Origin of the sequence: Streptomyces sp. NPDC058371, from assembly GCF_042723265.1 — a bacterium.
In the GTDB taxonomy this organism is placed as follows: Bacteria; Actinomycetota; Actinomycetes; order Streptomycetales; family Streptomycetaceae; genus Streptomyces.
Genome location: NZ_JBHXJC010000027.1, coordinates 1 through 53,609 on the forward strand (window position 1 = coordinate 1; position 53,609 = coordinate 53,609).

Consider the following 53,609-nt stretch of genomic DNA (forward strand, 5'->3'; position numbering starts at 1 on the left):
GGGGGGGGGGGGGGGGAGGGGGGGGCGGGGGGGAAGCCGGGGGGGGTGGAAGAGAAGGAGCGTGGGGCCGCCGCGCCGGCGCGGGAAGGGGCGACCGCCACGCGACCGGCGCCCGCAGCCTCGGCGCCCGCGCAACCGGCGCCCGCGCGCTCCGCGTCCACGCCCCCTGCTCCGGCGCGTGCCGCGTCTCCGCGCCCCCCGCGCGCTCGCCACGCCGCCGGCGGCGCCGGGCGCGGACCGGCCACCACGGCGGCGGCTGTTCCCCAGTCGGCCGCCCCCACGCCGGCCAATTCGGCACCGGCCAGGCCGGCATCGGACGCGTCAATACCGGATGCGCCGGTTCCGGACGCGCCGGTTCCGGACGCGCCGGTTCCGGACCCCTCCGGGGCCGCACTCGACGTACCCACGCCCGCACCGGACGCCCCCGCACCCGAGGCCTCCGCGCCCGAGACCTCCGTCCCCCCCGCTGCTTCCGCGCAGGCGGGGCAGCTCGCGAAGCCCACCAAGCCGGTGAAGTCGGCGCGGCCCTCCGGGCACTTCACCGTGCCGACCGCGGTGGCCGTCGTACCGGCTACGCCCCGGCGGCGGCCGATGGTCGAGGGCGGGTTCGACTTCTTCGGGACGCAGAAGGGGACCTCCCCGGCCGCGTTGGAGGCCATGCAGAACGAGGACCTCGCGGACGTGGTCGGCCAGGAGGCGCTCGCGCTGCACAAGGCCGAGGCCGAGGCCGACTTCAAGCCGGTGGACGAGGGGTCGCGCGGAGTCGGCCAGGTCATCGACCTGACCGCGCACGACGAAACGGAACACATCGACGTGGCGGAACTGCGCAGCGCGGTTTCCTGAGTCGACGCCCGTGAAGGAGGGCAGTGGCGTTCACCGCCGCTGCCCTCCTTCGTGCTGTACGCAGCTTTATGCCCTACGGAGCTTTATGCCCTGCAGCTTTATGCCGTACGGAGTCCGTGCCGTACGGAGTCCGTGCCGCACGGAGTTCTGTGCCGCACGGAGTTCTGTGCCGTACGGAGTCCGCGCCGCACGGAGCTCTGTGTCGTACGGAGTCCGCGCCGTACAGAGTTCCGTGCCGCGCGGAATTTCGCATCGTACGGAGCCTCGCGGGGGGACCGACCCCTCCCGCGGCCGCCGGCACCTTCACGCCATCCACCGGTCCGGCCGCGCCTCCCGGCGGCCCGTGCGGGAACGATCCGCCTGGGACTGGAGAAGTTCCGCCGCGTCCGCGGCATCCCGCAGCCGTGCCGTGACGGTCTTGTTGGCGCCGGTGTCGACATGGACGTCCGCGAGGCCCTTGAAGCGGGCCCAGGGCCCCTGTTCCACCCGTACGCTCTGCACCTTCGCGTGCGGGACCAGCGAGAGGCTGCGGCGCAGCAGCCCGTGGCGCGCCGCGAAGACCGTGTCGGTGACGGCGATGCCGTAGCCCCGCCACCAGAAGGGCACGCACCAGCCGGCCCGCCGCGGTGGCCGGGACAGCGCGCGCGGCACCGTCACGCCCGGCAGCACGCCCGCGATCACCGCTTCGGCGACCTCGCGCGGAGCGACGGGTACGAGCACGGAGTTGGACGAGCCCGCCACGTCCAGCTCCACGCGCACCCACCCGCGCCGCCGCCAGAGCAGCGGTTCGACGATCCGTACGGTCTGCACCCGCCCGGGCGGCACGGTCTCGTGCGCCCGGTCGAGCAGGCCGTGGTCGATCCGCAGGCCGTCCGGGGACTCGCCCACCGTCCAGTCGTACTCGCCGACGAAGCGCCCCACGCTGCTCGCACCCGCGGCGCCGAGCAGCGGCACGGCCGTCGCGAGCACCGTCCACACGCTGTGGGTGGCCAGCCAGAGGAGCGGCGGTACGACGAGTGCGGCGGCCAGCGATCCCCAGGTGGCGCCGGTGAGAACCAGGGAGACGGCCAGGACGCCGGCCGGCACGTGCAGCAGCCGGTGCACCGGCGCCTCGCCGACCTCGCGTGCCGTCTCGGGAGCGAAACCGGCGGCGCGGGCGAGGAGTTCGGCGCGCAGGGAGCGGGCTTCCTCCTCACCGAGATAGGCGAGTTCGTCCTTCTTGTCGGCGCCGATGACGTCGAGTTTCAGCTTGGCGACGCCCGCGACCCGGGCCACCAGCGGCTGGGTGACGTCGACGGCCTGCAGCCGGTCGAGCCGGATGTGCGCGGTGCGGCGGAACAACAGGCCGGTACGGATGCGCAGTTCGGTGTCGGTCACCGCGAAGTGGGTGAACCACCAGGTCAGGAAGCCGTAGAGGGCGCCGCCCATGACGAATACGGCCAGCCCGAGGAGCAGGGTGGTCGTGGTGAGCCTGCCCAGCTGCTCCTGCGCCTGGTTGGGGTCGTGCACCGCCCATCCGGTGATCACGGCCACGGGCGCCCAGGCACGCCGCAGGGGCGTCACCGGATGCAGCCGCGACTCGACCAGCGGCTCGAGCTCCGGCACCTCCTGACCGGCGCCCCCCACCAGTACCTTCTCGCCCTCCAGCGACGAGGAGGTACTCGCCGACGGCGAGGAGGTACTCCCCGGCGACGAGGAAGTACTCCCCGGCGACGACGGCGTACCTTCCGGTGACGACGCCGTACCCTCCGACCGCCGCGGCGTCGTCACAGCCCGGCCGATCGGGCCTCGCCGAGCTCGGTGAGCCGGTCGCGCAGCCGTTCCGCCTCGGCCGGAACGAGGCCGGGAATGCACGCGTCCGTCGCGGCCGCCGCCGTGTGCAGCTGCACGCTCGCCAGCCCGAAGTGCCGCTCCACGGGGCCGGAGGTCACCTCGACCAGCTGCATGCGCCCGTACGGCACGACGGTCTCCTCACGCCACAGGACACCCCGGCTGATCAGCAGGTCGTCCGCCCGCTCGGCGTACCGCCAGGAGCGCCAGTTGCGGCCCAGCATCCGCCAGCCCCACAGCATCAGGACGAGCGGCAGCAGCGCGAAGAGGGCCCAGACCGGCTCGGCGAGCAGGCCGAGCAGCAGCCCCACGCCGAGGGCCAGCAGCCCCAGCCACACCACCAGCAACAGCCGTCGCATCCGCAGCAGGCCCGGCGGCAGCCCGGTCCAGACCGGCTCGTCCCGCGTCTCGTGTGAGGTCCCCGTCTCCATGCCGCAAGCGTACGTACGAGAGACTGTCCCCATGACTCCTACGACGGAGACCATGGTCGGCATCGGCGGCGCCGCGGAGAGCACCGACATGGTGCTCAACATCGGCCCCCAGCACCCGTCCACCCATGGCGTGCTGCGGCTGCGGCTCGTGCTCGACGGCGAGCGGATCCAGCACGCGGAGCCGGTGATCGGCTATATGCACCGCGGTGCGGAGAAGCTCTTCGAGGCGCGCGACTACCGCCAGATCGTCATGCTCGCCAACCGCCACGACTGGCTCTCCGCGTTCTCGAACGAGCTGGGCGTGGTCCTCGCCGTGGAGCGGATGCTCGGCATGGAGGTCCCGGAGCGCGCGGTGTGGATGCGCACCCTGCTCGCCGAGCTGAACCGGGTCCTCAACCACCTGATGTTCCTGGGGTCGTACCCCCTCGAACTGGGCGGTATCACCCCGGTCTTCTATGCCTTCCGGGAGCGCGAGGAGCTCCAGAACGTCATGGAGGAGATCTCCGGCGGCCGGATGCACTACATGTTCAACCGCGTCGGCGGCCTCAAGGAGGACCTCCCGGCCGGCTGGGCGGTACGCGCGCGTGCGGCCGTCGCCTCGGTGCGCTCGCGGATGAGCGTGTACGACGACCTGGTGCTCGGCAACGAGATCTTCCGGGGCCGTACGCGCCAGGTGGGCGTGCTCTCGCCCGAGGCGGTGCACGCCTACGGAGTGAGCGGTCCGATCGCGCGCGCCTCCGGGGTGGACTTCGACCTGCGCCGGGACGAGCCGTATCTCGCGTACCCGGAGCTGCAGGACACGCTGAAGGTGGTCACGCGCCAGGAGGGCGACTGCCTCGCCCGTTTCGAGTGCCTCCTGGAGCAGACGCATGTCGCCCTGGCGCTCGCCGACGCCTGCCTCGACCGGCTCGCGGAGCTGGCCCCGGGGCCCATCAACCAGCGCCTCCCCAAGGTCCTCAAGGCGCCCGAGGGGCACACGTACGCCTGGACCGAGAACCCCCTGGGGATCAACGGCTACTACCTCGTCAGCAAGGGCGAGAAGACCCCGTACCGGCTGAAGCTGCGCTCGGCCTCGTACAACAACATCCAGGCGCTCGCCGTGCTGCTGCCCGGCACGCTGGTCTCGGACATGGTGGCGATCCTGGGGTCACTGTTCTTCGTGGTCGGGGACATCGACAAGTAGCCCCCCGAGGGGTGCGTTCGGAATTCCGACGGGCTGGAGCAGCCAGCCGAAGTCGCCCAGCCCGCCGGGCGCGGTGAGCTCGGCCGCCGCGCCGGCGCCCGCGAGGGCGCGCACATACGCGGCGGGGTCGCTCGTGGCCAGCGACAGGGGCGGGCGCGCGCCGTGCACGCCCAGCGCGCGCAGCGCTTCCCGCTGGGTCAGCGCGCGCCCCCCGGGCAGCGCGCACGCGTCGAGCGCCACATGCGCCGTGATGTCGCACGACCCGTCGGGCACCGGCACGGTCTCCCTGCCCTCCCGGAAGCCGGTGAGCGTCCCGAAGGGCGGGCGGCCGCCGGCGACGTGCGCGTAGTCAGCGGCGACGGCGAGACCGCGGTCGAGGCACGCGACGGCACCGGCCCAGGCGGCATCCCTGGGGAGGCCGATTTCGGCCCGGGAGCCCTCGGCGGCCGGCGGCCACCACCGCGTGAGCCACTCCGCGTCCGCCCCCTCGACGGGCGGTCCGAGCCGTTCGGCCCCGTCACGCCGTACGAGGACCAGCCGGGCCACGCCCGCCGCGTCCGTCTCGGCCACCTCCACGGGGACGTTGTCGAGCCACTCGTTGGCGAACAGCAGCCCGGTGATCCCCTTCGGAGGCGCGGGCAGCCACTCGATCCGGTGATCAAGATCCGCGGGGCGGCCGGCCCGTTCGACGGCGTACCCACGGGTGCGGGAGGCGATTTCGTCGGGCAGGGCCGCGAGGACGCCCCCGACAAGCTCGCCCCGGCCTGCCGCCATGTCGACGAAGTCCAGCTCCGCCGGGTGCCCCAGTGTCTCGTCGACGCGGCCCAGGAGCCGGGCCACGGCCTGCGCGAAGAGCGGGGAGGCATGCACCGACGTGCGGAAATGCCCCGCCGGACCCTCCGGACGCCGGTAGAACCCGGCGGGTCCGTACAGCGCCTCCTCGGTCGCCTCCCGCCACCCGCGCCAACCGTCCGCCGCCTCATCTGTCACCGCGCCAGGCTAGGCCTCCGCGGCCCCCGCTCCGAGTCGGGCGGCAGGGGCCGATGAGCGCCGAGGAGTGGGCGGCCTCCACCTTGCGGAGTACGAGCGTGGGTTTCGGATCGAACCTCCGGTTGACCCCTGCACACACCACGCTTCCCTACGCTGGGTTACGTGCAGCGCCTCTATGACTTTCTCCGCAGGTACCCGACGTGGGTCGACAGCTTCTGGGCCGTCGTCCTGCTCGGGATCACCAGCGTGAGTCTCAGCAGTTTCAACGGGGCGCCGGACCACCGGGGGCCGCTCGCCCTCGCGTTCCCGCTCGCCCTTCTCCTGTGCCTGGTCGTCGCACTACGCCGCCGTATGCCCGAGAAGATGCTGGTGCTCGCGGCCGTCGTGGGCGTTCTGCAGCTGGCCCTCGACGTCGGGGTGTCGCCCGCGAACTTCTCGATGCTGGTGATCATCTACACCGTCGCGGCGGACGGCGCCCGCTGGGCGTCGCGCTTCGCCCTGATCGGCGGCCTGTGCGCGGCGATGCTCTCCCAGGTGCGCTGGCCCCAGCACGAGACCAGCACCGCGGGTGTCGTCCTGATAACGGTCTTCCAGACGGTGCCGTTCGCCCTGGCCTGGGTGCTCGGGGACTCGATCCGCACCCGCCGCGCCTATCTGGCCCAGCTGGAGGAGCGCGCGGCCCGCCTGGAGAAGGAGCGCGAGGCCCAGTCCAAGGTCGCGGTCGCCGCCGAGCGCGCCCGGATCGCCCGTGAACTGCACGACGTCGTCGCGCACAACGTGTCGGTGATGGTCGTTCAGGCCGACGGCGCCGCCTATGTCCTCGACACCGCCCCCGAACAGGCCAAGAAGGCTCTGGAGACCATCTCGGGCACCGGCCGCCAGGCCCTCGCCGAGATGCGCCGCCTGCTCGGCGTGCTGCGCACCGGCGAGCACCAGGAAGGCGGCGAGTACGTGCCGCAGCCCGACGTCGAGCAGCTCGACGACCTCATCGAGCAGGTGCGCACCGCGGGCCTCCCCGTCGACTTCAAGGTCGAGGGCACCCCGCGCCCGCTGCCCAGCGGCGTCGAGCTCACCGCGTACCGCATCGTGCAGGAGGCCCTCACCAACACCCGTAAGCACGGGGGTGCGAACGCCGGGGCGAGCGTGCGCCTGGTGTACTTCGACGACGGCCTCGGGCTGCTGGTCGAGGACGACGGCAAGGGCGCCCCGCACGAGTTGTACGAGGAGGGCGGCGCCGACGGCCGGGGGCACGGCCTGATCGGCATGCGAGAGCGCGTCGGTATGGTCGGCGGCACCCTGGACGCGGGACCGCGCCCGGGCGGCGGCTTCCGCATCAGCGCCCTGCTCCCGCTGAAACCCGCACACTGACACCTGTACGCACACCTGTACGTATGTAGGTGGACGTCCGTGACCCGGGTACGCCCGTGACCCGTGCACGTGTACGTCCGTGACCCGCTGATATCCGCTGTACGTCTGTGAAAGGGACCCCGATGGCGATCCGCGTGATGCTCGTCGACGACCAGGTGCTGTTGCGCACCGGCTTCCGGATGGTGCTCGACGCCCAGCCGGACATGGAGGTCGTGGCGGAGGCGGGCGACGGCGTCGAGGCCCTCCAGGTGCTGCGCGCGACGGCCGTCGACGTGGTGCTGATGGACGTCCGCATGCCGAAGCTGGACGGCGTCGAGACGACCCGCCGCATCTGCTCGGAGCCCGACCCGCCGAAGGTGCTGATCCTGACCACCTTCGACCTGGACGAGTACGCGTTCTCCGGGCTGAAGGCGGGCGCTTCCGGCTTCATGCTCAAGGACGTGCCGCCCGGCGAACTGCTGACCGCCATCCGCTCCGTGCACAGCGGTGACGCCGTGGTCGCGCCCTCCACCACCCGGCGCCTGCTCGACCGGTTCGCGCCGATGCTGCCCAACGCCGGCAAGGAGCCCCAGCACAAGGAGCTGGAGCGGCTCACCGGCCGCGAGCGCGAGGTCATGGTGCTGGTCGCGCAGGGGCTGTCGAACGGTGAGATCGCGGCCCGGCTGGTCCTGTCGGAGGCGACCGTCAAGACCCATGTGGGGCGCATCCTCACCAAGCTGGGGCTGCGCGACCGGGTCCAGGTCGTCGTCCTCGCGTACGAGACGGGGCTGGTGCGGGCGGGCGGCCACGGCTGACCCGGGGGCGTGACCGGCGGCTGACCGCCGCCCACTAGGGTCTGCGCATGCTCCTGTGGATCAACGGCCCCTTCGGGGGCGGCAAGACACAGACCGCACACGAGATCCGGCGACGGCTGGCCGGCTCCGTAGTCTGCGACCCGGAACACGCCGGCTTCGGTCTGCGCCGGATGCTGCCGCCCGAACTGCGCGGCGACTTCCAGGACTTGGCGTCCTGGAGAGCGGGGGTGGTCGAGGTGCTCGACCTCGCCCTCACCCGGCACGACGGCGTGGTCATCGTTCCCATGACGGTCACGGATCCCGGTTACTTCGCGGAGACCGTCGGGCAGCTGCGTGAACTCGGCCACGACGTACGCCACTTCACGCTGCTGGCCGAGCGTGAAACCGTACTGCGGCGGCTGCGCGAGCGGGGACTCGGGCACGTGCTGCGGTTCGCGGCGGGGAAGGACGCCCCGTTGCGCAGGGAGAGTTGGGCCGTCCAGCAGCTCGACCACTGTCTGGAACGGCTGCGCGAACCGGAGTTCGCCGAGCATCTGTGGACCGACCACACGACGGTCGCCAGGACGGCCGACCGCATCGCCGTACTGGCCGGACTGACGCTCGCTCCGAACCGTGACGGGGCGGTGCGGGGACGGCTGCGGCGGGCGTGGACGGGTGCACGGCACATTCGGTTCGACTGAGGCGGACGGGTGCGGGGGCCGGCCTCGCCGAGCTCAGGGTCCCGGTGCTCCGACGGCTGCGGAGCCTCGGCGACTTCATGCCCCCGCCGACTCCAGGACGCACCGGTGCCTCCCTCGGCGGGCACCCACCGGTCTGAGCGCAGTCTTGGTGACCTCGACGGGCGCCGGCCCGCCTCAGCGCAGCCTTGGTGACCTCGACGGGCCCCGGCCCGCCTCAGCGCAGGATGCCCTCCAGGAAGTCGCTGCCCAGCCGGGCCACCACCGTGACGTCCAGCTGATGGAGCACGTACCGCCCGCGGCGGCGGGTGGTGATCAGGCCCGCCTTCTTCAGGACGCCCAGGTGCCGGGATATCTCCGGGGCCGTCATCCCGTGCACCTGCGCCAGCTCACCCGTCGTGTACGCGCTGCGGGCCAGATGACGGCAGATCCGCATCCGGACGGGGTGGGAGAGCGCCGTCATGCGCAGGGTCAGCTGCTCGACGGAGGGCGGGGCGGCGAGCTCGGGGGAGCCCACGGGGTAGTGCAGCACCGGCTGCCAGCGGAATCTGTGCAGGACCATCAGATGGGGCCAGCCGAGGCTGGTGGGCACGAGCAGGAGGCCGCCGTCCGCCGTGGCTGTACGTCCGTCGGCCAGTTTGTCGACGGTGATCCGGCCGGCCGACTCGTCCAGGGACAGCGCGGGGGACACCGAAGCCAGCGCCTCGGCCAGGCCCTTGCGCCGCAGCAGATCCGTCTTGTGCCGGACGTCCGTCGCGAGCTGGTGGCGCAGCCGGGACCAGACCTCCGCGAAGAAAGCCTCGTCGCAGTCCTCAAGGAACTGTCTCAGCCAGGCCCGCACGCACGGCGGGTCGTCCAGCAGCCGGCGGGTGAACCGCACCTGCTGCGGGCCGCGCGAGGCGGCCAGATCCAGGGCACGCGCGCGTACCTGCGGATGGGAGAGCGCACCGGGGCCCTCCGCGTCGTAGGTGAGCGCGCCGGTGAACTCCAGCGCCGCGTCCACGAACTGCTCGTCCGTCAGCTTGTCCAGCAGGTCCAGCTCTTCGGCGAGGGTCGCCGCCGGGAGGGTGGACCCGCCCGGGATGCCCGCCGAGGGCAGGAAGAGGTCCGAGAACGTCGTACGCCACAGGAAGTCGGCCTCGCACATCCGGTCGGCGAGATGCGGGTCGAGGCCGGCCGTCACCGTGGTCGCCCAGCCCTGGAGCCCCGGGTGGTGCCCCGGCTCGGACAGCGCGTGCAACGCCATCCCGAGCTCGGCCAGCGGTGACGGCACCACGGCGACCCGCTCCCGCCGCAGCCCGGTGATGTCGATGTGCACGCTCATGACCTCATGGTGCACCCCACCACTGACAACGCCTCCGTCGATTGACGAGGGCCGTCAATCGAGGCGACATGTGCCGTGACCAGGCGCAGTCTGAGATGACCGGGGCACCGCGGGCCCACTGGATCCCACCGTTCACCCGTCCCGAAGAGGCGATCCGTCATGAGCGTCACCCAGCAGTACCTGTTCGACACCTACCGGGCCCAGCACCACGGCGAGCCGGCCCCGCCCGCGCCCGGCACCCACGACTGGCAGGTCGTGCGCGAGCTGCGCGAGTACCGGAGGTTCCGCGCCGTCGTGGCGGGCCGCCCCGCTCGCGGGCGGCTGCGGGCGGCCCTGGGCCGGTGGCTGAACGGACGGCCGCACGCGAGCTGCTGACCCGTCGGCGGGGCAGCTCTTCACTGCCTGCCGGGCAGCCGCTCCACGAAGCCCCGGACGGCCGCCCTGACGTGGTCGGCCGTCCACGCCAGCCCCGCGGATCCCACGGAGACCTCGGTGAACGACAGCCCGGGCCCGCCGCGGTCCCAGGCGTTGGTGAACAGGTACGTCCCGGTCTCCTCGGCCTGCCGGGTCGCCGCGTCCTCCAGCACCTCGGCGTCGTACGGCAGCCAGACCTGGAACTCGTGGGTGTGCGGCTGCTCGGGGTGGACGCGCGCCCAGGGCAGCCCGGCCGCCGTGAGGCCCTCGCGCAGCACCTCGGCGACCACGCGCGCGTGGGCCACGTACTCGGGCAGCCGGGGCAGTTCCCGGTCCAGGCCGATGAGGGCCGACAGCACCGTCGGGAACTGGTGGGCGACCTGGCCGCCGTAGCGGTGGCGCCAGGTCCTCGCCTCGTCGATCAGGGTCCGCGGGCCGGCGAGCACCGCGCCGCTGTAGCCGTCGAGGGACTTGTAGAACGACACGTAGACGCTGTCCGCGAGGTCCGCGATCTCGTCCAGGGGGCGGCCGAAGTGCGGGGTGCACTCCCACAGCCGGGCCCCGTCGAAGTGGACCACCGCGTCTCGTTCCCGGGCGGCCTCGACGGTCGCGGCGAGTTCCTCCCAGGTGGGCAGGACGTATCCGGCGTCCCGGAGGGGCAGTTCGAGCATCAGCGTCCCGAACGGCTCCTCGAAGTCCCGTACCTCGTCGGCGGTCGGCAGTCGGGGCTCGCTCGTCACGCGGACCGGGCGCAGGCCGCTGACCGTGCTGAACGCCTGCCGTTCGTGCACTTCGGGGTGGCTCATCGCGTGCAGGGCGACGGTCGCGTTGCCGGTGCGGCCCGCCCAGCAGCGCAGGGCCACCTGCTGGGCCATCGTGCCGGTGGGGAAGAAGGCGGCGGCCTCCTTGCCCAGCAGTCCGGCGACCCGCTCCTCCAGGGCGCCGACGATCCGGTTCCCGTAGACGTCCACGGTCTCGTCGAGGTCGTAGACCTGCGCCGCCTCGTCCAGGAGGGCCAGCCGTTCCCGGAGCGTGGCCCGGTGCCCGGAACGCGCCAGGACGTGCTGAGCGCTCCGGTACGCGGCCATCCGGCGCTCACGCCGCCGCTCCTCCGGCGAGGCGTCCTCGTCCGGCTCCTCGTCCGGCTCTGCGGACGCCTCGTCCGGTTCGGCCGTGATGCCCGCTATGCCTGCGATGCCCGCGTCCTGCTCCGCCGAAGAGTCCTCGGCCGTTCCCGACCCCGGCGCGGCTGCCGGCTCGGTGGACCGCGTTCCACCCGGCTCCGCGGACCGCCCGTCGCCCTGCTCAGCCGTCCGCTCGCCGCCGTGTTCCGCCGTATCGCTCATCCACGGATCATGCCGTGCGTCCATCCGCAGCGGCACCTCATTTCCGGGGCCCCGGAGGCCCGCGGAAACCCACAGCCTGTGGACAACCGAACGGCCCTCGAACCAATCGCGTTAACATGACGAGAAATCGTCCGGTACCCCGAGCGGACTGGAACGGGAAGGCCGCCGTCGCGTGAGTACATTCCAACAGCCAGACCCCAAGGACCGCCCCGCGCGGCTCACCGTCGGCGTCGTCGGTGCCGGCCGGGTCGGGCCGGCGCTTGCCGCGTCCCTCCAGCTGGCCGGACACCGCCCGGTGGCCGTGTCCGGGGTCTCCGACGCCTCCAGGAGGCGGGCCGCCTCGCTGCTGCCCGACGTCCCGCTGGTCCCCCCGGCCCAGGTCCTGGAGCGCTCCGACCTGGTCCTGCTGACCGTGCCGGACGACGCGCTGCCCGGGCTGGTGGAGGGCCTCGCCGAGACCGGGGCCGTCCGGCCGGGCCAGCTGCTCGTGCACACCTCAGGGCGGTACGGGGCGCGGGTGCTCGACCCGGCGCTCCGGGCGGGAGCGCTGCCGCTCGCGCTGCACCCCGCGATGACCTTCACCGGCACCCCCGTCGACGTTCAGCGGCTGGCCGGCTGTTCCTTCGGGATCACCGCCCCCGACGAGCTGCGGCTGGCGGCCGAGGCGCTGGTGATCGAGATGGGCGGTGAGCCCGAGTGGATCGCCGAGGAGAACCGCCCGCTCTACCACGCGGCGCTCGCCCTCGGTGCGAACCACCTGGTGACCCTGGTCGCCCAGTCCATGGAGCTGCTGCGCACGGCGGGCGTGGACGCCCCCGACCGGATGCTCGGCCCGCTGCTCGGCGCCGCCCTCGACAACGCCCTCAGGTCGGGCGACGCGGCCCTCACGGGTCCCGTCGCGCGCGGGGACGCCGGCACGGTCGCCGTGCACGTCTCCGAGCTGCGCAGGCGCGCCCCGGGCACCGTCGCCGGATATCTGGCGATGGCCCGCGCGACCGCCGACCGCGCCCTCGCCCACGGACTGCTGAAGCCGGAGCTCGCCGAGGACCTGCTCGGGGTGCTCGCCGACGGCGCGGCCCTGCCCGACGACGGGAGCGACCGATGACCACGTGCCTTCCGCTGACCACGCGCCTTCCGCGCACTGACGGGAGCGTCCGATGACCACCGCTGTGCTGCGCACCGCAGGCGAACTGCACGCGCGCGCTCGTTCCGGCCGCCGCGTCGCCGTGATGACCATGGGCGCCCTGCACGAGGGCCACGCCACGCTGGTCCGCACCGCCCGCGCGATCGCCGGGACCGAGGGCGAAGTCGTCGTCACGGTCTTCGTGAACCCGCTCCAGTTCGGCCAGGGCGAGGACCTCGACCGCTACCCGCGCACGCTGGACGCGGACGTCAAGCTCGCCGAACAGGCGGGCGCGGACGTCGTGTTCGCCCCCTCCGTGGACGAGGTCTACCCCGGCGGCGAGCCCCAGGTCCGGATCGGCGCGGGCCCCATGGGCGAGCGGTGGGAGGGCGCCTCGCGCCCCGGGCACTTCGACGGGATGCTCACCGTCGTCGCCAAGCTGCTCCACCTCACCCGGCCCGACGTGGCGCTGTACGGGCAGAAGGACGCCCAGCAGCTCGCGCTGATCCGCCGCATGGTGCGCGACCTGAACTTCGGCGTGGAGATCGTCGCGGTCCCGACGGTGCGCGAGGAGGACGGGCTCGCCCTGTCCAGCCGTAACCGCTACCTGTCGTCCGACGAGCGCCGTACCGCGCTGGCCCTCTCCCAGGCCCTGTTCGCCGGCCGTGACCGGCACGCGGCCCAGGAGGCGCTGCGCGCGCGGGCCCGCGAAGTGCCCGCCACGCGTGCGCGTGCCGAGGCCCTCAGCGCCATAGGCGAGTCCCGCGCCGCGGCCGACGCGCACGCGGTCGCCAAGGTGGCCCCGGCCACCACCAGCGGCCCCGCGGCCGTCCGGGCCGCCGCCCGGCTCGTCCTGGACGACGCGGCCCGCCTCCAGCCACCGCTGGTCCTGGACTATCTGGCCCTGGTCGACCCGTCGGACTTCACCGAGATCGCGGGCGACTTCACCGGCGAGGCGGTCCTCGCCGTCGCCGCCCGGGTCGGCAGGACCCGGCTGATCGACAACATCCCCCTCACCTTCGGAGCCGCCTCGTGACCGGCACAGGTACAGGCAGTACTGGCATACGACTGCACGCGCCCGCCCCCGGCTGGTCCATCGAGGCCGATGTCGTGGTGGTCGGTTCCGGCGTCGCGGGGCTCACCACGGCCCTGCGCTGCGAGGCCGCGGGCCTGCGCACCGTCGTCGTCACCAAGGCCCGGCTGGACGACGGCTCCACGCGCTGGGCGCAGGGCGGCATCGCCGCGGCCCTGGGCGAGGGCGACACCCCCGAACAGCACCTGGACGACACGCTGGTGGCCGGCGCGGGCCTGTGCGACGAGGACGCCGTACGCATCCTCGTCACCGAGGGCCCCGACGCCGTACGCCGGCTGATCGCGACCGGCGCGCACTTCGACGAGTCCTCCGAGGGCGCCCTGGAGCTCACCCGCGAGGGCGGTCACCACCGCCGCCGCATCGCGCACGCGGGCGGTGACGCGACCGGCGCCGAGATCTCCCGGGCGCTCGTCGAGGCGGTCCGCGCAATCGGGACGGGCGAACGCGAAGCGTTCCCGGCCAAGGACGGTGGCGGCCGCCGGGCAGGACTGCGCACGGTCGAGAACGCCCTGGTCCTGGACCTCCTGACGGACGCCGACGGCCGTACCGCGGGCGTCACGCTGCACGTCATGGGTGAGGGCCAGCACGACGGCGTGGGCGCCGTGCACGCCCCCGCCGTGGTCCTCGCGACCGGCGGCATGGGCCAGGTCTTCTCGGCCACCACCAACCCGTCCGTGTCCACCGGCGACGGTGTCGCACTCGCCCTGCGCGCGGGCGCCGAGGTCAGCGACCTCGAATTCGTGCAGTTCCACCCGACGGTGCTCTTCCTGGGCGCGGACGCCGAGGGCCAGCAGCCGCTGGTCTCCGAGGCGGTCCGCGGCGAGGGCGCCCACCTGGTCGACGCGGACGGCGTGCGCTTCATGGTCGGGCAGCACGAGCTGGCCGAGCTCGCCCCCCGGGACATCGTCGCCAAGGCCATCATGCGCCGCATGCAGGAGCGGGACGCCGAGCACATGTTCCTCGACGCCCGGCACTTCGGCGCCGACATGTGGGAGCACCGTTTCCCGACCATCCTGGCGTCCTGCCGCGCCCACGGCATCGACCCGGTCACCGAACCCATCCCCGTCGCCCCGGCCGCCCACTACGCCTCCGGCGGCGTGCGCACCGACCCCCACGGCCGTACGACCGTCCCCGGGCTGTACGCGTGCGGCGAGGTCGCCTGCACCGGCGTCCACGGCGCCAACCGCCTCGCCTCCAACTCGCTTCTGGAGGGGCTGGTCTACGCCGAGCGCATCGCGGCCGACATCACCGCGAACCACGAGGAGAACCACCTCCACGCGCGCGTGCCCGTCCCCGTCCCGCACCCCGAGAAGCCCGCGCACCCGCTGCTCGCCCCGGAGGCGCGGTTCGCGATCCAGCGGATCATGACCGACGGCGCGGGCGTGCTGCGCTCGGCCGAGTCCCTGGCCGGCGCGGCCGACCGCCTCCAGCGGCTGCACGCCGACGCCCGGGAAGCCCTGGACGAGAACGGCAAGACGTCCGAGCCCGGCGTCGACACCTGGGAGGCCACCAACCTCCTGTGCGTGGCCCGCGTCCTGGTCGCCGCCGCCCGGCTGCGCGAGGAGACCCGCGGCTGCCACTGGCGCGAGGACCACGCCGACCGCGACGACACGGACTGGCGCCGGCACATCGTCGTACGGCTGAATCCCGACCGGACCCTCGCCGTACGTACCACCGACACAGCAGACTTCCCCCCGACCCTCCCCCCGGCACTCGGCCTCACCCGAACAGGGGGGACTCCCACCCCCCGGCCGGCGCCCCGTCCCCAGGAGCAGTGACAGCAGTGAGCACCCCCGACCTTCCCCTCGCCCCGAGCGGCGGCTGCGGCGACGGCTGCGGCTGCGCCGCCGGCGCGGACGAGGAGTACCTGGAGTGCGGGCTCGACCCCGCACTCGCGCAGCTCCTCGCCGACGCCGGGCTCGACCCCGTCGAGATCGAGGACATCGCCCACCTGGCCATCGAGGAGGACCTCGATCACGGCGTGGACGTGACGACCGTCGCGACCATCCCCGAGGACGCCGTCGCCACCGCCGACTTCACCGCCCGCGACGCGGGCGTGGTGGCCGGCCTGCGGGTCGCGGAGGCCGTCATCTCGGTCGTCTGCACCGACGAGTTCGAGGTGGAGCGGCACGTCGACGACGGCGACCGCGTCGAGGCGGGCCAGCAGCTCCTCAGCGTCACCACCCGCACGCGCGACATCCTGACCGCCGAGCGCAGCGCGCTGAACCTGCTGTGCCGGCTCTCCGGCATCGCGACCGCCACGCGCGCGTGGGCGGACGCCCTGGAGGGCACCAAGGCCCGTGTGCGGGACACCCGCAAGACGACGCCGGGACTGCGCTCCCTGGAGAAGTTCGCGGTCCGCATGGGCGGTGGCGTGAACCACCGCATGTCGCTGTCGGACGCGGCCCTGGTGAAGGACAACCACGTGGTCGCCGCGGGCGGTGTGGCCCAGGCCTTCAAGGCCGTCCGGGAGAGCTTCCCGGAGCTGCCCATCGAGGTCGAGGTCGACACCCTGCACCAGCTGCGCGAGGTCGTGGACGCCGGCGCCGACCTGATCCTGCTGGACAACTTCACGCCCGCCGAGTGCGAGGAGGCGGTGGCGGTCGTCCACGGCCGCGCGCTCCTGGAGGCCTCGGGCCGCCTCACCCTGGGCAACGCGGAGGCGTACGGGAAGACGGGCGTCGACTACCTCGCGGTGGGCGCGCTCACCCACTCCGCGCCGATCCTGGACATCGGCCTCGACCTGCGCGCGGCGTCGACGGACGAGGCGGAGTAGGACAGATGCTCCTCACGATCGACGTCGGCAACACGCACACCGTCCTCGGCCTCTTCGACGGCGAGGAGATCGTCGAGCACTGGCGGATCTCCACCGACGCCCGCCGCACCGCCGACGAACTCGCCGTGCTCCTCCAGGGCCTCATGGGCATGCACCCGCTGCTCGGCGAGGAACTGGGCGACGGCATCGACGGCATCGCCATCTGCGCCACCGTCCCGTCCGTCCTGCACGAGCTGCGCGAGGTGACCAGGCGGTACTACGGCGACGTCCCCGCCGTCCTCGTCGAGCCCGGCGTCAAGACGGGCGTGCCGATCCTCACGGACAACCCCAAGGAGGTCGGCGCGGACCGCATCATCAACTCGGTCGCCGCCGTCGAGCTCTACGGCGGTCCCGCGATCGTCGTCGACTTCGGTACGGCGACGACGTTCGACGCGGTCAGCGCGCGCGGGGAGTACGTGGGCGGTGTGATCGCCCCGGGCATCGAGATCTCGGTCGACGCGCTCGGCGTCAAGGGCGCCCAACTCCGCAAGATCGAGGTGGCCCGCCCCCGCGCGGTCATCGGCAAGAACACCGTCGAGGCGATGCAGTCCGGGATCATCTACGGCTTCGCGGGCCAGGTCGACGGCGTCGTCAACCGTATGGCCCGTGAGCTCGCCGACGATCCGGACGACGTCACCGTCATCGCCACGGGCGGGCTCGCGCCCATGGTGCTCGGCGAGTCCTCCGTGATCGACGAGCACGAGCCCTGGCTCACGCTGATCGGGCTGCGCCTGGTGTACGAGCGGAACGTGTCCCGCACCTGACGGGTGCACGGGTCCCGCACCTGACGGGCGTACGTGTCCCCCATCTGACGGATATCGCCTCCGCTATCCCCTCCGCCGCCCCTGGGCCCGTCCCAGGGACGGCGGAGGGCCCGGACCTCGGGCGGACCAGGGGCGGCCCCGGCACGGACCTCCGGCGGACCGAGGGCGGGCCCGGGACGGCGGCACCGAACACGGGACCGGCGCCGGGAACTCCGCGTCCGCGCGAGTGCTCCCACCACGCCGCACACCCCCGCTATGCGGATTTTGTCTGATTAGCGCGTATCGTCGCCGCATGCCCACGCCATACGGATCCCGCGGCGGCATGGCGTTCGGCGCGGAGGAGCTGCGTGTGCTCCGCCGTGCTCTCGCCCTCGCCCTCAATCCCAGCCCCGTCCCGGCCGAGGACGTCCAGGACTGTCTCCGCCTCGCCGAGTCCCTCGACGAAGCGGCCCGTGAGGGAGCCAGGCTCCGGGCCTTCCTGCTGGCCGACCTGGCCCGCTACCGGGCCGCGCTGCCCGGCACGGCGGCCGGCTACCTGGCCCTCCTGGAGGACGTGCTCGGCGCCGGTTACCGCCCGGACCCCGACGACCTCGCCGCGCTCCGCGCACTGCGCGGCAACCCCGTGGCGGCCGCGCTGCTGGACCGTTGCCGCACGCTCGCGGAGCAGGACGTCCGCGCCCGCCTCGCCGGTCGCACCGTTCGGGCCACCCCCACCGTCCCGGCCTCCCGCAGGCGCCTGCTGGCCCTGCCGGGCGGGCTGGCCGCCGAGGGCCCCACGTCCGTCACGCGGACGCGTGGCGCAGCCGGGGACCCCGCCAAGAAGCCCGCGGGAAAGCCCGCCGAGCCGACGCCGCAGCCAGGGGAGAAGACCCCGCGCCCGGAGCGCCCCATCCCCACCCCGGGCGAGGTCTTCCCGCCGAAGCGCAAGCCCGGACCCGCGCCGGCGGACCCCCGTCAGCGACTGGCGGCGGGCTAGGCCCTGCCGTTCGGACCCGGACTGATCCGAACGGCACCCCCTGGCTACTCTGGAGGGCATGGACTATGTCTCCGCGCTCGTGCCCCCGGTAGTGATGGCCGTGTTCTTCATCGGCCTGATCGTGACGATGGTGAAGTCCCAGGGCGGGGCCAACAAGGCCAAGGAGGACGCCGTGGTCGACGCCGCGCTGGCCCGCGCGGAGGCGACCCGGCAGTCCTCCCGGGACGCCGAGGCCTGAGTCCGGCCCCGGGACGACGCGACGGCTGAACCACGCGCGGCGTGCGACACCGCCCTCATCGGCGTACGGCTCATGATTTTTCGAGCCGTACGCCCTTTTTGTTGCTGTTTGCCGCTGAAAGCGCACGTCCGGCACGCCATTGGCGGCTTCTCCCACTATTGTTCTGAGCTGTGCCTCGCCCATTGGGAGAACTCGAAGACTCGGTCATGACGCGGGTGTGGAAGTGGAACCGCCCGGTGACCGTTCGAGAAGTCCTGGAAGACCTTCAGCAGGAACGGTCCATCGCGTACACCACGGTGATGACCGTTTTGGACAATCTCCATCAGAAGGGCTGGGTGCGCCGCGAGGCGGAAGGCCGGGCCTATCGATATGAAGCGGTCTCCACCCGTGCCGCCTACGCGGCCGCGCTGATGAACGACGCCTGGTCCCAGAGCGACAACCCGGCCGCCGCTCTCGTCGCCTTCTTCGGCATGATGAGCCAGGAACAGCGCCAGGCGCTGCGGGACGCCGTACGCATCGCCCAAGGTCCGGAAACACCCGAACCTCCACAGGAAACCTCCGAAACCCCCGATCGTCCCGTCGAGAACCCCGCCGCGGCTCAGGACGACTCCGGGCGATAGCGTCCGCCCATGCCAGCAGAGGATCCAGCAGAGCTTCCGGCAGAGCGTCGCGAAGACACCGCAAAAGCCATCACTGTCCGGCGGGCCAGGACGAGCGATGTCCCGGCCGTGCGCGAGCTCCTTGACTCCTACGTCCAGCGCCGCATCCTGCTCGACAAAGCGACGGTGACGCTTTACGAGGACATCCAGGAGTTCTGGGTCGCGGAACGCGATGACAACGCGCAGGTGGTCGGTTGCGGCGCGTTGCACGTGATGTGGGAAGACCTCGCGGAAGTCCGCACCATCGCCGTGAACCCCACGGTCAGAGGTGCGGGGGTCGGTCACCAGTTGCTGGGGAAGTTGCTGCAGACTGCACGCTGGCTCGGCGTTCGCCGGGTTTTCTGTCTCACCTTCGAAGTCGACTTCTTCGCGAAGCACGGCTTCACGGAGATCGGTGAGACACCCGTTGACACCGATGTCTACGCCGAGCTGCTGCGTTCCTATGACGAGGGTGTGGCCGAGTTCCTCGGTCTCGAACGAGTGAAACCGAACACCTTGGGCAACAGCCGGATGCTTCTGCATCTGTGATCGCCGGCGACTATTCCGGCGACCCCCTTGCCCGGGTTCCCTATGTCCGAAACGCGCACGTTTCCGGGCTTCCCGCGGCCAGTGAGTCTCTGCCAGGGGTTTGTGTTTTTCCAGCAAAAGCGGTTTGCTTTCCGACGTACTGCAGTACTGCATATAACAGGGGACGAAACAGCGGCGTACGCCGCGGACCCCCGTCCCTGAAGTTATCGATGAAAGGAAATCCGGTGGCACAGAAGGTTCAGGTCCTTCTTGTCGATGACCTCGACGGTGGCGAGGCGGACGAGACCGTGACGTTCGCGTTGGACGGCAAGACGTACGAGATCGATCTCACGACCGCCAATGCCGACAAGCTTCGTGGCCTTCTCGAGGCCTACGTGAAGGGCGGTCGTCGTACCGGAGGCCGTGCTGCGGGCGGACGCGGAAAGGCGCGTGCGGCTTCGGGCGGCAGCCAGGACACCGCACAGATCCGCGCGTGGGCGAAGGAGAACGGTTACGAGGTCAATGACCGTGGCCGCGTTCCCGCGTCCATTCGCGAGGCCTACGAGAAGGCCAACGGCTGAGCGCTCACGCGTCGCAGCCGGACACGGTGGCACTGCGTTGCCATCGTGTCCACGAGTCGTACGAGATCGGGGGCGCCCCCACCGCCTTCTCCGATCGCAGGGCCGCCCAGCGCCGACAGAGTCGGCAAGGACGGCTCCAGCTCGCAGCGGGGCTCCGGGGGCCGCAGCCAGAACGCGGCCCCTTGCGAGCCGGCCGGGTCTTCCCGGCCCGAGGCGCCTCTCCCGCGCGCCCGCGCCGTCGGCCCGCCCCGTCCGGGCGGCATCGGCGCCTCGACGGATCCGCCCGCGCCGATCGCCGTGAGATCCAGCGCGAGAGCGCCCCACTCCAGCCAGTCGAGCAGCCCCGGCAGTTCCTCCGCGCTCCCCTCGGCCACCAGCAGCCGCATCCGGTCCCCCTGCAGGGCCACCGGAGACGTCGGCGCCAGATGCCGGAGCGCCGCGAATCCCGCCTCCGCGGGCACCTCGAGAACGTCGAAGCGCAACCCCGTGACCAGCCGCACCGGCGTCCCGGGCACGGTCGTCCAGCCCAGCTCGTTCTCGTACCAGTGCCGCACCGGATCGCCGGTGGCGGCGGTGCTGTCCGCGTCGAGCGGCCGACGGGGGAGAGGGACGGTGGGAGCCATGCCAGGAGCAACCGCCCGCAGGGCCCCGGAGTTACGCTGGGTGTTTCAGCGAATGCGCAGAGTGCCGGATCCGAGGGCGTGTTGGGGCACTCGACGGCGCGAGGTTGTTCGCCCATAGCGGAGGGAACCGGTGCGCGCCGCATGGAGTGTCAGTGCGTACGGGTAAGACATCCCTAGTGGGAGGGGGCGACACGCAAGCAAAGGCGGTCTCACGTTCGCCATCGGCGTACTGATGGTGGGGGTAACTGCCTGGCCTGCGGGAACATCGTCTCGCACCATCGGGTTGGAGCATATGTCGGCGTTCGGGGTCAGGAGGCCAAGGACGGTGTCGGCAGTTGGAATGAGCGGTCCCCGCTTGCGGGACTAAGCTGCGGAAGGACAGGGAGGGGAGCGTCCCCTTACTGCCTGACCGCTCTGAGGAGCGATTAACGATGTTCGAGAGGTTCACCGACCGCGCGCGGCGGGTTGTCGTCCTGGCTCAGGAAGAAGCCCGGATGCTCAACCACAACTACATCGGCACCGAGCACATCCTCCTGGGCCTGATCCACGAGGGTGAGGGTGTCGCCGCTAAGGCCCTGGAGAGCCTCGGGATTTCGCTCGAGGCGGTCCGCCAGCAGGTGGAGGAGATCATCGGGCAGGGGCAGCAGGCCCCGTCCGGGCACATCCCCTTCACCCCCCGTGCCAAGAAGGTCCTGGAGCTGTCGCTCCGCGAGGCCCTTCAGCTGGGCCACAACTACATCGGCACGGAGCACATCCTGCTCGGCCTGATCCGTGAGGGCGAGGGCGTCGCCGCCCAGGTCCTGGTCAAGCTGGGCGCCGATCTCAACCGGGTGCGGCAGCAGGTCATCCAGCTGCTCTCCGGTTACCAGGGCAAGGAGACCGCCGGCGCCAGTGGTGGTCCTGCCGAGGGCACGCCCTCCACGTCCCTGGTCCTCGACCAGTTCGGCCGGAACCTCACCCAGGCGGCTCGTGAGTCCAAGCTCGACCCGGTCATCGGGCGCGAGAAGGAGATCGAGCGGGTCATGCAGGTGCTGTCCCGCCGTACGAAGAACAACCCGGTTCTCATCGGCGAGCCCGGCGTCGGCAAGACCGCCGTCGTCGAGGGCCTGGCGCAGGCCATCGTCAAGGGCGAGGTGCCCGAGACCCTCAAGGACAAGCACCTCTACACCCTCGACCTGGGCGCGCTGGTCGCCGGCTCCCGCTACCGCGGTGACTTCGAGGAGCGCCTGAAGAAGGTCCTCAAGGAGATCCGCACCCGCGGCGACATCATCCTGTTCATCGACGAGCTCCACACGCTGGTCGGTGCGGGTGCCGCCGAGGGCGCCATCGACGCGGCTTCGATCCTGAAGCCGATGCTGGCCCGCGGTGAGCTGCAGACCATCGGTGCCACGACTCTGGACGAGTACCGCAAGCACCTCGAGAAGGACGCGGCCCTCGAGCGCCGCTTCCAGCCGATCCAGGTGGCGGAGCCTTCCCTCCCGCACACGATCGAGATCCTCAAGGGCCTGCGCGACCGTTACGAGGCGCACCACCGCGTCTCCATCACGGACGAGGCTCTGGTCCAGGCCGCGACGCTCGCGGACCGCTACATCTCGGACCGCTTCCTCCCCGACAAGGCGATCGACCTGATCGACGAGGCGGGCTCCCGGATGCGCATCCGCCGGATGACGGCGCCGCCGGACCTCCGCGAGTTCGACGAGAAGATCGCGGGCGTCCGCCGCGACAAGGAGTCCGCGATCGACTCGCAGGACTTCGAGAAGGCCGCCTCCCTCCGCGACAAGGAGAAGCAGCTCCTGGCCGCCAAGGCCAAGCGGGAGAAGGAGTGGAAGGCCGGCGACATGGACGTCGTCGCCGAGGTCGACGGCGAGCTGATCGCCGAGGTCCTCGCGACCGCCACCGGCATCCCGGTCTTCAAGCTGACCGAGGAGGAGTCCTCGCGTCTGCTGCGCATGGAGGACGAGCTCCACAAGCGGGTCATCGGCCAGAAGGACGCCGTCAAGGCGCTCTCGAAGGCGATCCGTCGTACGCGTGCGGGCCTCAAGGACCCGAAGCGCCCGGGTGGTTCGTTCATCTTCGCCGGTCCGTCCGGTGTCGGTAAGACCGAGCTGTCCAAGGCGCTCGCCGAGTTCCTCTTCGGTGACGAGGACGCGCTGATCTCCCTCGACATGTCGGAGTTCAGCGAGAAGCACACGGTCTCGCGGCTCTTCGGTTCGCCCCCCGGCTACGTGGGCTACGAAGAGGGCGGTCAGCTGACCGAGAAGGTCCGCCGCAAGCCGTTCTCCGTCGTCCTGTTCGACGAGGTCGAGAAGGCCCACCCGGACATCTTCAACTCGCTGCTGCAGATCCTGGAGGACGGTCGGCTGACCGACTCCCAGGGCCGGGTCGTGGACTTCAAGAACACGGTCATCATCATGACGACCAACCTCGGCACGCGGGACATCTCGAAGGGCTTCAACCTGGGCTTCGCGGCGCAGGGTGACACGAAGTCCAACTACGAGCGCATGAAGAACAAGGTCGCGGACGAGCTCAAGCAGCACTTCCGCCCCGAGTTCCTCAACCGTGTGGACGACGTCGTCGTCTTCCCGCAGCTCACGCAGTCCGACATCCTGGAGATCGTCGACCTGATGATCACCAAGGTGGACGAGCGCCTCAAGGACCGGGACATGGGCATCGAGCTCGCCCAGTCCGCGAAGGAGCTCCTCGCCAAGAAGGGTTACGACCCCGTGCTCGGCGCGCGTCCGCTGCGTCGCACGATCCAGCGCGAGATCGAGGACACGCTGTCGGAGAAGATCCTCTTCGGCGAGCTGCGTCCGGGCCACATCGTGGTCGTGGACACCGAGGGCGAGGGCGAAGCGCAGACCTTCACCTTCCGGGGTGAGGAGAAGTCGGCTCTGCCCGACGTCCCGCCGATCGAGCAGGCGGCCGGCGGTGCCGGTCCCAACCTGAGCAAGGAGGCGTAGCCTCCGGCTTCGCTTCGCACAGGGGCTGCCCCAGGACTTCGGTCCTGGGGCAGCCCCTTTTCGCGCGCTAGGACGGAGGTGGCCGGTGACATGACGCACAGGCGATTTGTCCGTTACTACGCGGAATAGTGGATGCGGAGGGAAGGGCAAAAAGGACCTTTGGCCTGGAACCCCGAGGGTCGGACGGGCATCGGGGGTCGTAGGGCCCGGCAGGCCGGTTCACCGGTGGGGGCGAGGCTCCCATGTGGGGCTAAACATCGTTTTCGGATGGATATCAGGTAGATCCTCCAAGAGGCGGGCGCTCTGTCAAGGAGTCGAAAGTTTTGAGCTGAAGTACGAACCTTCGTCGTAGATCACCGTTTTGGGGGTCCCCGGGGGTGCGGGTTACCAAGGGAGAGTCCATCCGACAGGTGCCTGTGCGTCGGGTGGGTTTCTTTGCCCTCGTCCCCGTCCCGAAGAGGTCTCCATGTCGAAGCGCGTCACGTCCCGTTCCTCCCGCACGTCCCGTCTCCGCACGAGGGCGGCCGTCCTGGCCGTCGGCCTGGGAGCCTCGGTCGCGCTGGGCACCGGGGTCGCGGCCGCCGCCGGCACCACCCTCGACAGCTCCGCCGCCGGTACCACGGCGAGCGCGCTGCAGACCCAGGCCGCCGCTCAGGCCAAGGCCGCCGCGGACGCCAAGAAGGCCGCCGCGACGACGAAGCAGACCGCGGCCAAGAAGGCCGCCTCCTGGATCGACCCGGTGAAGAAGTACACGCTCTCCGCGAGCTTCGCGCAGGCCGGCAACATGTGGTCGTCCACCCACAGCGGGCAGGACTTCGCGGTGGCCACCGGTACGCAGGTCATGGCCGCGCACGGCGGCACCGTCGTCAAGGCCGGCGGCAACGGCGCCGGCGACGGCCCCGCGTACGGCAACGCCGTCGTCATCAAGCACGGCAACGGCACGTACTCGCAGTACGCCCACCTGTCGCGGATCGATGTGAAGGTCGGCCAGGTCGTCTCCACCGGTCAGCACATCGCGCTGTCCGGCAGCACCGGGAACTCCAGCGGCCCGCACCTGCACTTCGAGATCCGTACGACCCCGAACTACGGCTCGGCCGTCGACCCCGTCGCCTTCCTGCGCGACAAGGGCGTCACCGTCTGACCGTGCCCGGGAGCTCAGGCGCCGCGGTGCGCCTGGGTCACCAGATCGATCGCGACCTCCAGGACCGCCTTGCGCTTGTCCTCGGGGTCGCCTTCGATGTCGTTGAGGACGAACATCCCGGCGTGCATCGTGAACAGCGCACTGATGCACCGGACCTGGTCGGTCAGCGGTGCCTCCGGCTCCCGGAGTATGTCGCGCATGGCCAGCATGCGGTCCTTGAAGGTCTCGCCGATGCTCAGCTCTCGTACCGTCGCCTGGTTCTCCTGCATGAAGCGGAAGAGCGGTGAGGCGCCCTGGAGGGCCTCGCTGTAGCGGCGCAGGACCTCCTGCTTGGTCTCCAGGGAGCGCGGCTCGGCGCTTCCCCACTCGATCAGCTCGTCCAGCGGCCTCGTCAGGTCCTCGAAGAGGCTGATGAGGATCTCTTCCTTGGACTTGAAGTGGTAGTAGAGCGCTGCCTTCGTGACGTCGAGGTGCTCGGCGATCTCGCGCAGAGATGTCTTCTCGTAGCCCTGCTCGGAGAAGAGTTCGAGGGCCACGTCCTGGATGCGCTGGCGGGTGTCGCCGCGGCGCTGTCGCTTGGTGCCGTCCATGGTGCCGCCCATCCTCTTACTCCTCGCGCTCCCTGAAAACTTACTTGACGCCCGGCTAGTCAAGCCCAGCTAAACTTACTTGACGCCCGGCTAGTTAGCGGTCTACCTTCCCTGAGTGTAGTCAACTTGCCGGTCGGCAAGTAAGTAACCGGGTGGGGTCAGCCGACCGGGCTGTACCCAGGGGAGTGGGAACGATGGCGGACATCACCGAAACGGCGGTCACACCGCCCGGAAAACAGCCGGAACAGCAGGTCGAGGACGCGACCGGACAGCAACCGCGCAGTGTGCGCGTCGTCCTGGCCGCGCTGCTCGTCGCGATGATGCTCGCGATGCTCGACAACATGATCGTCGGTACGGCGATGCCCACGATCGTCGGCGAGCTGGGCGGCCTCGAACACCTGTCGTGGGTGGTCACCGCGTACACCCTCGCGACCGCCGCCTCCACCCCGATCTGGGGCAAGCTCGGCGACATGTACGGGCGCAAGGGCGTCTTCATGACGTCGATCGTGCTCTTCCTGATCGGGTCCGCACTCAGCGGCATGGCCCAGGACATGGGCCAGCTGATCGGCTTCCGCGCCATTCAGGGGCTCGGCGCCGGTGGTCTGATGGTCGGCGTCATGGCGATCATCGGTGACCTGATTCCCCCGCGGGAGCGCGGCAAGTACCAGGGCATGATCGCCGGCGTGATGGCGCTCGCCATGATCGCCGGACCGCTCGTCGGCGGCACCATCACCGACCACTGGGGCTGGCGCTGGTCCTTCTACATCAACCTGCCGCTCGGTGTCGTCGCGCTGATCGCCATCAGTGCCGTCCTGCACCTGCCGAAGAAGCGGGTGGAGGGGCGCATCGACTATCTGGGCGCCGGGTTGCTGACCGTCGGCATCACCTCCATCGTGCTCGTCACCACCTGGGGCGGCAGCGAGTACGCCTGGGGCTCGGCCCGCATCATGGAGCTCATCGGCATCGGTGTCGCCGCGCTCGTCGGCTTCCTGTTCGTACAGACCAGGGCCGCCGCGCCGATCGTGCCGCTGCACATCTTCCGCAGCCTCAACTTCACGCTGATGTCGATCATCGGCTTCATCACCGGCTTCGTGATGTTCGGTGCCGTCCTCTTCCTGCCGCTGTACCAGCAGTCGGTGCAGGGCGCGTCCGCGACCAACTCCGGTCTGCTGCTCCTGCCGATGCTCGGCGCGATGCTCGTGGTCTCGATGGTCGCCGGGCGGGTCACCACCAACAGCGGCAAGTACAAGGTCTTCCCGGTCGTCGGCAGCATTCTGATGACGGTGGGGCTGTTCCTGCTCGCCCAGATGGACACCGACACGACCCGGCTGACGTCCGGGCTGTACATGGCCGTCCTCGGTGCGGGCATGGGCTGCCTGATGCAGATCACCATGCTGGTCGCGCAGAACAGCGTCGAGATGAAGGACATCGGCGTCGCGTCCTCGTCGACCACCCTGTTCCGTACGCTCGGCTCGTCCTTCGGTGTCGCGATCATGGGTGCCCTGTTCAACCACCGGGTGCAGGACGTCATGGCCGAGCGGGCGGGTGCGCTCGGATCCAAGATGACCGAGCAGTCCGCGCAGCTGGACGCGGCCAGTCTCGCCAAGCTGCCGACCGCGGCACGTGAGGCGTACCAGCACGCGGTCTCCGCCGGTACGCACTCGGCGTTCCAGCTCGGAGCCATCGTCGCCATCGTCGCGATGGTCGCCTCGGTGTTCGTGAAGGAGGTCCCGCTCAAGGGAGCGGGACCCGGGAAGCCGGCCGACGCCGTGGTCGGGGACGCCTCGGGGCTGTAGCCAGCGGTCGCAGAGGCCGTCTGACACCTCCTTCACCTCGGTCCGAAGGCCCCCGGCGCTGTCCGCCCCGGGGGCCTTCGCCTGTGCGCGGCCGGCCCTCGGGGCGCCGTGGATCAAGTGAGTACATGTACTCACCGGGCGCCGGGTCATCGCGCCCATCCGCCGCGCTCCCCGCTGCCATAGCGTCCCCGTATGCCTGAGGAGACCCCACCGACCGACACCCACATCACCCCGACCGCGTCCGAGCCCCGGCCCGAGTCCCCCGACGGCGCCCTCGGGGGCAACGGAGCCGGCTGCGCCGTGCTCGTCGCACTCGTCATGGCTGTCGTGCTCGGCCTGTTCGTCCCGCTGGTGTGGAACTCCTGGGGGGCGACGGACTTTCCCCGCGTCGCGCCCGAGGAGACGGCGGACCGCGTCTTCCAGCGCTCCCAGGAGGCGTACGGCGTCCTGGGATTCGGGCGTACCGTCGAGCCGGGTGCGGAGGACATCGGCGTCAGCCCGGAGAACACGTTCGCCTCGTCCCTCTGCTACGACGGGGGCCTGTTCGGGCTGGAGGACAAGACCGTCGACGGGGCCTACTCGATGAGCCACAGGTGGGCGCTGGACCACGTCCCCGCGAGCCGGGCCGTCTCCGGTCTGCGCCGGCTGCACCGGCACCTGGACGACGACGGCTGGGAGGTCACGTCCTACCGGGAGGGCGCACAGGGCACGGACTGGGACCTGTTCGTCCAGCGGGACGGCGGAGCCGAGCGCATGTCCTTCACCTGGTACGCGGACCGGGAGTACTTCACCGGCGGCGCCTCCGGGCCCTGCGCCTACGACCCGTCGTGGAAGACCGGCGACACCGCCCCGTCCGGAGACGACCAGAGGCCACCGCCCCTCGGCCCGCACAGCGGAATCTAGGCGGACCGGGGCTCGTGGCCCTCCCCGCCCGTCCTGCCCCAGCCGCTAGCTTCCCGACGCCGGCAGCATCGGATAGCTCCCCGTGTTCGTCGGCGCGTGTTCCGGCAGCCACAGGACTGCCACCGCGCCCTCGGCGGGTACGTCGTCGGGGGCGCCGGCCGGGCGGACATTGCGGAAGGTCAGCCGGGCACCGAGCACGCGGGCCTGGCCGGCCGCGATCGTGAGGCCCAGCCCGTGGCCGTGGCCCGCGCGGTCGGTGCTGCCCGTGCGGAAGCGGCTCGGGCCCTCGTGGAGCAGCTTCTCGGGGAAGCCGGGCCCGTGATCGCGTACGCGGATGACGCGGCCCTCGACGGACACCTCGATGGGCGGCTTGCCGTGCCGTGCCGCGTTGGCGAGCAGGTTGAACAGCACCCGCTCCAGCCGCCGGGGATCGGTGGTGACCTCCGACTCGTGCACCACGAGCACCTGGATGTCCGCGTCCTTCGCGGCCACCCGCCGGGACACGAACTCACCCAGCATGATGTCCTGCAGCTCGGCCCGCTCGGACGCCCCGTCGAGCCGGGCGACCTCCAGGACGTCCTCGACGAGGGTGCGCATGGCCTGCGCCCGGTCCCGTACGAGCTCCGTCGGGCGGCCGGGGGGCAGCAGCTCGGCGGCCGTCAGCAGACCGGTCACCGGGGTGCGCAGTTCGTGCGCGATGTCGGCGGTCACCCGGCGCTCGGCCTCGATGCGCTGCTGGAGTGCGTCCGCCATGGCGTCCACCGCCCGCGCGAGGTCGTCGGTCTCGTCCCGGACGACACCGCCGATGGCGTCCCGTACGCGGACGTCCGTGTCGCCCTTGGCGACCTGGTTCGCGGCGGACGCGGCCTTGCGCAGCCGGCGCGACAGCTGGCCGCCGATGAGCACACCGAGCGCGCAGCCGCCGAAGACGACCGCGATGGAGCCGATGAGCAGCGCCTGGTCGAGGTCCTTCATCACCGTCGCGCTGCGGTCCGTGAACGCCGAGTGCAGGGAGAGCACCCGGCCGTCCTTGAGCGGGACGGCGGCCCAGATGTCCGGCACGCCGTGCGGCCCGTCGGACACATAGGTGGCGCGCCGCCCCTGGGCGACCTTCACCAGCAGGTCCGGCGGGATGGCCGGGTCGTCGACCTTGACCCCGAAGGACTGGGTCCGCCCGGACTCGTAGATGCGCTGGGCGACCTGGATGCGCTCGTCCGCCAGGTCCCGCGCGTTGTCGAGCATCGACACCCGAGCCGCGTTGTGCACGACCAGGCTCAGCGCGAGCGCCACCAGGGCGCCGACCAGCGCGATCGCCGCGCTGAGCTTCCATCTGATGCCGGTGCGGATGCCCCCGCCGCGCACGCCTGCGCCCGCACCCGTGCCGCCCGGTACCAGGCGTCGAAATATCCCCCGCATACCCCTGCTCAGGCCTTCAACTTGTAGCCGAAACCACGGACCGTCTCGATCCGGTCCTGGCCGATCTTCGTACGCAGCCGCTGTACATGGACGTCGACGACCCGCGTGTCACCGCCCCAGCCGTAGTCCCACACGCGCTCCAGGAGCTTGTCGCGCGACAGCACCGTGCCGGGCGCGGACGAGAACTCCAGGAGCAGCCGCATCTCGGTGGGCGTGAGCCCCACCGGCCGACCGTCCCGGCGCACCTCCATGCCCTCGGTGTCGATCTCCAGATCACCGAAGGACAGCAGTCCGCCGTCGATCCCGGCCGAGTCGTCGGCGCCGGGGCTCGCGGGACCGCTCGCGTGCCCGAAGCGCCGCAGCACCGCACGGATGCGCGCGACGAGCACGGCCCCGTCGAAGGGCTTCGTCACGTAGTCGTCGGCGCCTGCCTCCAGGCCCAGCACGACGTCGATCGAGTCGGCACGCGCGGACAGCATGATCACCGGCACCGTGGACTCGTCGCGGATACGGCGGCACAGGCTGACCCCGTCGAGTCCGGGAACCATGACGTCCAGGAGCGCGATGTCGGGCCGGTCCGCACGGAACGCCTCCAGGCCGGACAGCCCGTCGGGCATGGCCGTCACCGCGAAGCCGTCCCGCTCCAGGGCGAGCTGCGTGGCCTCGCGGATGACGTCGTCGTCCTCGACGAACAGGACGTGGGTCTGCTCTGCCATCCGTGTGCTCTGCTCTCAGTTCGCGTCGGGGGAGGGGGAGTCGGCGCCGCCCACCACGTTGCTGTAGTCGTTGTGTATCCGGGACTCCACGGCGAAGTGGCTCGCGGACCAGTTGTAGGTGATCACTTCTTCGCTGGAGGGATACGACACCGGGTCGCCCTTGTCGTACAGCTGCTGGGTGATCACCAGGTCGCCCCGGTCGATCTCCGCGTAGACCGGCGGCTCCTCGGCCTTGAAGACATTCTGGTACTCACTGCCCTCGGCGCGATACACGTACGAACCGATCCCGACGGCATCGCCGCAGGTCATCACGTTCACCACGATGTCGTCGGCGGATCCCCCGGTCAGGTTCCCGTACGAGACGTCGACCGGGTACTCGTCGGCGACGCACGGCTTCAGATCGCGCTTGACCGACGCGCTGACCGCCGGGTCATCCTTGACGAGCTTGACCGCGTCCACCCGTTGGGCGGCCTTGGTCGGCGAGGCGGAGGGGGTCTTGGCGCCCGCGACCGTGTCGGAGCCGGCCGGGCCCTCGTCCCGGGCTCCGGTGCCGCCGGTGCCGCACGCCGAGACGAAAAGGCCGAGGGCGGCGAGCACGGCCACCGCCGTGATCACCGCCTTGAGGGCCCTGCCGGACCGGATGGCCGTAGTGCCTAGGCCGCGCAACGCTCCTGCTCCCTGTTCGCTTCGAGCCCGCGGGCACCGCGCTCCTCGAGGTCCCGCCTCTCCAGCTCCTCGCGGAGCCGGGCCAGCGCCCGGTGCAGCGTGCTCTTGACCGTACCGGCCGACATGCCGAGGGCGGCGGCCGTCTCCTCCGTGGACATCTGCTCCCAGTGTCGCAGCACGACGACACTGCGCTGCTTCGGAGCCAGCACCTTCATGATGTCCATCAGCAGCGCGCGGTCGGCGTGCTGCTCCGTCGCGTCGTCGACGCTCGCGTCCGGCAGCTGCTCGGTGGGCACCTCTTCGAGCTTGCGGGCCCGCCACCACTCGGTACGGGTGTTGATCATGACGCGGCGCAGATAGGCATCGGCCAGCCGCTTGTCCGCGATGCCGTCCCAGCGGCCGTACGTCCGGACGAGCGCGGTCTGCAGCAGGTCCTGGGCGTCGACCGGGTCGGGGACGAGCCGGCGGGCGCTGCGCAGCAGCGCGTCCTGCCGGGTGCGGACGTACTCCTCGAATTCGAGCACCTCGCCGTGCGCCATGATCAACCGCCTCCATCCCCGTTTCCGACCCGCCCGCTGCCGGTTGTCCGTTGCCTGCGTCCCGCTGTCCCTGCGGTACGGGAATGAAGCTACGGAGGCGTTGTCACGGGGTTGTCCGGGCCGGCCTGCGGCCAGCGCTCGGCTGTCCGTCGGTTGTGTAACGGATGTAGGCCAGGGGTAAGGGGAGGTGCCGACTTGTCGGAGTTACGGGCGATTTGGCCTGCGGGGAGGGTGGTCGGACCCTGTTACTCAGCTGAGAGGGAGCCGGTAGAGGCCGCCCGGCAGGGGTTCGACCAGACCGTCGGCGACGAGACCGTCCAGGGCGCGGGCGCGTTGCACCGGTTCGTCCCACACGCGGTCGAGCGCCGCCTGCGGAACCGCCGTGACGGCCTCCCGCAGCACGGCCAGCAGCCGGCCGCGGACCTGGCGGTCGGTGCCGGCATACGTCTGGCCGCGGCGCGGGGGGCCCTGGTGCTCCGGCTTCCCGGCCAGCTGCCAGGCGCACAGCGCGGAGATCGGGCACCGGTGGCACGACTCGTTCTTCGCCGTGCACACGAGCGCGCCGAGCTCCATGGAGGCGGCGGCCCAGCGCGACGCCGTGTTCTCGTCCGCCGGCAGCAGGGCGCGGGCCAGCTTGCGCTCGGCGGCCGTGGTGGCGTTCGGCGGGTACTGCACGCCGGTCACCGCCCGCGCGAAGACCCGCCGCACGTTCGTGTCGAGGACGGCGTGCCGCTGCCCGTACGCGAACGACGCCACGGCCGCCGCGGTGTACTCGCCGATTCCCGGCAGCGCGAGCAGCTGGGCATGCTCGGCCGGTACGTCGCCGCCGTGCCGTTCCGTTATGGCGACCGCGGCGCCGTGCAGCCGCAGGGCGCGCCGGGGGTAGCCGAGCCGGCCCCAGGCGCGGACGGCCTCGCCGGGCGCCTCCTTCGCCAGGTCGGCGGGGCGCGGCCAGCGGGCCAGCCACTGCTCGTACACCGGGAGCACGCGGCTCACCGGGGTCTGCTGCAGCATGAACTCGCTGACCATCACGCCCCAGGGGCCGGCGTCGGGACGCCGCCACGGCAGATCGCGGGCGTGGTCCTCGAACCAGGAGATGACCGGCTCGTGCAGGGGCTCGCCGGAGGCGTTGGACAGGGCGCTGGGGGTGGGGAGTGTGGGTGCAGTCATGACGGGGTCGATCCTGCCATGGGGGAGTGCTCTGATGCGGGCGGCGGCCGGGCGGGTCGGAAGACCTGACGATCGGGATGACGGCGCAGGCCGTCCGGCCGGTCTGTGTCCCTGGTGCGGCGAGGTGTTGACGCCGCGCGGGAGCGTCATGGGCGAAGCCGGTGATGCGGTGTCAGGGAGCGGACGTATGCAAGAAGCCCACGGTTACGGACAGTGCGCGAAGGGCCGTTCACCGTCACGCCCCGCGATCGCCGCGTCCCCGCCGTGGTGAAAGTCGGGGGTGAGGCGGGCCCGACCGGAATGATGATCCGGAAAACTTGAGAGCGGAGGCGGCGGGTGGGGCAGGGGAAGCCTCGGATCTCTCGTACAGTTTGCGCCGTGGGATCTATGCGCAATCCGGTCGGGCCGCTTCCCTCCTCCATCTACTGGCGACGGAGGGCTGTTCTGCTGTCCGTGGTCGGTCTGTTGGCGCTGCTCATCGTGTGGGTGGTCGGTTCCGGCGGCGGAGGCGGGAACAACAACGGGGACGGGTCCAACGGGAAGAATCCCGCGCCCTCGATCACTCCGGGACCGTCCAGCTCCGGGCCGGCGATCAGTCAACACCCGGGCGGGCGCGACGAGTCGAGCGGCGGGGAGTCCAGCGGCTCCGGGTCGGGGTCGGACGCGGGAGCCGGCGACGGGTCGGGGTCCGGCTCCGGCGGCTCAAGTGGCGTCGGCAGTGGGGCCGGTGGGGGTTCCGGCGACGTGTCGACGGGTGACGGCGGGGCGGCCGATCAGGTGCCCGCCGGGTCCAGCCTTCCCAACTGCACCACCGGCGCGGTCACGTTGACACTGCGCAGCGTCCACAACACCTACGCGCCCGGCAAGAAGCCGGCCTTCGAACTGACCGCCAAGAACACCTCCGGCAGCGACTGCAAGGTCGATCTCGGCCCGAAGAACACTGTTCTGACGATCACTCAGGCGGGCAGTGACAACGACATCTGGTCGTCGGACGACTGCCCCAAGGGCTCCGGCAGCGCGCTCTTCCGCATTCCGGCCAACGACCGGGTGACGTACAAGGTCGAGTGGGACCGCAAGGCGAGCGCCCCCGAGTGCGCCACCCCTCCGGCGGGCTCGGCGCCCGCCGGCACGTACCTGGTGGAGGCCAGGGCGGCGGGCCTGACCAAGGCCCAGACGTCGTTCGTACTGTCGAAGGACTGACACGCACGTCGGCGGCTGCCGCGGGGGCGGGCCGGGCGACGGCCGGCCGGAGTTCGTCGGCCGGGGTCGGGCTGGGTGTCGGGTCGTAGCTTGTCGGACGCTTGTCGGGCCGTAGCTTGCCGCCGGGGTGGGGCCGGGTCTCGGGCCGTAGCTTGCCGGTCAGGCGTCGGGCTGGAGTTCGTCGGCCGGGTGTCGGGCCCGAGTTCGCCGGCCGGTTGTTGGGCCGGAGTTCGTCGGCCGGGGTCGGGCAGTGGCTTGCCGGCCGGGTGTCGGGCCGAGTTCGTCGGCCGGCGGGTGTCGGGTGGGGGGTCCGTCGCGCTTCCCCTGGTCGGTCAGGAACCGTGGGGTTCGCCCCGGGCGCCCCGGACGGAGGGCCGCGGGGTCCGTCGCAGGCGGCGACCCCCGGGCCCTCAAGAACCGCCGCGGCTAGACGTACCGCTCCAGGATCGACGACTCCGCCAGCCGGGACAGGCCCTCGCGCACGCTGCGGGCGCGGGCCTCGCCGACGCCGTCGACCGTCTGCAGGTCGTCCACGCTCGCGGCGAGCAGCTTCTGCAGGCCGCCGAAGTGCTCCACCAGGCGGTCGATGATCGCGCCGGGCAGCCGGGGGACCTTGGCGAGGAGGCGGAAGCCGCGCGGGGAGACCGCCGAGTCCAGCGCCTCGGGGGAGCCGGTGTAGCCCAACGCCCTTGCCACGGTCGGGAGTTCCAGCAGTTCCGCGTGGGCGAGCGCGTTGAGCTCGAAGAGGGCCTCGTCGACCGTGCGGGAACGCTTGGCGGTCGGCTCGGGCACGTAGTCCCGTACGACGAGCTCACGCTCGGGCTCGACGCCGGCGATCAACTCATCGAGCTGGAGGGCGAGAAGGCGCCCGTCGGTGCCCAGCTCCACCACGTACTCGGCGATCTCGGTGGCGATGCGGCGCACCATCTCGAGGCGCTGGGCCACCGCGGACACGTCCCGGACGGTGACCAGGTCCTCGATCTCCAGGGCGGAGAGCGTGCCCGCGACCTCGTCGAGGCGGAGCTTGTAGCGCTCCAGGGTCGCGAGGGCCTGGTTGGCGCGGGAGAGGATCGCCGCGGAGTCCTCGAGGACGCGGCGCTGGCCGTCCACGTAGAGGGCGATGAGGCGCATCGACTGGGAGACCGAGACGATGGGGTAGCCGACCTGCTTGCTCACCCGGTCCGCGGTGCGGTGGCGGGTGCCGGTCTCCTCGGTGGGAATCGTCGGGTCGGGCACCAGCTGCACGCCGGCCCGCAGGATCTTGGTGATGTCCTTGTCGATCACGATGCCGCCGTCGAGCTTGCACAGCTCGCGCAGGCGGGTCGCAGTGAACTCGACATCCAGGACAAAACCGCCGGTACACATCGACTCGACTGTCTTGTCCCAGCCGAGCACGATGAGTCCGCCGGTGTTGCCGCGGAGAATTCTCTCGAGCCCGTCGCGCAGGGCCGTGCCAGGTGCCACGGCGCTCAGTGAGGCGCGCATCAGGCCATCGGCACCGGAGCTCCCACCGGATTTTCCGGGAGCTGCTGCCCGGTCGTTGGCTGCCACTGCACTCCTCCGGTCGCAGGTTTCTGGGCGCCCTCGGTTCGTACGGACGGGCGAGACCTGGGCAAAGTCTACCGGCGCTCTTCGTCCTTCCGTGGGGCCTCTCGACCACGCGAGCGCGGAAGGACGCGCAGGGCGTCGCTTATGTCGGCCACTTCGAGGACCTTCATACCGGCCGGGACCTTGCCGGGATCGCTCGGAACAAGGGCGTGGGTGAAGCCCAGCCGGTGGGCTTCGGCCAGCCGGCGCTGGACGCCCGTGACCCGTCTGACCTCGCCCGCGAGGCCCACTTCACCGATCGCGACGAGGTTCTTGGGGAGCGGGGTGTCGCTGGCCGCGGAGGCCAGCGCGAGGGCGATCGCGAGGTCCGCCGCGGGCTCGGAGAGCTTCACGCCGCCGACCGTCGCGGAGTAGATGTCCCGCTTTCCGAGGGCGCTGATCCGGCCGCGCTGCTCCAGGACGGCCAGCATCATCGAGACGCGGGAGGTCTCCAGACCGGATGTCGTACGGCGCGGGGAGGGGATCTGGGAGTCGACCGTGAGGGCCTGGACCTCGGCCACCAGCGGGCGGCGGCCCTCCAGCGTGACGGTCAGACAGGTGCCGGGGACCGGCTCGGCGCGGCGGGTGAGGAAGAGCCCGGAGGGATCGGCGAGGCCGGTGATGCCCTCGTCGTGCAGCTCGAAGCAGCCGACCTCGTCCGTCGTGCCGTACCGGTTCTTGACGCCTCGGACCAGGCGGAGGCGGGCGTGCCGGTCGCCCTCGAAGCTCAGGACGACGTCCACGAGGTGTTCGAGCAGTCGGGGGCCCGCGATCGCGCCGTCCTTGGTGACATGGCCGACCAGCAGGGTGGACATCCCGCGCTCCTTGGACACGCGGATCAGTGCGCCGGCCACCTCGCGGACCTGGGACATGCCACCGGGAGCGCCGTCGATCTCCGGGGACGCCACGGTCTGGACCGAGTCGAGGACGAGGAGGGACGGCTTGACCGCGTCCAAGTGGCCGAGGACGGCGGCCAGATCGGTCTCCGCGGCGAGATACAGGTGGTCGTCGATCGCCTTGATGCGGTCGGCGCGCAGGCGGACCTGGCTCGCCGACTCCTCGCCCGTCACATAGAGCGTGCGGTGCTCGTCACTGGCCGACTTCGCCGCCACGTCCAGCAGCAGGGTGGACTTGCCGACGCCGGGCTCGCCCGCGACGAGGACGACCGCGCCCGGCACCAGACCGCCGCCGAGGACTCGGTCCAGCTCGGGCACGCCCGTGCTGCGCGCGGTGGCCTGGCGGCCGTCGACCTGCCCGATGGGGACCGCGGACGTCGTGACGCGGCCCGGCGACGTCGTACGGACCGCGGGCACGCCGTACTCCTCGACCGTCCCCCATGCCTGGCACTCGGGGCAGCGGCCGAGCCACTTGGCCGTCTGCCAGCCGCATTCGGTGCAGCGGTAGGACGGACGGTCCTTCGCGGATTTCGTACGGGCAGCCATGCACGGAACCGTAGCCGAGGCCACTGACAGCGAACGCCGCTCTGGCCGGGGCCTCTTCGGCGGGGGCGCGGGTTCGCCCGCGGCACGGCCCATCGCGGGGCCCGGCACGGCCCTTCGCGGACGCTCGTCACGGGCCATGACGAGCGTTGGTCATCGCCGCCCGTGAAGGCATGGGCCACGGGATCGGCGGTTCGTGTCCCCTTATGAGGGATCGTTTCACCCGTACGGATTAAATGTACTCAAGGGGCAGGAAGGGGCTGCCGCTCGGCGCCTACGGTCGCACGGGTGATGAGCAGCAGTCCGGAGACCTCCACGCACACCACCGGCGCACACCGGGCGCGCGGAGACGCGCGCACGCGGGTGACAGCGCCCCGTGGCGCGTCGCCCCGCACCCTGGCCCAGCGCCCGCCCGCGCGCTACGAGCCCTATCTGGACGGCCTGTTCACCTACTGCCTGTCGGTGCTGTGCGATCACGACGCGGCGACCGCGGCGCTGGGCGACGCCCTCGCGCTGGCCGAGCGCCGGGGCGCACGCGCCCCGGAGGCCGCGGACGACCGAAGGGCCTGGCTGTACGCCCTCGCGCGCTGGTCCTGTCTGCGCAAGCTCACCGAGGCCCGACGCCGACGGCAGGCGACGCACGCCGCCGGTCGGCGCGCGGCCCAGAAGGACAGCGTCCCCGCGGGCGACGTCTCCAAGGGGGGCGCCCGCAGGGGAGGCGCCCACAAGGGGAACGGGACCGCGGGGGACGCGCACAAGGGCGCGGCCGACCGGCGCGCGGCCGAGGCGCTGAGCGCCTCTGCCTCCACCTCCGCATCTGCTTCCGCCTCCGACGAGGTCCAGCAGCAGCACCGCCGCGAACTCGCCCAGCTGGCCTGGCCGGAGGCCGCCGGCACCACCCCCGAGCAGCGCGAGGCGCTCGAACTCGCCGTACGCCACCAGCTCGCCGCCCACGAGGTCGCCGCCGTCCTGGGCATGGACCTGGCCTCGGCACGCGAGCTGCTCGCCTCCGGCGCCTGCGAGGTGGAACGGACCCGCGCCGCCCTCGCCGTCGTGGAGACCGGCGCCTGCCCGAGCGTCGCCCGCCTCACCGGCGACAACCAGCTGGTGCTCAGCACCGCCCTGCGCAGCGAACTCGTACGGCACGTCGACGACTGCCCGCGCTGCCGTCGTACGGCCGAGCGGGCGGTCCCCGGCGCCTGGCCCGGGACCAGCGTGACGCCCGCCGCGCTCCCCGTCCTGGAGGCCCCTCGCGCGGGCCTGCACGTCGCGATGACGCATCCCCCGCGCGCGCGGGCCGCCGCTCCGCGCTTCGACCGGCGCGGCTTCCCCATGGACCCCAAGGACCACGCCGCGCGCCGGGACCGGCTACGCGCGCGTGCCGTCACGACGACCGTGGTCGCCACCGTCGTCGCGGCGCCCGTCCTCGCGCTCTGGGCCGCCTATCGCGGCGCCCCTCTCACCGGGGAGGGCGCGGACGGCCGCCCGCTCACCGCGAGCGAGGCACACGACTCCGACGGCCTGGGCAGCGACGAGGCCGGCTACGAGAACGCGGGCAACGCCAGCACCAGGCCCGAGGGCCGCTTCTCCAAGGGCGACCGGTCGTCCGACGTCTCCGTGGAGGTCATCAGCGCGCGGACCGGCGGCAAGAAGGGTGCGGGCCGTCTCGCCGTCACGGCCGGCAACAGCGGTGACACGACCCTCATCACGCTGTCCGCGTCCGGGAGTTCACCGGTGCAGTGGTCCGCGTCCACCGGAGCCTCCTGGCTCTATCTGAGCCAGTCCTCGGGAACGCTCCGGCCGGGCGAGTCGTTGACGATCAAGGTCTACGTGGACCATCTGCGCGAGCCGGTCGGGGCCTGGAGCGCGCGGGTGGCGATCGCCCCGGCGGGCGCGATCGTCACGATCGACGGATACGGCAACGCGGGCCCGTCCGAGCCGCACCCGACGCCCAGCCACCCCACGCCCTCCGACCCGAGTCCGACACCGAGCGACCCGGGCCCGTCCGACCCCGATCCCACTCCCAGCGACCCGGGCACCCCGGATCCGAGCCCGACGCCCACCGGCTCGACGCCCTCGAACCCGGACGGCTCGTCACCGCCGCCGAGCGACAGCGGCGACCCGAGCCCGTCCGCGTAGCGGCCCGCCCGGGGGGACTGGAATCTCAGCCGACGGGATCGGCGGGGTGCGGTGCGACCAGGGGGAGCTGCGAGGCGAGCCGCTGCTCGCAGAGCTCGACCAGGCGGTCGTATCCCGCCTTGCCCATCATCTCGACGAGCTCGGGGCGGTACGAGACGTACACCGGGTCGCCCGCGCCGTGCGCGGAGGTCGCCGACGTGCACCACCAGTGCAGGTCGTGGCCGCCCGGCCCCCAGCCGCGGCGGTCGTACTCGCCGATGGAGACCTGGAGCACACGCGTGTCGTCGGGCCGGTCGATCCACTCGTACGTCCGGCGCACGGGCAGCTGCCAGCAGACGTCCGGCTTGGTCTCCAGCGGCTCGCGGCCCTCCTTGAGCGCCAGGATGTGCAGCGAGCAGCCCATGCCGCCGGCGAAACCGGGCCGGTTCTGGAAGATGCACGACCCGTTGTACGGCCGGGTCTGGCGCTCGCCGTCCTCGTCCTCCGAGACCCAGCCGGACGCGGTGCCCACGTCGTGGTGCTGCCAGATGTCCGGCGTGAGCCTCGCCACGTATCCGGCCACGCGCTTCTCGTCGTCCTCGTCGGAGAAGTGCGCGCCCAGGGTGCAGCAGCCGTCGTCGGCGCGGCCCGCCTGGATGCCCTGGCATCCGCTTCCGAAGATGCAGTTCCAGCGAGAGGTCAGCCATGTCAGATCACAGCGGAAGACCTGCTCGTCGTCGGCGGGATCCGGAAACTCCACCCAGGCACGGGCGAAGTCGATCCCCTTCTCGTCCTCCACTGGGGACTGCTTCGGGACCTTCTTGGGCTTGGGCGCCTTCGCCTGCGAGGAACCCGTGGCGGATTTGTCGGGCTTCGCCTTTTTCGTCTTTGGCACGAGTCCAGGGTAAGTCGCCGGAGGTGGCTCCGGGGACGGTCGGTGCCGCCGCGGGCAGTAGCGTTCCGTATATGAGACTCGGTGTCCTCGACGTGGGTTCGAACACGGTGCATCTGCTGGTGGTGGATGCGCACCCGGGCGCGCGCCCGCTGCCCGCGCATTCGTACAAGGTGGAGTTGCGGCTCGCCCAACTCCTCGACGAGGACGGCGCGATCGGTCCGGACGGCGTCGACCGGCTGATAGCCGTGGTCCGGGAGGCCCTGGAGGCCGCCGAGGACAAGGGCGTCGAGGAGCTGGTGCCGTTCGCCACGTCCGCGGTCCGCGAGGCCAGCAACGCGGACGACGTCCTCGCGCGCGTGCAGGCCGAGACCGGTGTCGAGCTGCAGGTCCTCACCGGCGCCGAGGAGGCGCGTCTCACCTTCCTCGCCGTCCGCCGCTGGTTCGGCTGGTCGGCCGGGAAACTGCTCGTGCTGGACATCGGGGGCGGGTCCCTGGAGATCGCGTACGGGATCGACGAGCAGCCCGACGCGGCGGTGTCGCTGGCGCTGGGGGCGGGGCGGCTCACGGCCGGCTGGCTCCCCGGCGATCCCCCGGACCCGGCCGACATCAAGGCTCTACGGCGCCATGTCCGGGCCCAGATCGCTCGTACGGTGGGTGAGTTCGCGCGCTTCGGTGCGCCCGACCATGTGGTCGCCACCTCCAAGACCTTCAAGCAGCTGGCCCGGCTGGCCGGGGCCGCCCGCTCCGCGGAGGGGCTCTATGTCCAGCGGGAGCTGAAGCGGGAGTCCCTGGAGGGGTGGGTGCCGCGGCTCGCCGGGATGACCGCCGACGAGCGGGCCGAGCTCCCCGGGGTCTCCGAGGGGCGTGCTGGGCAGCTGGTCGCGGGCGCGTTGGTCGCCGAGGGGGCGATGGATCTCTTCGGCGTCGAAACCGTGGAAATCTGCCCCTGGGCCCTCCGAGAGGGCGTAATCCTCCGCCACCTCGACCACATGCCCCTCCCGTAACCACACCGCCCGGGTGGACCCGGTCCCGTACCTGCATGGGCCCCCGGCGTGGGAAGGACCGGCGAGCCCGGCGCTAGGTGGCGCCCAGGCCCGCACCCCCCACGCACCCGCAGTCGCGCACGCACCGAAGGGGCCGTGCCGGTACATCAAATGCCCGTCGCCATGCGTGAGGGCGGGCAAGCGAGCGCCCCCAGAGGACAGCACAGCCGGTAGGGCGACGGGCGGATGTACCGGCACGGACCCGACCCATCCCCCGCCGGACGGCGACCCACCCATCCCCCGCCGGACGGCGACCCACTCACCCACTGCCGGACGGCGACCCACTCACCCCCCGCCGGACGGCGAACCACCCACCCACTGCCGGACAGCGACCCACCCACCCCCGGACAGCGCACCCACCGGCACCAGGCGAACCCCGCCCAAGGCGCCCCCGCCAGCAAGAGGCACCGGCCCCCCACCCCACCCGCCCCGCCCCGTACTCTGTCCCTCGTGGCAGAACCAGTGGTGCGCATCCCGGATGCGAAGGTCGCGCTGTCCACGGCGTCCGTGTATCCGGAGTCGACGGCGACGGCCTTCGAGATCGCCGCGCGCCTCGGCTACGACGGCGTCGAGGTCATGGTCTGGACCGACCCGGTCAGTCAGGACATCGACGCACTGCGCAGACTCAGCGACTACCACCGGATCCCGATCCTCGCCGTCCACGCCCCGTGCCTGCTGATCACACAGCGCGTGTGGTCCACCGACCCGTGGACCAAGCTCCAGCGCGCCCAGTCCGCCGCGGAGAAGCTCGGCGCCGCCACCGTCGTCGTACACCCCCCGTTCCGCTGGCAGCGCCAGTACGCCCGGGACTTCGTCGAGGGCATCTGGCGGATGGCGAACGAGACGGACGTACGGTTCGCCGTCGAGAACATGTACCCCTGGCGCTACCGGGACCGCGAGATGCTCGCGTACGCCCCCGACTGGGACGTCACGACCGAGGACTACCGGCACTTCACCATCGACCTCAGCCACACCGCGACCGCCCGCACGGACGCCCTGAAGATGATCGGCCGCATGGGCGACCGCCTCGGCCACGTGCACCTCGCCGACGGCAACGGCTCCAACAAGGACGAGCACCTGGTCCCCGGCCGCGGCACCCAGCCCTGCGCGGAAGTCCTGGAGCGCCTCGCGACCACCGGCTTCGACGGTCACGTCGTCATCGAGGTGAACACCCGCCGCGCGATGTCCAGCGCCGAACGCGAGGCCGACCTCGCCGAGGCGCTGGCCTTCACCCGGCTCCACCTCGCCTCGGCGGTCAAGGTGCCCCGGCCATGACCGCGGGAGCCCCCACCCCGCGCCGCCGCGGCCGCCCGTCCCGTACGGAGACCGCCGCCTCCCCGGCCGCCCGCGACGTCATCCTGGCCGCGGCCCGCGAGGAGTTCTCCGCACGCGGCTACGAGAAGACGTCCGTACGCGGGATCGCCAAGACCGCCGGCGTGGACTCGGCGCTCGTGCATCACTACTTCGGCACCAAGGAGAACGTGTTCGAGGCGGCCATCGAGGGCGCCTTCGCCCCCGCCCTGGAGGCTCCGAACGCCATCGAGAACGGCTCCCTCGACGACGTCGGCGAACGCCTGACGCGTTTCATCTTCGGCATCTGGGAGAGCCCGTCGACCCGTACGCCGCTGCTCGCAATCGTGCGTTCCGCGGTGAACAACGAGACGGCGGCCGCGGTCTTCCGCCGGCTGATCGCCGCCCAGCTGCTGCGCCGTATCGCCAAGCAGCTGGACGTCCCGGACCCCGACCTGCGCGCCGAGCTCGCGGCGGCCCAGCTGGTCGGGGTCGCGATGCTGCGGTACGTCATCCAGATCGAGCCCCTGGCCTCGGCGGACCCGGAGCGGATCATCGAACGGATCGCCCCGGTCGTACAGGCGCACCTGACAAACCCCTGACCCGCGCCACCCACCGCGTGCCACCCACCGGCCCGCACGCGCCCCTACCGCACGGCCGAGCCCACCCGGTCCCACCCGGCCGCTCACCGAGACGCTCGTCCCGCATTCCGGACACCCTGTCCGAATCGTGGCGCACCGGCGTAGGCTCGACGGAAGTCACAACTCTCCGAAGGAGCGAGCGACGATGCCCGAGCTGAGGTCCCGCACTGTCACCCACGGCCGCAATATGGCGGGCGCACGCGCCCTGATGCGCGCCTCCGGTGTACCGGGCGCGGACATCGGACGGAAGCCGATCATCGCGGTGGCGAACTCGTTCACGGAGTTCGTGCCGGGCCACACCCACCTCCAGCCGGTCGGCCGGATCGTGAGCGAGGCCATCACCGCAGCCGGCGGCATCCCGCGCGAGTTCAACACGATCGCGGTCGACGACGGCATCGCGATGGGCCACGGCGGCATGCTCTACTCGCTGCCCTCCCGCGACCTGATCGCGGACAGCGTCGAGTACATGGTGGAGGCCCACTGCGCCGATGCTCTGATCTGCATCTCGAACTGCGACAAGATCACGCCGGGCATGCTGATGGCGGCCCTGCGCCTGGACATCCCGACGGTCTTCGTCTCCGGCGGCCCGATGGAGTCCGGCCGGGCCACTCTCGTCGACGGCACGGTGCGCACGCTCGACCTGGTCGACGCGATCTCCGACGCGGTGAACGACAAGATCTCGGACGAGGACATCCTCCGTATCGAGGAGAACGCCTGCCCGACCTGCGGCAGCTGTTCCGGCATGTTCACCGCCAACTCGATGAACTGCCTGACGGAGGCCATCGGCCTCTCGCTCCCCGGCAACGGCTCGGTCCTCGCGACGCACACGGCCCGCAAGGGCCTGTACGAGGACGCGGCGCGCACGGTCATGGACATCACCCGCCGCTACTACGAGCAGGACGACGAGACGGTCCTGCCGCGCAACGTCGCCACCCTCGCGGCCTTCCAGAACGCGATGGCGCTGGACATCGCCATGGGCGGCTCGACCAACACGATCCTGCACCTGCTGGCCGCCGCCCAGGAGGCGGGCGTCCCGTTCGGCCTGGAGGAGATCAACGAGGTCTCGCGCCGCGTCCCCTGCCTCGCCAAGGTCGCACCGAACGTCGCCAAGGACCGTACGTACTACATGGAGGACGTGCACCGCGCGGGCGGTATCCCGGCCCTGCTGGGCGAGCTGCACCGCGCCGGCCTGCTGAACGAGGACGTGCACTCCGTCCACAGCCCCTCCCTCGCGGACTGGCTGAAGACGTGGGACGTGCGGGCCGGCTCCCCGTCCCCCGAGGCCATCGAGCTGTGGCACGCGGCCCCCGGCTGCAAGCGCTCCGCCGAGGCCTTCTCCCAGTCCGAGCGCTGGGAGGCCCTCGACGAGGACGCCGAGAGCGGCTGCATCCGCTCGGCGGAGCACGCGTACTCCAAGGACGGCGGCCTGGCGGTCCTCAAGGGCAACCTCGCCGTGGACGGCTGCGTGGTGAAGACGGCAGGCGTCGACGAGTCCATCTGGACCTTCGAGGGCCCGGCGGTCGTCTGCGAGTCGCAGGAGCAGGCCGTCGAGAAGATCCTGAACAAGCAGATCACGCACGGCGACGTGGTGGTCATCCGCTACGAGGGTCCCAAGGGCGGCCCGGGTATGCAGGAGATGCTCTACCCGACCTCCTTCCTCAAGGGCCGCGGCCTCGGCAAGACCTGCGCCCTGATCACCGACGGCCGCTTCTCCGGCGGCACGTCGGGCCTGTCGATCGGCCACGCCTCCCCCGAGGCGGCCTCCGGCGGCACGATCGCGCTCGTCCAGGACGGCGACCGCATCCGCATCGACATCCCGAACCGTACGATCCAACTCCTCGTCTCCGACGCCGACTTGGTGACTCGCCGCGAGGCCCTGAACGGCGTCTTCGCGCCCGTCGACCGCGACCGCAAGGTCTCCGCCGCCCTGCGCGCGTACGCCGCGATGGCCACGAGCGCGGACAAGGGAGCGGTCCGGGACGTGTCGAAGCTCGGCTGAGCTTCGGGCCGCGCGCCGGGCCCGCACACAGACCGAGTGAGGGGCCGCTCCCCTGGGAGCGGCCCCTCACCGCGTGCGGGTCGTCGGCGATACGAGTCTCACCAGTCGGCGGGATCGTCCCCCGCCACCGAGAACACGGTCCCGTCCGGCGCACTCGCGTACACGCGCCCGTTGGCGGCGGCGGGCGCCGGCAGCTCGGCCACGACCCGGTCCGACGCCGCCGCGAGCCGGATCCCGGTCTGCCCGACGAGCTTGCCCGTGCGGGCGTCCACGGCGAGCAGTCGCCCGTCGGCAGCGGTGAAGTACACGTGCCGGGCGTCGGCGGCCGGCGTCGAACCCTGGCTCACGGAGGTCTCCAGCCGCCACCGCTGCCGCAGCGCGTCCAGGTCGACGGCCACCATCCCGCCGCCGGTGGCCAGCAGATACACGGTGTTCCCCCGGACGGTGGCGCGAGCCTGGGGGAGCGCCACCCCGAGCGGCACCCGGCGCGACGCCTTGGTCTCGGGGTCGTACCGCACCAGGGCGTTCGTCTCGCCGTCCTTGTTCACGGAGGCGAGAACCAGGGCGCCCTGCCGCGTGCCGACCGGCGTCAGGGTGCCCCGCAGCCGGGCGTCCCAGCGCACCTCGCCGGTATCGGGGTCCACCGCGACGACCCGCGTGCTCGCCCCGTCGGGCGTCGCGCTCGTGGCGTACGCGGGGGCGGCCCCGCCACGACCGCTCCCGTCGCCGGGGCTGGTGCTCCCGGCGAAGGAGACGACGGTCGGCGCGTGGTCCCCGGGCAGCCGGCGGCTCCAACGGTCCTTGCCCGTGCCGGCGTCCACTCCGGTGACCGTCCCGTCGGCGCCGGTCAGCAGCACCGTGCCACCGGCGTGCTCCACACCGCCGTACGCCGAGATGTTCCGCGTCCAACGGGTCCGGCCCGTGGCCGGATCGAGCGCCTCCAGCCGCTGCCCCTGCTGGGTGACGGTGTGCACCAGCCCGCCCGACACGGCAGGCGCGGGCACCGGAGCGTTCCGCTCGCCGAAGGTGTGCCGCCACAACACCCTGCCGTCGACCGGGTCCAGAGCGGAGATCAGCCCGGGCTGGGCACAGAACAACTTCCCTGCTGCGTACGAGCATTGGGGTGTTCCGTCGGTCGTCCCGGCACCGGAGGCGGGCTTGCGGCTCCAGGTGCTCAGGGCGGCCGGTGCCGACCGCGGCCGGCTGTCCTTCGGGGGCGCGTCGCCCGACGCGGACAGCTCGGCCGAGACCAGCACCCCGCCCGCGACGAGCGCGAGGACTCCGGCCACTCCGGCCAAGAGGACCAGACGCCGGCGCAGCCCCCGCCCACGCCGCGTCCCGGGCGCCTCCGCGCCACCGTTCTCGCCGGCCGGATCGTGGGCGCCCACCGAACTGTCCCCATCTTCCGGGCCGGTCGGCACCGCCCGCTGGGCCGGTATGAACGCCTGGGTGTCGTACGAGGCCGCGACCGACCGCAGCGCGCGCATCAGTTCGTCGGGGGTGGGCCGGTCCTCCGGCTCCTTGGCGAGGCAACGCGTGACGAGCGGAGCGAGATTCTCCGGTACGCCGGTCAAGTCGGGTTCGTCGTGGACGACTTGGTACGCGACGACGTACGGACTGTCGGAGTCGAAGGGCCCGCGGCCGGTGGCGGCGTGCACCATCACCGAGCCCAGGGCGAAGATGTCCGCGGCCGGCCCCACCTGCCGCGGCCGGCGGAACTGCTCCGGAGCCATGAAGGGCGGAGTGCCGATCAACTTGCCCGTCTCGGTGTGCAGTTCGCTGTCCGATGGCCGGGATATGCCGAAGTCGATGACCTTGGGCCCGTCCTCGGCGAGCAGGACGTTGCTGGGCTTCAGGTCCCGGTGGACGACGCCCACCCGGTGGATGTCCCGCAGCGCCTCGGCGAGCCCGGCCATCAGCCGGCGCAACTGGGCAGGCGGCATGGGACCGTTCCGCTTCACATGCTCGGCGAGGGTCGGACCCGGGATGAACAACGTGGCCATCCAGGGCCGGGCGCCCTCCGGGTCGGCATCGACGACAGGCGCGGTGAACGCACCGCTCACCCGCCGAGCGGCGGCGACCTCCTGCCGGAACCGGCCCCGGAACTCAGGGTCCTTGGCGAACTCGGCATGCACGACCTTCACCGCGAGCCGCAGCCCCGAGCCGCTGCGGGCCAGCTGGACGACGCCCATCCCGCCGGACCCGAGGCGCTCCTCAAGACGGTACTGGCCGGCGTATGCAGGAAGTTCCGCTTCCGCATCGGCTCCGGTGTTCCGCTGTGGCGCCATGGACCCACCCCCGTGCTGCTCGTCCGCGCGCGCGACGCACGGAGCCTAGTCGATGACTCGTGCGAGACAGAGGCGGCTTGCTAGCCTCCGCGTGCGACATGCGTACAACTGTGCCTGGCGTGATTTCGGGGGGACCCGGCGCGATTCACGCCGCGACGGGCGCGACGTCCCACGCACGATTTCAATGTCCGATTCAACGGGGGAGGCCGACATGGCCATGGACCGCATCGAAGGCAGCGCAAGAGAAGGCAGCGAATCCGAAGCCACGACGGGCACAGAGGCGGTGCTCACGACAGCGGCTGTGCCCACGACAGCGGCTGTGCCCACGACGGAGACGGTGCCCACCACGGCGGCTGTGCCCACGACGGAAACGGTGTCGTTGCCGTCGACGACGGTCACGGCCACCGCGGTCACGGCCTCCGCCGCCTCCGCCGCCACGGCCACCGCGGCCACGGCCGAGGCCGCACTGCACTACTACTCCATCGCCCCGGGCCACACGCTGAACGTCCGCAGCGGTCCCGGCACCACCTACCGCATCACCCGCGTCCTGCCCGAGGGCTCGCGCGTGGCGATCTTCTGCCAGCGTCCGGGGGAGACCGTCAGCGGCCCGTACGGCAAGACGAGCGTCTGGGACAACATCGCGAACGGCGAGTACGTCTCGGACGCCTACGTGAAGACCGGCAGCGACGGCTACATCGCCCCGCGCTGCACCTGAGTGACCTGAGTGACCTGAGCGACCTGAATGACCTGAGTGACGTGAGCGCCGAAGGGGCAGGGGTCCGCGACGGACCGGTCGCCGGGGAGATAATCCTCGGGTGAGCGACGAGACCGGTACCCCCGCGGGCCCCCAGCCCGAGCCCATCCGTTTCTTCGGAACGACGTGGGTGGAACACGACGGCGGCTATACGGGCCGCCGGGCCGCCGTGGCCCTCGGCTCGCTCACGGCCGCGGCCGCCGCCTGCTTCGTGCTGCGCTTCGCCTACCAGGGCCTTGCCATCGCGGACATCGGCAGGCCCGTCACCCTCCTGGTCGTCGTGATGTTCGCGGTGTGCAGCGCCCTCGCGTTCCGCCACACCTGGGACGCCTTCGGCAAGCGCCCCGACCCCGATCGCCAGGCCTCCCTCCGCGGCCTCCTCGCCATCGGCTTCGTCGGCTCCCTCCTCGCGTACTTCTTCCGCTCCCTCACCGAGGCCCCCGGCGAAAAGCTCCACCGCGACGAGTACGACACCGCCCGCGTCCAACACACCCGCCGCACCACCCGCCGCACCGGCAACCCCTCAAGAAAACGACGCCAGTAGGGAACCGTTTCCCACCCCGGCCGGGGGGTGTGCCCTACGGGGTCTTCGCCCTCGCCGCCCCTGCCGGCCCCGCCCCGGGGACCAGCCCCCGGCCCCCTGCTCCTCAAACGCCGGAGGGGCTGATTCTGCCCCCGGCCGGGGATAGAGATTTCAGCCCGTCCGCCGCTTGAGGAGGAGCGCGCCGGCGCGACAACGGGGCAGCGGGGGAACGTCTCAGCCCGTCCGGCGTCCGGGGAGGCGCGGGTCGTTCCCAGCCGGTCCGTCGCTCGGGGACGAGCACGTCATTCCCAGCCCGTCCGGCGTTTGAGGACGAGCGCGCCAGCGCGATACGGGGGTCTGGGGGCGGAGCCCCCAGGTACGGGACGGGTAGGGGCGGCGGGGGCGAAAACCACCCCCCGAAGGACACGCCCCGGCCCAGGTGAGCACAGCCCCAACCGCCCTAACCGGCCCCAGAGGACCAGGCCGGACAGGGCCCGCCCCGGGGCAAACCGAGCCGGGGCCACCCGCCGCGGTCACCGCACGTGCCCGCGGCGGGTGGCCAGTTGCACGGATCCGGCCGGTCGTACGGGTCTGGGGGCGGACGTATCCAGCCGGTCGCGGAGTCGGCCGGTTGCCCGAATCCGGCAGGTCGTACGGGAACGTACGGGCCAGGCCGATCGGACGTATCCAGTCGGCCGTACGGACCGGGCGGGTCGTACGGATCCAGCGGCCCGTACGGATCCGGTCTCCACCACGCATGAGGAAGCCCCCCACTCGCGAACAGGAGATGCGTAGGTCTCCGCACCGGGAAAGCACGCCGCACCGAAATCCTTTGTCAGCCAACGCAGTTGACCCAGCAGTCCCTTCTCGTGACCGCGCCGGGACCGCGTAAGCACGCGACCCGGACGGCCCGCCTCCGATCATCCTCGCGCGCGCCTGCGCCGCCGTTCACCACCCCACACGACTCATCCGTCTCCGAACTTGACGAGCAGGCTCTCGGAGGAGCAATAATCATCGCATGATGAATATTAATCCCCGCCCTCCGGACCCCGCCACGACCCGCACCACGCCCCCCGCCGTCCGCGCCGAAGGCCTCACCGTCGTACGCGGCACCCGCCCGGTCCTGCGAGGGCTCGACTTCGCCGTACCGCGCGGACAGATCACCGGCCTGCTCGGCCCTTCCGGCTGCGGCAAGTCGACCCTGATGCGCGCGACCGTCGGCACCCAGGCCAAGGCGACCGGCACCCTCGAAGTCCTCGGCCGTCCCGCCGGCGACGCCACGCTCCGCTCCCGCATCGGCTACGTCACCCAGGCGCCCTCCGTCTACGACGATCTGTCGGTCCGCCAGAACCTCGACTACTTCGCCGCGATCCTCGACCCCGGCCGAGCAGCCGCCGACCGCCGTCATCAGCACGTCACCCAGGCCATCGCCGACGTCGACCTCACCTCCCACGCCGGCTCCCTCGCTGGCAACCTCTCAGGTGGCCAGCGCAGCCGGGTCTCCCTCGCCGTCGCTCTCCTCGGCACCCCCGAACTCCTCGTCCTCGACGAACCCACCGTCGGCCTCGACCCCGTCCTGCGCCGCGACCTGTGGAACCTCTTCCACTCCATCGCCGCCGACCGGGGCGCCACCCTCCTCGTCTCCTCCCACGTCATGGACGAGGCCGAGCGCTGCCACCGCCTGCTCCTGATGCGCGAGGGCCGGATCCTCGCCGACGACACCCCCGACGCCCTGCGCGAACGCACCGGCACCGAAACCGTCGAAGCCGCCTTCCTCCGCCTGGTCGACGAGGCCACCGCGGCGGGCAGCCACGCCACGGGCTACGGACCCCCGGCCGACGGCCACTCCGCCACCGCCGGCCGGACCACCACCGGCGACGGGCCCGCGCCCGGCGACCAGCCCCGCAAGGAGACCGTCCGATGAGCACCACCGCCACTGCCACGAGCCCTGGCACGAGCACGCCGGCCCGCCCGCGCGCGATCAACCTCTCCCGCACCATCGCCACCGCGGCCCGCGTCCTGGGCCAACTCCGGCACGACCCGCGCACCATCGCGCTACTGCTCCTGATCCCGTGTCTGATGCTCCTGCTGCTCCGCTATGTCTTCGACGGCAGCCCGCGCACCTTCGACTCCATCGGCGCCTCCCTCCTCGGGATCTTTCCGCTGATCACGATGTTCCTGGTGACCTCCATCGCCACCCTGCGCGAACGCACCTCCGGCACCCTGGAACGCCTGCTCGCCATGCCCCTCGGCAAGGGCGACCTCATCGCGGGCTACGCCCTCGCCTTTGGCGCCCTCGCGATCGTCCAGTCCGCCCTCGCCACCGGCCTCGCCGTCTGGTTCCTGGGCCTGGACGTGACGGGCTCGCCCTGGCTGCTGCTCCTGGTCGCCCTGCTCGACGCCCTGCTCGGCACGGCCCTCGGTCTCTTCGTCTCGGCCTTCGCGGCCTCGGAATTCCAGGCGGTCCAGTTCATGCCGGCGGTGATCTTCCCCCAACTCCTGCTCTGCGGCCTCTTCACCCCCCGCTCCAACATGCACCCCGTCCTCGAAACCATCTCCGACGTCCTCCCCATGTCGTATGCCGTCGACGGCATGAACGAAGTCCTCAAGCACACCGACATGACGGCCACCTTCGTCCGCGACGCCCTGATCGTCGCGGCCTGCGCCCTGCTGGTCCTGACCCTGGGCGCGGCCACTCTGCGGCGCCGGACCGCCTGACCGCCTCGCCCCCGTCCCGCGGTCCAGGTGACCCCGTCCGACGACGGGAGCTCCGGACAGCAGGACGGGCACGAGCGGTGGGGTCGCTCCGGTTCACGGCACCAGGACAGGAGGTGTCCCGCCCAACGGACAGCTCACCCCCGACGGCACCCCGGGTGCGACGATGGACACCGGACGACGCACCCCGGAGGGCACCGCATCATGAGCCAGAAAGTCGCAGTCCTGGGCACCGGCAAGATCGGCGAGGCCCTGCTCAGCGGAATGATCCGGGCCGGCTGGGCCCCCGCCGATCTCCTGGTCACCGCCCGCCGACCCGAGCGCGCCAAGGAACTTCAGGAGCGCCACGGAGTCACCCCGGTCAGCAACCCCGAGGCCGCCAAGACCGCCGACACCCTGATCCTCACGGTCAAGCCGCAGGACATGGGCACGCTCCTCGACGAACTCGCCCCGCACATCCCCGCCGACCGCCTGGTCATCAGCGGCGCCGCGGGCATCCCCACCTCCTTCTTCGAGGAGCGCCTCGCCCAGGGCACCCCTGTCGTCCGTGTCATGACGAACACACCCGCGCTCGTCGACGAGGCCATGTCCGTCATCTCCGCAGGCAGCCACGCCACCGCCGAGCACCTCGCCCACGCCGAGGAGATCTTCGGCGCCGTCGGCAAGACGCTCCGCGTCCCCGAGTCCCAGCAGGACGCCTGCACCGCCCTCTCCGGATCAGGCCCGGCGTACTTCTTCTATCTGGTCGAGGCCATGACGGACGCGGGCATCCTGCTCGGCCTGCCGCGCGACAAGGCCCACGACCTCATCGTCCAGTCCGCGATCGGCGCCGCCGTGATGCTCCGCGACAGCGGGGAGCACCCCGTGAAGCTCCGCGAGAACGTCACGTCCCCCGCGGGCACCACGATCAACGCCATCCGCGAACTGGAGAACCACGGCGTACGCGCCGCACTCATCGCCGCGCTGGAAGCCGCCCGCGACCGCAGCCGCCAGTTGGCCTCGGGCAACAGCTGACTGCCACCCGGCGCCGGGGATACCCGGTCCCCGGCACCGGTGCGGGCCCACCGACTCGGCCCCCGACGAGCCGACTGCTCCCAGCGGCAGCCGCGCCCGCCTACTCCACCGCCGGCAACAGTCCGATCGCCCGATACGCCGAATCCACCCGCGGCCTCGCCATCTCTCTGGCCCGCTCCGCACCCTGCCGCAACACCCCCTCCACGTACGCAGGATCCGCGCACAACTGCTTGTGCCTCTCCTGTACGGGCCTGAGGAGCTCGACCACGGCCTCGGCGGTGTCCTTCTTCAAAGCTCCGTACGACTCATATACACCGCTCAAGGCCTCGGGGTTCCCACCCTCACAGGCCGCGAGAATCTCCAGCAGATTCGAGACCCCGGGTCGCGCCGCCCGGTCGTGGACGACGTCCGACCCGCTGTCCGTGACAGCCCGCATGATCTTCTTCCGCACGGCATCCGGCTCGTCGAGCAGATAGACCACCCCGGGCCCGACGTCGTCGCTCTTCCCCATCTTCGACGTCGGCTCCTGCAGGTTCATCACCCGAGCGGCCACCGTCGGACGAGTGGCCCGAGGCACCACGAACGTCTGTCCGTACCGCTGGTTGAACCGCACCGCCAGATCCCGCGCCAGCTCGACATGCTGCGTCTGGTCGTCACCGACGGGCACATCGTCCGTCCCGTACGCCAGGATGTCCGCCGCCATCAGCACCGGATACGTCAGCAGGGACAGCCGCACACTCCCCCCGCGCTCCCGTTCCCGCGCTGCCTTCTCCTTGTACTGGATCATCCGCCGCATCTCACCGTCGGTCGCGACGCACTCCAGCAGATACGACAGCCGCGCGTGCTCGTCCACATGACTCTGTACGAAGACGGTGCACAGCTCCGGATCCAGCCCCGACGCCAGCAGCAGCGTGGCCGCCTGACGACTGAGCCTGCGCACTCGCCCCGGATCGTGGTCCACGGTCAGCGCGTGCAGATCCACGATGCAGAACAGGGCGTCGGCCTGATGCTGATCGACATCGGCCCACCGCCGTACGGCGCCCAAGTAGTTCCCCAGCGTCAGATGCCCGGTCGGCTTGACCCCACTGAAGATCCGCGTCATCTCTCCACCTCCTGGTCGAGGCCGCCGCGCCCGCCGGCCGGTCCTCCAGGAGGGAGAAACAAGAACGGCCGCCGAGGCGGCGGCCGTTGAGTACATACGTGAGTACGGCCGCCGTCAGGCGGCCCACCACAGCTGGGTGCACGCATGCGTAGTCATGCCTCCGAGAGTACGCCTCCAGAGCCCCCTCTGGAGCGAAGTTGACACGCCTCAGCCCCGTACGTAATGTTCTCCGAGCTGTCCGACGTGAGCGCCGACCCCGGTCGGTCCCCGGACAGCCATTCCGCAACAAGCACTCAATGATCGACGACTCGTCGTCGGCTCGTTTTCACGCGTGTTTGCGAAATGAGGAATCCGCGTTCGAAAGGGCGCCACCCCGATTAGCTCGGGAGCCAGGATTCCGCTAAAGTCTCACTCGTCGCAACGGCCCAAGGGCCGGGAAGACAACCCCCGCTGACTGGGAATCAGGCCCGAAAGGATCTGATAGAGTCGGACTCGCCGGAAAGGGAAACGCGGAAGCGGAAACCT

The 53,609-nt window shown here is 71.6% G+C and carries 48 protein-coding genes; 31 read left to right on the forward strand and 17 right to left on the reverse strand.

Going from position 1 to position 53,609, the window contains the following annotated elements; all coding sequences use genetic code 11:
* The first annotated feature begins 510 nt into the window (after positions 1 to 510).
* The gene (locus tag ACFWM2_RS39845; RefSeq protein WP_383291175.1) at positions 511 to 843 is read left to right on the forward strand and encodes a hypothetical protein; all 333 of its coding nucleotides are present in this window, start codon (positions 511 to 513) and stop codon (positions 841 to 843) included.
* A gap of 303 nt (positions 844 to 1,146) precedes the next feature.
* On the opposite strand, the gene ACFWM2_RS39850 is transcribed toward ACFWM2_RS39845, so the two are convergent.
* Both ACFWM2_RS39850 and ACFWM2_RS39855 read right to left on the reverse strand, forming a co-directional pair.
* Positions 1,147 to 2,472 (reverse strand): PH domain-containing protein, encoded by a 1,326-nt coding sequence (locus ACFWM2_RS39850; RefSeq protein WP_383291262.1) that lies wholly within the window; start codon positions 2,470 to 2,472, stop codon positions 1,147 to 1,149.
* A gap of 137 nt (positions 2,473 to 2,609) precedes the next feature.
* Positions 2,610 to 3,104 (reverse strand): PH domain-containing protein, encoded by a 495-nt coding sequence (locus ACFWM2_RS39855; protein WP_383291177.1) that lies wholly within the window; start codon positions 3,102 to 3,104, stop codon positions 2,610 to 2,612.
* Between the two features lie 31 nt (positions 3,105 to 3,135).
* On the opposite strand from ACFWM2_RS39855, the gene ACFWM2_RS39860 reads away from it, so the two are divergent.
* Positions 3,136 to 4,287 (forward strand): NADH-quinone oxidoreductase subunit D, encoded by a 1,152-nt coding sequence (locus ACFWM2_RS39860; protein WP_383291179.1) that lies wholly within the window; start codon positions 3,136 to 3,138, stop codon positions 4,285 to 4,287.
* On the opposite strand, the gene ACFWM2_RS39865 is transcribed toward ACFWM2_RS39860, so the two are convergent.
* The gene (locus ACFWM2_RS39865) at positions 4,252 to 5,277 is read right to left on the reverse strand and encodes an SAM-dependent methyltransferase (RefSeq protein ID WP_383291180.1); all 1,026 of its coding nucleotides are present in this window, start codon (positions 5,275 to 5,277) and stop codon (positions 4,252 to 4,254) included. The genes ACFWM2_RS39860 and ACFWM2_RS39865 overlap by 36 nt on opposite strands.
* Before the next feature lie 162 nt (positions 5,278 to 5,439).
* On the opposite strand from ACFWM2_RS39865, the gene ACFWM2_RS39870 reads away from it, so the two are divergent.
* From ACFWM2_RS39870 to ACFWM2_RS39880, 3 genes are all read left to right on the forward strand, one after another.
* The gene (locus tag ACFWM2_RS39870; RefSeq protein WP_383291182.1) at positions 5,440 to 6,645 is read left to right on the forward strand and encodes a sensor histidine kinase; all 1,206 of its coding nucleotides are present in this window, start codon (positions 5,440 to 5,442) and stop codon (positions 6,643 to 6,645) included.
* A gap of 122 nt (positions 6,646 to 6,767) precedes the next feature.
* On the forward strand, positions 6,768 to 7,439 hold the full coding sequence (locus tag ACFWM2_RS39875) for a response regulator (protein ID WP_383291184.1): 672 nt from the start codon (positions 6,768 to 6,770) through the stop codon (positions 7,437 to 7,439).
* Positions 7,440 to 7,486: 47 nt separating this feature from the next.
* Entirely contained in the window at positions 7,487 to 8,119 is a 633-nt protein-coding gene (locus ACFWM2_RS39880) for an AAA family ATPase (RefSeq protein WP_383291186.1), read from the forward strand.
* Positions 8,120 to 8,333: 214 nt separating this feature from the next.
* On the opposite strand, the gene ACFWM2_RS39885 is transcribed toward ACFWM2_RS39880, so the two are convergent.
* On the reverse strand, positions 8,334 to 9,440 hold the full coding sequence (locus ACFWM2_RS39885) for a DUF5937 family protein (protein ID WP_383291188.1): 1,107 nt from the start codon (positions 9,438 to 9,440) through the stop codon (positions 8,334 to 8,336).
* A 159-nt stretch (positions 9,441 to 9,599) separates the two neighbouring features.
* Here ACFWM2_RS39885 and ACFWM2_RS39890 point away from each other — a divergent pair, with 159 nt between their 5' ends.
* On the forward strand, positions 9,600 to 9,815 hold the full coding sequence (locus tag ACFWM2_RS39890; protein WP_383291190.1) for a hypothetical protein: 216 nt from the start codon (positions 9,600 to 9,602) through the stop codon (positions 9,813 to 9,815).
* A 20-nt stretch (positions 9,816 to 9,835) separates the two neighbouring features.
* Here the strand turns inward: ACFWM2_RS39890 and ACFWM2_RS39895 are convergent, their stop codons facing one another.
* Complete coding sequence (locus ACFWM2_RS39895; RefSeq protein ID WP_383291192.1) at positions 9,836 to 11,200, reverse strand: threonine aldolase family protein; 1,365 nt, start codon at positions 11,198 to 11,200, stop codon at positions 9,836 to 9,838.
* 172 nt (positions 11,201 to 11,372) lie between these two features.
* Here ACFWM2_RS39895 and ACFWM2_RS39900 point away from each other — a divergent pair, with 172 nt between their 5' ends.
* The 10 genes from ACFWM2_RS39900 to ACFWM2_RS39945 all read left to right on the forward strand — a co-directional run bounded on the left by ACFWM2_RS39900 (position 11,373) and on the right by ACFWM2_RS39945 (position 19,956).
* Positions 11,373 to 12,305 (forward strand): Rossmann-like and DUF2520 domain-containing protein, encoded by a 933-nt coding sequence (locus ACFWM2_RS39900; RefSeq protein ID WP_383291194.1) that lies wholly within the window; start codon positions 11,373 to 11,375, stop codon positions 12,303 to 12,305.
* Between the two features lie 52 nt (positions 12,306 to 12,357).
* Positions 12,358 to 13,359, forward strand: coding sequence for a pantoate--beta-alanine ligase (gene panC, locus ACFWM2_RS39905; RefSeq protein WP_383291196.1), 1,002 nt, complete (start codon positions 12,358 to 12,360; stop codon positions 13,357 to 13,359).
* Complete coding sequence (locus ACFWM2_RS39910; RefSeq protein WP_383291198.1) at positions 13,356 to 15,194, forward strand: L-aspartate oxidase; 1,839 nt, start codon at positions 13,356 to 13,358, stop codon at positions 15,192 to 15,194. The genes panC and ACFWM2_RS39910 overlap by 4 nt, the downstream gene beginning before the upstream one ends.
* 5 nt (positions 15,195 to 15,199) lie before the next feature.
* A complete protein-coding gene (gene nadC / locus ACFWM2_RS39915) occupies positions 15,200 to 16,192 on the forward strand; it encodes a carboxylating nicotinate-nucleotide diphosphorylase (RefSeq protein ID WP_383291200.1) in 993 nt (330 codons plus the stop codon).
* A 5-nt stretch (positions 16,193 to 16,197) separates the two neighbouring features.
* Positions 16,198 to 16,995 (forward strand): type III pantothenate kinase, encoded by a 798-nt coding sequence (locus tag ACFWM2_RS39920; protein WP_383291202.1) that lies wholly within the window; start codon positions 16,198 to 16,200, stop codon positions 16,993 to 16,995.
* A 322-nt stretch (positions 16,996 to 17,317) separates the two neighbouring features.
* Positions 17,318 to 17,971, forward strand: coding sequence for a hypothetical protein (locus ACFWM2_RS39925; RefSeq protein WP_383291264.1), 654 nt, complete (start codon positions 17,318 to 17,320; stop codon positions 17,969 to 17,971).
* A 58-nt stretch (positions 17,972 to 18,029) separates the two neighbouring features.
* Positions 18,030 to 18,209 (forward strand): hypothetical protein, encoded by a 180-nt coding sequence (locus ACFWM2_RS39930; RefSeq protein WP_383291204.1) that lies wholly within the window; start codon positions 18,030 to 18,032, stop codon positions 18,207 to 18,209.
* 206 nt (positions 18,210 to 18,415) lie between these two features.
* The gene (locus tag ACFWM2_RS39935) at positions 18,416 to 18,829 is read left to right on the forward strand and encodes a BlaI/MecI/CopY family transcriptional regulator (RefSeq protein WP_383291266.1); all 414 of its coding nucleotides are present in this window, start codon (positions 18,416 to 18,418) and stop codon (positions 18,827 to 18,829) included.
* Between the two features lie 9 nt (positions 18,830 to 18,838).
* Positions 18,839 to 19,396 (forward strand): amino-acid N-acetyltransferase, encoded by a 558-nt coding sequence (locus ACFWM2_RS39940; protein ID WP_383291206.1) that lies wholly within the window; start codon positions 18,839 to 18,841, stop codon positions 19,394 to 19,396.
* 224 nt (positions 19,397 to 19,620) lie between these two features.
* Entirely contained in the window at positions 19,621 to 19,956 is a 336-nt protein-coding gene (locus ACFWM2_RS39945) for an Lsr2 family protein (RefSeq protein WP_383291208.1), read from the forward strand.
* Here ACFWM2_RS39945 and ACFWM2_RS39950 read toward each other — a convergent pair.
* On the reverse strand, positions 19,935 to 20,579 hold the full coding sequence (locus tag ACFWM2_RS39950) for an SCO3374 family protein (RefSeq protein ID WP_383291211.1): 645 nt from the start codon (positions 20,577 to 20,579) through the stop codon (positions 19,935 to 19,937). The genes ACFWM2_RS39945 and ACFWM2_RS39950 overlap by 22 nt on opposite strands.
* A gap of 431 nt (positions 20,580 to 21,010) precedes the next feature.
* Here ACFWM2_RS39950 and ACFWM2_RS39955 point away from each other — a divergent pair, with 431 nt between their 5' ends.
* Both ACFWM2_RS39955 and ACFWM2_RS39960 read left to right on the forward strand, forming a co-directional pair.
* Positions 21,011 to 23,539: an ATP-dependent Clp protease ATP-binding subunit gene (locus tag ACFWM2_RS39955; RefSeq protein ID WP_383291213.1), complete on the forward strand. Its 2,529-nt coding sequence runs from the start codon at positions 21,011 to 21,013 to the stop codon at positions 23,537 to 23,539.
* Positions 23,540 to 24,005: 466 nt separating this feature from the next.
* Positions 24,006 to 24,680: a M23 family metallopeptidase gene (locus ACFWM2_RS39960; RefSeq protein ID WP_383291215.1), complete on the forward strand. Its 675-nt coding sequence runs from the start codon at positions 24,006 to 24,008 to the stop codon at positions 24,678 to 24,680.
* A 14-nt stretch (positions 24,681 to 24,694) separates the two neighbouring features.
* Here the strand turns inward: ACFWM2_RS39960 and ACFWM2_RS39965 are convergent, their stop codons facing one another.
* Complete coding sequence (locus ACFWM2_RS39965) at positions 24,695 to 25,282, reverse strand: TetR/AcrR family transcriptional regulator (protein ID WP_383291217.1); 588 nt, start codon at positions 25,280 to 25,282, stop codon at positions 24,695 to 24,697.
* A gap of 182 nt (positions 25,283 to 25,464) precedes the next feature.
* Here ACFWM2_RS39965 and ACFWM2_RS39970 point away from each other — a divergent pair, with 182 nt between their 5' ends.
* Entirely contained in the window at positions 25,465 to 27,066 is a 1,602-nt protein-coding gene (locus tag ACFWM2_RS39970) for an MDR family MFS transporter (RefSeq protein ID WP_383291218.1), read from the forward strand.
* A 192-nt stretch (positions 27,067 to 27,258) separates the two neighbouring features.
* On the forward strand, positions 27,259 to 27,969 hold the full coding sequence (locus ACFWM2_RS39975) for a hypothetical protein (protein WP_383291220.1): 711 nt from the start codon (positions 27,259 to 27,261) through the stop codon (positions 27,967 to 27,969).
* 45 nt (positions 27,970 to 28,014) lie between these two features.
* On the opposite strand, the gene cseC is transcribed toward ACFWM2_RS39975, so the two are convergent.
* The 5 genes from cseC to ACFWM2_RS40000 form a co-directional block, all read right to left on the reverse strand.
* A complete protein-coding gene (gene cseC, locus ACFWM2_RS39980) occupies positions 28,015 to 29,385 on the reverse strand; it encodes a two-component system sensor histidine kinase CseC (RefSeq protein ID WP_383291222.1) in 1,371 nt (456 codons plus the stop codon).
* 8 nt (positions 29,386 to 29,393) lie between these two features.
* Positions 29,394 to 30,101 (reverse strand): two-component system response regulator CseB, encoded by a 708-nt coding sequence (gene cseB, locus ACFWM2_RS39985; protein WP_383291224.1) that lies wholly within the window; start codon positions 30,099 to 30,101, stop codon positions 29,394 to 29,396.
* A gap of 15 nt (positions 30,102 to 30,116) precedes the next feature.
* A complete protein-coding gene (locus ACFWM2_RS39990) occupies positions 30,117 to 30,767 on the reverse strand; it encodes a hypothetical protein (RefSeq protein WP_383291226.1) in 651 nt (216 codons plus the stop codon).
* Complete coding sequence (locus ACFWM2_RS39995) at positions 30,755 to 31,306, reverse strand: SigE family RNA polymerase sigma factor (protein ID WP_383291228.1); 552 nt, start codon at positions 31,304 to 31,306, stop codon at positions 30,755 to 30,757. The genes ACFWM2_RS39990 and ACFWM2_RS39995 overlap by 13 nt, the downstream gene beginning before the upstream one ends.
* 249 nt (positions 31,307 to 31,555) lie before the next feature.
* Complete coding sequence (locus tag ACFWM2_RS40000) at positions 31,556 to 32,476, reverse strand: A/G-specific adenine glycosylase (protein ID WP_383291230.1); 921 nt, start codon at positions 32,474 to 32,476, stop codon at positions 31,556 to 31,558.
* Between the two features lie 378 nt (positions 32,477 to 32,854).
* Here ACFWM2_RS40000 and ACFWM2_RS40005 point away from each other — a divergent pair, with 378 nt between their 5' ends.
* Positions 32,855 to 33,676 carry a hypothetical protein gene (locus ACFWM2_RS40005; protein ID WP_383291232.1) on the forward strand — a complete coding sequence of 274 codons (822 nt, stop codon included), beginning with the start codon at positions 32,855 to 32,857 and terminating at the stop codon, positions 33,674 to 33,676.
* 426 nt (positions 33,677 to 34,102) lie between these two features.
* On the opposite strand, the gene disA is transcribed toward ACFWM2_RS40005, so the two are convergent.
* Positions 34,103 to 35,227 carry a DNA integrity scanning diadenylate cyclase DisA gene (disA, locus tag ACFWM2_RS40010; RefSeq protein WP_383291234.1) on the reverse strand — a complete coding sequence of 375 codons (1,125 nt, stop codon included), beginning with the start codon at positions 35,225 to 35,227 and terminating at the stop codon, positions 34,103 to 34,105.
* A 68-nt stretch (positions 35,228 to 35,295) separates the two neighbouring features.
* Positions 35,296 to 36,705, reverse strand: coding sequence for a DNA repair protein RadA (gene radA, locus ACFWM2_RS40015; protein ID WP_383291236.1), 1,410 nt, complete (start codon positions 36,703 to 36,705; stop codon positions 35,296 to 35,298).
* A gap of 288 nt (positions 36,706 to 36,993) precedes the next feature.
* Between radA and ACFWM2_RS40020 the strand changes: the two genes are divergently transcribed.
* Positions 36,994 to 38,841 carry a hypothetical protein gene (locus ACFWM2_RS40020; RefSeq protein WP_383291238.1) on the forward strand — a complete coding sequence of 616 codons (1,848 nt, stop codon included), beginning with the start codon at positions 36,994 to 36,996 and terminating at the stop codon, positions 38,839 to 38,841.
* Positions 38,842 to 38,866: 25 nt separating this feature from the next.
* Here ACFWM2_RS40020 and ACFWM2_RS40025 read toward each other — a convergent pair whose 3' ends face one another.
* Positions 38,867 to 39,715: a hypothetical protein gene (locus ACFWM2_RS40025; protein WP_383291240.1), complete on the reverse strand. Its 849-nt coding sequence runs from the start codon at positions 39,713 to 39,715 to the stop codon at positions 38,867 to 38,869.
* Between the two features lie 71 nt (positions 39,716 to 39,786).
* On the opposite strand from ACFWM2_RS40025, the gene ACFWM2_RS40030 reads away from it, so the two are divergent.
* The 4 genes from ACFWM2_RS40030 (at position 39,787) to ilvD (ending at position 44,688) form a co-directional block, all read left to right on the forward strand.
* Positions 39,787 to 40,719: a Ppx/GppA family phosphatase gene (locus ACFWM2_RS40030; RefSeq protein WP_383291242.1), complete on the forward strand. Its 933-nt coding sequence runs from the start codon at positions 39,787 to 39,789 to the stop codon at positions 40,717 to 40,719.
* A gap of 489 nt (positions 40,720 to 41,208) precedes the next feature.
* A complete protein-coding gene (locus ACFWM2_RS40035; RefSeq protein ID WP_383291244.1) occupies positions 41,209 to 42,033 on the forward strand; it encodes a sugar phosphate isomerase/epimerase family protein in 825 nt (274 codons plus the stop codon).
* On the forward strand, positions 42,030 to 42,650 hold the full coding sequence (locus ACFWM2_RS40040) for a TetR family transcriptional regulator (RefSeq protein WP_383291246.1): 621 nt from the start codon (positions 42,030 to 42,032) through the stop codon (positions 42,648 to 42,650). Before ACFWM2_RS40035 ends, ACFWM2_RS40040 begins: the two co-directional genes overlap by 4 nt.
* Before the next feature lie 184 nt (positions 42,651 to 42,834).
* The gene (gene ilvD / locus ACFWM2_RS40045) at positions 42,835 to 44,688 is read left to right on the forward strand and encodes a dihydroxy-acid dehydratase (RefSeq protein WP_383291248.1); all 1,854 of its coding nucleotides are present in this window, start codon (positions 42,835 to 42,837) and stop codon (positions 44,686 to 44,688) included.
* A gap of 98 nt (positions 44,689 to 44,786) precedes the next feature.
* On the opposite strand, the gene ACFWM2_RS40050 is transcribed toward ilvD, so the two are convergent.
* A complete protein-coding gene (locus ACFWM2_RS40050; RefSeq protein ID WP_383291250.1) occupies positions 44,787 to 46,976 on the reverse strand; it encodes a PQQ-binding-like beta-propeller repeat protein in 2,190 nt (729 codons plus the stop codon).
* A gap of 466 nt (positions 46,977 to 47,442) precedes the next feature.
* On the opposite strand from ACFWM2_RS40050, the gene ACFWM2_RS40055 reads away from it, so the two are divergent.
* The 5 genes from ACFWM2_RS40055 (at position 47,443) to proC (ending at position 51,982) form a co-directional block, all read left to right on the forward strand.
* The gene (locus tag ACFWM2_RS40055; protein ID WP_383291268.1) at positions 47,443 to 47,691 is read left to right on the forward strand and encodes an SH3 domain-containing protein; all 249 of its coding nucleotides are present in this window, start codon (positions 47,443 to 47,445) and stop codon (positions 47,689 to 47,691) included.
* Between the two features lie 100 nt (positions 47,692 to 47,791).
* Complete coding sequence (locus tag ACFWM2_RS40060) at positions 47,792 to 48,274, forward strand: EamA/RhaT family transporter (RefSeq protein WP_383291252.1); 483 nt, start codon at positions 47,792 to 47,794, stop codon at positions 48,272 to 48,274.
* A 997-nt stretch (positions 48,275 to 49,271) separates the two neighbouring features.
* Positions 49,272 to 50,177, forward strand: coding sequence for an ABC transporter ATP-binding protein (locus tag ACFWM2_RS40065; protein WP_383291254.1), 906 nt, complete (start codon positions 49,272 to 49,274; stop codon positions 50,175 to 50,177).
* The gene (locus tag ACFWM2_RS40070; protein ID WP_383291256.1) at positions 50,174 to 50,971 is read left to right on the forward strand and encodes an ABC transporter permease; all 798 of its coding nucleotides are present in this window, start codon (positions 50,174 to 50,176) and stop codon (positions 50,969 to 50,971) included. Before ACFWM2_RS40065 ends, ACFWM2_RS40070 begins: the two co-directional genes overlap by 4 nt.
* Positions 50,972 to 51,172: 201 nt before the next feature.
* Entirely contained in the window at positions 51,173 to 51,982 is an 810-nt protein-coding gene (gene proC / locus ACFWM2_RS40075) for a pyrroline-5-carboxylate reductase (protein ID WP_383291258.1), read from the forward strand.
* Between the two features lie 100 nt (positions 51,983 to 52,082).
* Here proC and trpS read toward each other — a convergent pair whose 3' ends face one another.
* On the reverse strand, positions 52,083 to 53,084 hold the full coding sequence (gene trpS, locus ACFWM2_RS40080) for a tryptophan--tRNA ligase (RefSeq protein ID WP_383291260.1): 1,002 nt from the start codon (positions 53,082 to 53,084) through the stop codon (positions 52,083 to 52,085).
* Between the last annotated feature and the right edge of the window lie 525 nt (positions 53,085 to 53,609).

What these genes read in the sequence shown, in the direction of transcription:
- ACFWM2_RS39855 (WP_383291177.1), bottom strand. Translation starts at nt 3,104, where the DNA reads ATGGAGACGGGGACCTCACACGAGACGCGGGACGAGCCGGTCTGGACC.
- ACFWM2_RS39860 (WP_383291179.1), top strand. Translation starts at nt 3,136, where the DNA reads ATGACTCCTACGACGGAGACCATGGTCGGCATCGGCGGCGCCGCGGAG.
- ACFWM2_RS39875 (WP_383291184.1), top strand. Translation starts at nt 6,768, where the DNA reads ATGGCGATCCGCGTGATGCTCGTCGACGACCAGGTGCTGTTGCGCACC.
- ACFWM2_RS39880 (WP_383291186.1), top strand. Translation starts at nt 7,487, where the DNA reads ATGCTCCTGTGGATCAACGGCCCCTTCGGGGGCGGCAAGACACAGACC.
- ACFWM2_RS39885 (WP_383291188.1), bottom strand. Translation starts at nt 9,440, where the DNA reads ATGAGCGTGCACATCGACATCACCGGGCTGCGGCGGGAGCGGGTCGCC.
- ACFWM2_RS39890 (WP_383291190.1), top strand. Translation starts at nt 9,600, where the DNA reads ATGAGCGTCACCCAGCAGTACCTGTTCGACACCTACCGGGCCCAGCAC.
- ACFWM2_RS39895 (WP_383291192.1), bottom strand. Translation starts at nt 11,200, where the DNA reads ATGAGCGATACGGCGGAACACGGCGGCGAGCGGACGGCTGAGCAGGGC.
- panC (WP_383291196.1), top strand. Translation starts at nt 12,358, where the DNA reads ATGACCACCGCTGTGCTGCGCACCGCAGGCGAACTGCACGCGCGCGCT.
- ACFWM2_RS39920 (WP_383291202.1), top strand. Translation starts at nt 16,198, where the DNA reads ATGCTCCTCACGATCGACGTCGGCAACACGCACACCGTCCTCGGCCTC.
- ACFWM2_RS39925 (WP_383291264.1), top strand. Translation starts at nt 17,318, where the DNA reads ATGGCGTTCGGCGCGGAGGAGCTGCGTGTGCTCCGCCGTGCTCTCGCC.
- ACFWM2_RS39930 (WP_383291204.1), top strand. Translation starts at nt 18,030, where the DNA reads ATGGACTATGTCTCCGCGCTCGTGCCCCCGGTAGTGATGGCCGTGTTC.
- ACFWM2_RS39935 (WP_383291266.1), top strand. Translation starts at nt 18,416, where the DNA reads ATGACGCGGGTGTGGAAGTGGAACCGCCCGGTGACCGTTCGAGAAGTC.
- ACFWM2_RS39940 (WP_383291206.1), top strand. Translation starts at nt 18,839, where the DNA reads ATGCCAGCAGAGGATCCAGCAGAGCTTCCGGCAGAGCGTCGCGAAGAC.
- ACFWM2_RS39950 (WP_383291211.1), bottom strand. Translation starts at nt 20,579, where the DNA reads ATGGCTCCCACCGTCCCTCTCCCCCGTCGGCCGCTCGACGCGGACAGC.
- ACFWM2_RS39955 (WP_383291213.1), top strand. Translation starts at nt 21,011, where the DNA reads ATGTTCGAGAGGTTCACCGACCGCGCGCGGCGGGTTGTCGTCCTGGCT.
- ACFWM2_RS39960 (WP_383291215.1), top strand. Translation starts at nt 24,006, where the DNA reads ATGTCGAAGCGCGTCACGTCCCGTTCCTCCCGCACGTCCCGTCTCCGC.
- ACFWM2_RS39965 (WP_383291217.1), bottom strand. Translation starts at nt 25,282, where the DNA reads ATGGGCGGCACCATGGACGGCACCAAGCGACAGCGCCGCGGCGACACC.
- ACFWM2_RS39970 (WP_383291218.1), top strand. Translation starts at nt 25,465, where the DNA reads ATGGCGGACATCACCGAAACGGCGGTCACACCGCCCGGAAAACAGCCG.
- ACFWM2_RS39975 (WP_383291220.1), top strand. Translation starts at nt 27,259, where the DNA reads ATGCCTGAGGAGACCCCACCGACCGACACCCACATCACCCCGACCGCG.
- cseC (WP_383291222.1), bottom strand. Translation starts at nt 29,385, where the DNA reads ATGCGGGGGATATTTCGACGCCTGGTACCGGGCGGCACGGGTGCGGGC.
- cseB (WP_383291224.1), bottom strand. Translation starts at nt 30,101, where the DNA reads ATGGCAGAGCAGACCCACGTCCTGTTCGTCGAGGACGACGACGTCATC.
- ACFWM2_RS39995 (WP_383291228.1), bottom strand. Translation starts at nt 31,306, where the DNA reads ATGGCGCACGGCGAGGTGCTCGAATTCGAGGAGTACGTCCGCACCCGG.
- ACFWM2_RS40000 (WP_383291230.1), bottom strand. Translation starts at nt 32,476, where the DNA reads ATGACTGCACCCACACTCCCCACCCCCAGCGCCCTGTCCAACGCCTCC.
- radA (WP_383291236.1), bottom strand. Translation starts at nt 36,705, where the DNA reads ATGGCTGCCCGTACGAAATCCGCGAAGGACCGTCCGTCCTACCGCTGC.
- ACFWM2_RS40020 (WP_383291238.1), top strand. Translation starts at nt 36,994, where the DNA reads ATGAGCAGCAGTCCGGAGACCTCCACGCACACCACCGGCGCACACCGG.
- ACFWM2_RS40030 (WP_383291242.1), top strand. Translation starts at nt 39,787, where the DNA reads ATGAGACTCGGTGTCCTCGACGTGGGTTCGAACACGGTGCATCTGCTG.
- ACFWM2_RS40040 (WP_383291246.1), top strand. Translation starts at nt 42,030, where the DNA reads ATGACCGCGGGAGCCCCCACCCCGCGCCGCCGCGGCCGCCCGTCCCGT.
- ilvD (WP_383291248.1), top strand. Translation starts at nt 42,835, where the DNA reads ATGCCCGAGCTGAGGTCCCGCACTGTCACCCACGGCCGCAATATGGCG.
- ACFWM2_RS40050 (WP_383291250.1), bottom strand. Translation starts at nt 46,976, where the DNA reads ATGGCGCCACAGCGGAACACCGGAGCCGATGCGGAAGCGGAACTTCCT.
- ACFWM2_RS40065 (WP_383291254.1), top strand. Translation starts at nt 49,272, where the DNA reads ATGATGAATATTAATCCCCGCCCTCCGGACCCCGCCACGACCCGCACC.
- ACFWM2_RS40070 (WP_383291256.1), top strand. Translation starts at nt 50,174, where the DNA reads ATGAGCACCACCGCCACTGCCACGAGCCCTGGCACGAGCACGCCGGCC.
- proC (WP_383291258.1), top strand. Translation starts at nt 51,173, where the DNA reads ATGAGCCAGAAAGTCGCAGTCCTGGGCACCGGCAAGATCGGCGAGGCC.
- trpS (WP_383291260.1), bottom strand. Translation starts at nt 53,084, where the DNA reads ATGACGCGGATCTTCAGTGGGGTCAAGCCGACCGGGCATCTGACGCTG.